Raw genomic sequence first — 42,186 nt, forward strand, 5'->3', positions numbered from 1 at the left:
GTGCAAGATATGAGCCTAATCGCTGTATGAAGATAAAGAAGATTAAAAAAAGTGGACAAAATGATATTGATAGGAGTTTAATGAATATTGTAATGACTCAAACTAGTTTTGAGTTGTTGCAGGAAAGGTTGAGCTTTTTGAAAAGTAAAGTATTATCTCTTTACGGATAAAAATCTCGTTCAAGGCCATAGCATTAACATCTTAGAACAAACTCCTAAGTTGTTCAATAACTAAGAAAAAATGACATATAATTTATGACAAAACGTTCTGCCAGACAAGTAGAGAATAGGAAAAGGTTCTCGAAAAACTAATGTGGAAGTAGCCTAAAATGTCCGGGGAGGGGTAAAACCTGAGATGTTCGTCGGAGTCGTAAACTTCTCATATTTTCATTCAAGAAATATCAGAGAGGGAGGAAGGCTTTCATCCGTTGTCCAGTCATAAATAATGTGCTTCCAAACATTATGCGATACAGGCACGGACAAATTCTATCAAGAACTCTTAAATTCATAATCAGAATTCCCTTTAATTCGATGAATTCCCTGCAAAATGTCTATTTTCAATTCCCATTATTTTGGCGTGGCGGCGTCATGAATTATATGAAATCATCAGGGGAGCGACTACCTTAAAAGGTCGTAAGTGCGGAGAATCAATCTGTAAGGTGAGTTTAGCTGAAGTCTTCATTGAAGATTTCAGGGAGGTTTTAGTAACTCAGAGAGCCACTTTTAGGAAGATGTTCGTAGGATGTTAGTTATTTTTATTGATTTTTGCGTAATTTGGAAAAAAGAAAGTAGGCACTTGCATAAAGAGAAGTCCTCTGGATTTTCAAATTTTCCAGCGATGCGTAAAAATGACTGGCGAACGTCTTGGTGGCAAAGTCTCCTAGATCGCGATCGTTAAGCCTTTCAGTACTATAGTAGTAATACTATAGAAATATCTCGTGTCCAGATATAAAGCAAGGCCTTTCCTTGAAATTCATGTCAGTTTAATTTACTAGTGTTTTAACTATAATTATCATTAAAAAATAAACTATGGTTCAAACAACATTTACCAAACAAAAACGAGAACTAGCCAAAGCAATCTCATGGATTGAAAAAATTAGAGCGCAAGAAGTGCGCCATCGTAATTACAATGCTCAAGACGAACTTCAAGACGAAATTCGAGAAACTTATGTAGATTATTCTCCTGAAGAAATTAGTCTTCATGTTTTAGAAATTGTCAAAGATGTAGTTAGTCAGCACGGCGCACGGCAAAAGGCAAACTCTAATAATACAGGAACTTTTGACTGGTATGGAATTTCTGTAGAACTCACTGTACCACAATTACGTGCCCTACAAAGTGCCCACGCTGTTCTATTAGAATTAGTCCGCAAACTTCCCCGACGCAATCCTAAACTTATTTACAATACTACAATTGATAATCGTCCTGCCTTTGCCCATGTCAAACAAAAACATGAAGAAATAGAAACTCGATACGTTCCCTATGAAGAAGATTCAAGTACCAGAGTGCGAACCTATGAAGAACACTATAAAGTCATCAGTCACTATACTCAAAAAGTAGAAATTGATTATGGTTTAGAGATTAAACTGCTTAATGAATTAGGCGAAATGATAGATGATTTAGGGACGGCTATTCAAGTAGCTATTGATGAAGCAAATACTAAAGGTCGAGAAAATGACCCGATTATTGATGATGTTATTAACAGAATTAGCCAAATAATTATTAATAAGTTACCATCAACTTCAAATCAAGATTAAAAATTAAACGAAATAAATATTGAATTGCTTATGGTGCAAATTCAATTATCACTAGCTGGTGATGGGCGTTTGGTGATTCTAACCCCACAAACAGTTCGTGCTGCCTTTTTTCAATTTACTGAAGTTAATCGAGAATATACAAGTCGTGAGAAATTTCCTCTCAACCGTCCTCTTTACAAACCATTTAAATTATGGAAATTTGAAAACAAAAGAGATGGGAACATATTGAGAAGTACTTATGCACCATCTGGAACGAAAAAGAATGATTGGAAAGAAACTGAAGCGACTTTGCTTGATGCTTTATATCGAACTCATCTAGATAGAGAAAAACTATCGCATTTACACAAGAAAGATATTTTATATATCGAACGAGAAATCAATAAACAGATAGTTAGGAATAATTTAGCTTTAGTTGATGGAGAAGGGTTGTTATTATCAGGTTATGGCATTTGCCAAGAAATAGGTAAAAATCGCGAAAAAGTTAAGTATATTCGACGCTATGGAATGATTTTTATTCTAGAGCCAATTACGCGTCAAACTGTCCTGAAAGCAGAGAATATAGATTTATTTCTTCAGGACACGAATTTTGACTTTCATCTGGTTCGCTATCATGGAGTACTTTTATCTGCTTTGCGATCGCGCATTGAGTTATTATTTCGTCATCGCTTAGATTTTTCCATCACTTGGACTTGTACCCTTGATAGTTTTCAACCACGCCAAATTTTCCGAATTACAAGAATTTATCCTTGTGATGGCTTCCGCATCGTCAATTATGGTTAGCAGTTGACTGATAACTGATGACTGAGAACAGTGGAATATTTTTTTACTTGGAAGTCCCGAACTATGGACGCAGAAAACACAGAGTTATATAGTCCAGTTATGCCGTAGGAATCGCGCACCATCCGAGATTTTCGGTGCGTTACAGAGGTTAGTCTTAACGTACTCTACTCAGGCTAAGCCATGTGACTAGGGCTATATCAAACGATTTTTACGTAAGTCCTGAGTAAGTTTCTGGAAAAGACATTGTGCCTTGTGTAGAAAACTTTAACAATTACTTGATGCTTAAATAGGCTCAAGAGGGACTCATGCTTAATCAAGCTGTGAACTTAATCTTTGTAGATTCCTTTGCCTTTGTCATTAATGCGACATTAGGTACAGTACTTCGCAGTAAAATCTGCAACTACTCATGGGATGGAAAACCACAGGGTGAGACTCAAACAGAAGAAATAAAATTTAATCAAACCGTATCAACTCCATTATCTGAAAATATGGATGATACTGATAAGAGCGAATATTCCATCTGAGGTAAGGAAGCCTAGGAGTCGCGCGCATGTAGTGCGCGACTGTCTCTTGAGTGAATGCAGTTGCTTGGCTGTACAAAGGCGCGTCCGCCCTCGCGGACTATATTCTGTATCTTGACACTATCCTATAAGCGATCGCTCTTTTTTTCCTACTATTACAAAAATAAAGATTGCACCGTCAAATCCTTGAGGGTGATGGTAAAGTTACGCTGTTCTGCTGTGGCAATGAATGAGACAATTGCTTCACACGCCACAGCAACAGTTAACATTACCAAGTTTCTTGCTAGCGGATAATCGCAGACATCATCATTCACATCAGAAGGAACACGATAAACGTCATTCCAAATCACTTCTGCATAATCAGCTGCTAGCCCAGCATGAACACAAGGAATGCTAAATTGCTCAGCATAATCCTTGACTGCTTGACGTGCAACGCTGTTGTCAAAGACATCGACAATTAACTGACTATCTTTGAGCAGTTGAGTTGTATTTGCTGCTGTTAACTCCTTTGTCTTGGCATCAATTTTAGTATCAATTGCTCGGTATAAATTGTTAGCTAATATTTTCGCTTTGAAGGCTCCCACATCAGAACGGTAGTAGGGTTGGGTGGAAAGATTACGCTCTTCAATGCGATCGCGATCAATGACTGTCAGTTTGTCAAAACCAGACCGAGCCAGATTTTCAGCAATATTAGCTCCTAACGCCCCCGCTCCACAAATTGTTATAGGATAGTTTTTCAGCTTTGCCATCACAGCATTACTGCGGTAAAGCTGTTCGTGAAAAAAGATACTCATAGCATTTTAGATTTTGGATTTTAGATTTTGGATTTTGGATTTTGGATTGCGAAAGAAGTTAGTGTGTGAGTTTTTAGATGTTCAATCTATTTCATCATTGTTGTTCCATCACACCTACTAAGGATTGCAAGTCAAAATCGCGATCGCGTCCACTCAAGCAAATACCAGAACTGATCACAGTCAAGTCAGTTTTAGCGATCGCGCTACTGTGGCGTACACCATCACTAGTTGTCCAATCAACTGTCCAGTAATCACCGCGATCGTGAAATTGGCGTAATTCACCGCCGCCCATTTGCAATGCTTTTCTCAGTCGTTTTTCATCTTGTTGGGGTTTAGTAAAGCCTTCAATCTGCTTGGTTGCTAATTCATAGACTGTGCGGATTTCTGGAGTTATGCCTTTGAATTGCAATTCCTCAGCAGGAATGAGTTGCTTGAGGGCAGATTGCAGACTTTTAACAATTGTCGGATCGGTACGGCGATCAATTTCCTCAAACCAGCAGGATTGTCCATTCCAGCGGCTAATGATTTGCTCAAAGGCTACACCTTCATTTACTAAATGTACTGCGATCGGCTTTACCACCCGCAACCGTTGACGCATATCTGCTTCATTCACCGGGTATGCTAACCAAGTTTGTCTTTGCAATCGGTGTGCTAACCGCAGCCGTATTTGGGGAAAGTTTTGCAAGTATTCTGCAATCTGGGGTAAACTTGCTTCTTCCACAACCTTTGCAGTCTTCTCATCCACAGGTTGAAAGATGCCCCAACCTTCAAATTTACTAGGCTTTGGGCTGAAGGTATACACCATCTCAGCTACGCGTGTGCGAACTCGTCCACCCTTGACACAGGGTGCAAGGAATTGGGTAGTGTACAACTGTGCTTCTGCACTAGCGATTTCGTTAATTAGCTTAAATATATTAGTCATAAATAATAGTTCTTTTAAAGCTAGAGATGCACTCTAGAAAGCTGGATAAAATCTAACTTTCTTAATTACGAATTGCGAATTAAATTGCGTGCAAGTTGGTGGAGCATTGCGTTTTCTCAGTTACTAGGGGGACTCCGCTGGTGAGTTGTTACACACTCTTTCAAAGATGGCTACTTCTAAGCCCACTTTCCAGGTTCTTCGCACTCCCCGTTTACACACGCCCACTGCATTTGGCAGTGTTACCTTCCTCTCGTACTAGTATGTAGGCTCCACGAGTTGGGGCACGCATGATATTGTTATAATACATATACTACAAGAATGAATTACTACTTTTCGGAAAATATTTTGGCTGCTGGTGATACCCAAAAAATATTGAAAAAACGAACCGCAGACACACAGAGGACACCGAGAATAAGGTTTTTAGAGAGATTTTGTAGGAGTGCGATCGCTGCCATTTCAGCTAGCTCATCAATCTACTAAAATACTTATGATGATGCTGGTAATATGGCTGAACTTGTCAGTAATTTATCAAGATATTTTGCAGAAGGGAGAACAAAAAAGAGAGCTTAAATCAGCATTGAAATTTGCTTTGTATTTTTGTAAAGATAAATTACAAACTTAATTCTGGTAAGCATAGTTTTGCAACTGAATACTTAGTGGCTATTATAGAGTTCACTTTAACAATATACTGGTTTATAAATTCCTGAATTTTACGGATTAAGACATCGCCATTGTACTTAATTAAATGGGGTGCTTCAATTATGTCGCCGGGAAAATGGATTTGATTTCGCAAGTTTCTGTAATCATCAGCAATTTCTATAATATCTTCAGGAATATTCAACAGCTTTCTATACTCAGGCTTGTTAAGGATGATTCCGAACTTAAGACTTTCATCTTTAAGACCGATAAGCCTGTTTCGCTGTCGCTGTGCATCATAACGATAACCATCAATTGCAAAATATTCTTCGCGTAAAATTGGGCGTTTTTTTTGCTGTTTAGATAGCTCCTTAAACTCAGGTAATTCTGGATTCAACTGATTAATGATACAATTATTACTAAGCAAACGTGCTTTGAGGCTCAGTTCAAACCCAGTAGAAAGCTTTAAATTTTCAAAGTTAATGTATTCCAGGCGTTTAAAAATTGTTGGTACGAATTCCATGTATCCGTTGAGTACCAACCTTTGTTCTGCGGCAAGTTGTGTATATTCTGAAAAAAGAACTGTATCATTAAAAGCAATATAAGCTTCTTTATTAAGACTTGCGACACCAAAATCACGATTTATATCATCTTTGTAAAGTAAATGCGTATAAACAAAGACATCGCTACCAGGTAGTCCACGAGAATATGCTTCCTCGAAAGTTATATCCATATTTATTTAGTAATACTTAGTTATCCATTTAACTGCACTTTTGACCTGATGATAAGGATTAGAAAATCCTGTAAGCTCACGCCCACAACATCAGGATCAGGATGCGTTAGAAGTAACTATAACGCACCCTGAAATACTCTATTTATCGTCTCTTACAGGCAACGGCATATCGAGAATTTCCATCAGCAAATCTAGACGAGAGGGACGCGTCAGGAGTGGGACGAGGTTCGGTAAGCTGTAGTAGTCACCGGCGAAAGTGAAGGTTTCTACAGGTGCTTGCTGCTGCTTGAGTTGTCCTTCAATCCAGTTGTAATGACTACCCACACGGACAATCACCACATTGGGTACTACTGCAAACTCTCGACAGTATGTCTTGTAAGCTTCAGCGAAGTAAGGAGTTGCATTTTCGCCTTCATCTGTCACCAGAATAATCTGGTCAACAACCTGCTTCTTCTTCCGCATAGCTTCCAACGCACAGCCGATGCTTGTACCACCGCCTGCATTGATGTGCTGGAAAGCACGTTCCCAATTGGTCAACTCCTTGCCTTTTGCTGTCACCGCGTAAGGAATAGTATCGAACGCATAGACAAACAATTCTGCTTGAGTGATACCAGAGATTAAAGCAGCGAGTTGCTTACCAATAGCGATCGCATTCTCCATTGAACCAGACTTATCGACCAATAAGGCAGTTGGACGCGCAATTGTACCGCGCCGCTTCACCTGTTCATTGGTGACATTTTCCAGTTTTGCAACGGTGTCTGCATCTAAATCTGCGGTATCTGCGGCAATTTGTGCTTTGAATGCTGCTACACGCGTATTCTTAGATGCTGCTTCTAACTTCAAGTCAATCAGCTTCTTCACCTCTGGATGTTCCATTGCACCTCTAGCCTGGAGAGACTTGAGGTTATTGATCACTTCCTGGGGAGTCATGCTATTGATCAAAGCTACCAGGACAACTGGTGTCACTTGCTTGATCGAACCAATAGCGATCGCATAAGGTATATTAAACTCCACAATCAGCCGTGCTTGTTCTGCGGCACTTTCTGCCTTAGCAACCTGCTTTAGCACACTTGCCAAAGAACCCTCTGGCGGAGTATCACGGAACAGAATCGCATTTGCTCGTTCATTCGGCTTAATGTGCAGCGAAGCATACAGATGCTTCATAGCCTTACGACCCCGCAAAGCAGCGCGATCGAACATAACAATATTACTTTCCCGCGCCTTCAAATAACGTCGTACCGCAGTACGAGCCGAACGAGGTAGCTTATTGCGCTGCTGCTTCATAAAGTCCACCACACGAGCCACCTGATAGGGTGGAAACTCTTGCAGTATCATAAATCCAGCATCTCGGTGTTCAGTCAGATTGCTAGTAAGCAAATGAGCAACAAACACTTCCTTATGGTCACGCACATCACCATGACGCTGATACCAAACTGCCAAATGTCCGTAAAAGATAGGATCAAGTTCAACAATTAACTGATGAATTTCTGCGACTTGCTCAAGCTTGCGATGAGGAGTTGTCAGCAAACTGTTGAGCATTTCCAGACGCAGGTCACGTTCTACGTTATTCATAGAAACCTCCTCTAAAAATTTTGGATTTTAGATTTTGGATTTTGGATTATAATCCAAAATCCAAAATTGCAGGAGGCAGATGTTGCACGCTAGGTGATAAAGTCACCGCGCAAGTTTGAGAAAATTAAAAATTAGAAATTAAAAAAGATAGATTTTTGTATTTTTAATTTTTAATTTTTCATTGATCAGGGCGCGGCAACAACTGCCAATCGATAAATTTGTCTCTAGCAGTCCTAATTCACTTGTAAAAACCTCTGTATTTTTCTTCTCTTGGCGCTCTTGGCGTCCTTGGCGGTTCGTTTAAAAAAAGAAACTTTCACAAAGCAGATAAAACTTCTATCACCTCAGAGAAACCACCGCTCCCGCCTCCTCTAACTCTTGCTTGAGACTATCAGCCGCTTCCTTATTTAATCCAGCCTGAACCACCTGGGGAAGCGATTCCACAAAGTCTTTTGCCTCCTTCAGTCCCAGTCCCGTCACAGTCCGAATCACCTTGAGTAAGGCAATCTTTTTCTCTGCTGGAACCGATACCAACAAAACATCAAATTCCGTTTGAATCTGAGGTTGTTCCTGATTTTCATCTCGCCGATCAATCTGAATGACTTTCGGTGTGGAAATATCAACATTGAAGGTTGCTTCAATCTGCTTCACCAATTGAGCAGTTTCATTCAGACTTAAAGACTTGATTTGTTCTAAAATTTCTAAGGTTTTCACAGACATAGCAACCTCCAATGAGTTGCAATTAACTCATATTTGAAATGAATAAAATCACCTCGTACAAGTTGAAAAAGCTGTTGATTCACACACGGGACTTGAACCCGTAATCACTTGCTTTTAAGTCAAGTGCCTTTTCCAATTAGGCTAGTATGTAAGCTTTTGCGGTTAGGGTACGAAGTGAAAATTTTAGTTTTGAGAAAGTTGATTTAAGATAAATCGAATTTGCTTTTTGTTACACTGCTGTTTACTAGCAGCGTAAATCCTGCGACCTCTGTTGTATATTGCAGCAGAACGGTGAATTAAACCTTTGAGAACATCCGTCACGTAATTATCTGGTGGTGGTGGAAAATCTGCAAAGGTAATTAAATACCAAATATCGTTCAACTTGTGGTATTGATGATAATCATCAACAATCACAAAATCAGTTTGTGGTTGCTTTGACTTATGCTTGCGAGGTGCTTTCTCAGATGCACAAAGAATTTTAGTTTCAGGGTGGATATAAAAGCGATCGCGATAACTCACTTCTAACTGAGTGCGATAACCTTGGTAAGGTTTGCTGTAAAAAGCACCATCAATTATTTCCACATGTCGCTCAACGTAATCCCACACATGCACAAGAACATGCTGTCCTGCCATTGTGCTGGTATCTAATCGTTGACACAGTTCGCTGTAAACGTCATTCCAAGGCTGTCCGACTTTGGAACGCAAAAACCGACGCAGAGGGCCAAGATGATCTGAAAGATGCTTGGATTTGTTTATTGGTTTAATCAGGTAAGGACTTAATAATCCATCCTGACTGGCTTCTTCGGTGAGTTTGTCTAATTGCTTTTTAAAACCTTTCAATTTTTTGAGGCTAATTCTCATTCCACCGCGAGGACGTTCAATCACAATCTCGCTCAAACGATGTTCGCTCATACGTTGCTTTATAAAAATACAGTTGTATTGATTGATGTGTGATTACAAATAAATTAGCGAACATCATTGAACTCACCTCCGCATACATGATTTCGTGAAGATTATAGATAAATACGATTTAAATATTTAGAATTCCGCACAAGTTAGTAAAGCAGTTTTCACAGTTGCCTATACCAATTTGGCCACGCTCCCATTGATGGAAGCGGCAGGAATCGAACCTGCATTCCGTTGCCGGATTAGTGTGTATGCTTTAAAAGTCAGGGCGCGGAATTACTCCTTTCACACCTGAAGATTAGCGTTTAGACAGCAGGGGAGCAGAGGTGCAGGGGAGAAAAATTTGCATCGGTAACATTACAGTGGGAAGAGAGTAAATCTTAAATTACTCCGTGCAAGTTCAAGAAGCTTTTTACAGCTTACGGTCGCTCTTACCAACTATTGGCAGTGGGCACGCATGTTAAATCTGCGAGAGATTTAAAAATCATGCTTCGCTTGTTCGATCGCTCGAATTTTGCTACCTTAGAACCGTTATCAATGTGTATGTATGCTTCTAATGTCGGGGCACGGATAAATCAAGACTTTAACCATAGACGGCTTCAGGACGGATGAGTAAATCGCCACTGGGACGGCGGTCAACTACGTAAGTAGAAAGGCGATCACTATTCACATCTAAATGCCGAGCAACCTGCTGCTTCACTGCTCCATCATTCATACTTGCAGCAATTCCTAGTTGTGTTTCTGTAACATCAATAGAACGTCCTTCAAATCGAATATGCACCATTGCAATCACCTCTTTTTTAATTACGAATTAGTATTAGTGGATCTGATCGGAATTGAACCGATACCCTCCCTGTGAGAGTTGCACTCACTCCTCGTGCAAGTTAAAAAAGCTGTGGTGACACACGCAGGAATTGAACCTACACTTATCGTTTTAGAGACGATCGCTCTACCTTTGAGCAAGTATGTAAGCTTTTTCTGTAAGGGCACAAGTGGCATCCGGGAACTCTACCGTTAGAGCTACAGACCCAAGTTTGCATAACTGTGATGTTCTGATGGAGACTATCGCAACTTTAATCGCAGCTAAGGCAAGTGGAACCGTCGGGAGTTGAACCCGAATCCTGCAACCGTCCGTTTGTTGGTTTCGGAGCAGTCGAACACCAATCGCGGCCCCAAAAGTTGCCTTTGCCGATGGAAATTGCGATCGCTACACCCCAAAAAGTACCATCTATGGAGTTGTCAAGGTTCTGAGAGGTTTTGGTTTTGCCTCTTGAGAAGGCTTTTGTCTCTATACTACATATGTAATACATAAACTACATGATGTCAAGGGGATACTACAAATTTTTTTTTGGCAAGTCATATCATGTCCGGCTAATTACTTACGATATAGTCGGTTTGCCTGGTAATAGGTAATAGGTAATGGGTGATGGGTGATGAGTGAGATGTGATGACTAATAGTAAAATCCAATTACCAATTCCCAATTACCAATCAAATTATTAGACCTATGAGCAAAAGTTACTTTTGCTCATAGGGGGGAAAGGGACTCATGTTAAAGGGAAAAGGGTTTTTATTAGCCCTTTCCCCTTTACCCCTTACCCTTTTCCCCACTTCTGCAAGAAGTCTATTGACTGGCAGCACTAGAAACAAAGCAGGAATTGCAAAGACGCGACAATCATCAAGCTTATTGCTTTCAAAGAACCCCATAGCTTTCCTTGCATAAACACCAAAGCAATGAACGATAAATTAAATAGTTACAGTCCTCAGCTATCAATTATCAATCAACAGCTTTAATGCCTCTTTGAACTGTAGTTTGCATTACTTTAACTATTTTTTCATTTGTTCAAGATAAACAGAAAAAAATGTGACATTTTCGATACAAATTTGTTAAGAATAGTTACAGCACCCCCGAAAAACAAGGAAACACTTATTATGGTAGATAGACTTGAAAATAAACCACCCCATCAGGTTGTAATTGTTGGTGGTGGGTTTGGAGGACTGTATACTGCAAAGGCGCTTGCTAAAGCCCCGGTAGAGGTTACTCTTATAGATAAACGTAACTTTCACCTATTTCAACCACTTTTGTACCAAGTTGCCACAGGTACGCTATCACCTGCTGATATTTCCTCACCCTTGCGAGCAGTACTCAGTAAGAGCAAGAATACCAAAGTATTGTTAGGCGAAGTGAGTGATATTGATCTAGAAGTACAAAAAGTCATCTTGGGCGATGAAGCAATAGCATACGATACTTTAATTGTCGCCACAGGTGCAAAGCATTCCTATTTTGGTAAAGATAATTGGGAAGAATTTGCCCCAGGTTTGAAAACTGTAGAAGATGCCATAGAAATGCGTCGGCGGATTTTTACAGCATTTGAAGCAGCGGAAAAAGAAACTGAAAAAGAAAAACGCCGTGCTTGGTTGACGTTTGTGATTGTGGGTGGTGGCCCTACTGGAGTAGAATTGGCGGGTGCGATCGCGGAACTAGCATACCAAACTCTCAAAGAAGATTTCCGCAACATTGACACTTCAGAAACCAGAATTTTACTTTTAGAAGGCATGGATCGTATCTTGCCACCTTTTGCACCAGAGTTATCACAAGCAGCAGAAGACTCTCTCAAGCAGTTGGGTGTGGTTGTGCAGACAAAGACGTTGGTAACAAATATTGAAAATGATATTGTTACCGTGAAACAAGGAGATGAAGTCAGAGAAATTGCTTCAAAAACGGTATTGTGGGCAGCAGGTGTGAAAGCTTCACCGATGGGGAAAGTTTTAGCAGAACGCACTGGTGTAGAATGCGATCGCGCCGGACGAATCATCGTCGAACCAGATTTGAGTATCAAGGGACATGGTAATATCTTTGTAATTGGTGACTTGGCGAATTTTTCCCATCAAAATGGCAAACCTTTACCTGGCGTTGCACCCGTAGCCATGCAGGAAGGAGAATATGTAGCGACACTAATTCAACAGCGGCTTCAAGGTAAGACATTACCACAATTTGCTTACAGCGATCGCGGTAGTTTAGCGATGATTGGGCAAAATTCTGCTGTTGTAGATTTAGGTTTTATCAAACTCAAAGGTTTCTTTGCATGGCTATTTTGGCTATTAATTCACGTTTACTTTTTAATTGAGTTTGACAATAAATTAATTGTGATGATTCAATGGGCATGGAACTATATCACCCGCAATCGTGGAGCCAGATTAATTACAGGTCAAGAATCGCTATCACAAGTAGGAACCAATAACATTAATAGTTATTACACACCAGCGGAAAATAGACAACCAGTTAATGTGTAATTGATAATAGGTCAAAAGGAGCTAGTGCGTTCGCAAGTTTACAGGGAGGCACTGGCTACCTAATTGTAATTATAGGGTATTGAACTATTGCCTATTTCCTATTTCTTTTTCATTTTATTTTTCCAGGGTTTAATTATTTTGAAATGGCAAGCTTACAATAAATGTTGTACCTATTCCCGCTTTACTAGCATAAGTAATTTCTCCTCCATGTAAATCTACATAGTGTTTGACGATTGCCAGTCCTAAACCATGTCCTGGAATTTTACCAACATTGCTACCTCTGTAAAATGAATTAAACAAATTTTCTTGGTCAGCTTCCAAAATTCCAATACCCTGGTCTTGAATGCGGAAAATAGCTTCTCCCTGTACACAAAATAAGTCAAAATGTACTGTGCTACCTTGGGGTGAATATTTAATTGCGTTAGATAGTAAATTGATGAGAATATGACGCAATAGTTTTTTGTCCAAGCCAGGTAATCTGTGTTTTGTAGTTAGTAAATGTGAATTTGGGACAGTATTAGTATCGTCTTTAATTGTACAAAGTCCCTCCATAGAGAAGATAATCTTGTAATCATCACCTACACTCAATTGTATTTCTGAGACTAAAACTTTACAAAAATTCTCCAAATCTAATGGTGATGGATTAAAAGAATCTCTACCAACTTCTGATTTACCAATTAGCAAAACATCACTTAATAAAGTATCTAAATGTTTCACAGCGTTTTGAATTTCATAGATATACTCTTGTTTTTGATTTTCAGTTAATTGGTTACTTGAATTTACTAATAATTCTGTATAATTAAAAATATTACTCAATGGATTACGAAACTCATGGCTAACCATTGAAACAAAACATGACTCAAGATTTCTGCTTTGTTTTTCTTTTTTGAGAGCTTCGCGCATTAACAATTCTGTCTGATACTTGTTGAGCGCAATTTCAATAGTGCTAATTAATTGATTTTCTTTAAATGGTTTAATTATATAGCCAAATGGTTGCGTATTCTTGGCTTTTTGTAGTATATTTTGATCAGAATAAGCAGTCATATAAACTACTGGTATTTGGAAGCAATCTATAATTTCTTGAGCAGCTTCTATACCGTTCATCTCACCTTTTAGCATTATATCTATTAATACTAAATCTGGATGGAACTCTGCTACTTTTGCAATTGCTTGTTCTCCATTTCCGGTAACAGCAGGAACAATATATCCTGAATTTTCGAGACAATTTTTAATGTCACAAGCAATAATACTTTCTTCTTCAATAACCAGTATTTTTGCTTTCATTGTTTTTCCCCTAGTTTGGCATAACGAATTTAATTGTAAATAAGGTTTCTAAATAGAAGTAAACTTTTTGAACATCACAATTGCCATAGTTCAGAAACTGGAAAAATAAGAAAAAATGTTGAAATTTGTTTACTGAGTATACACCGCAAGATGATACGATAAGATTTTAAGCAGTATTTTTACCATAAAAATCCTAGATATCCAGTATAAATACGGCTGAAAAGTTTTTTATCCTTGAAAAATTAATAACATTGCTACCCAAGTAAGTAAAATCTCAGAATAATGGCTTTATAGTATGAATAATGACATTTTTGGTTAAAAGCTTAGAAATTGATTAGTTATCTGATGATAGAGTAAGTCATAATTAATATAATTGCTTCAGTAAAATCACTTATATTATTTCAGTAATTTTTAAATAAATTTTATTTGAATGTATTTCAAAGACAGTATTTATACTCAGATGACTTTAGCGACGTTTGTAGCGTCACCCGGAAGGAGCGACTATAGGTTTGTCTTGAGGCAAACTTTGGATAACTCTGCATTTTTTGGTGAGGTTAACCAGTAAATTAGATATGGGGAGTAAAAAATAAACTGATGAATGCGATGTCTAACGACAAGCCGCCAAGTGTCTACGCCTCTACTCTTGCATCTACCCTCGGTGACGAAAATGTTGTCTGTCTTTGGGAAAATCTCGAACTCAGCCAGCAAAAACATATCCAACAAGCGATCGCTTCCACAAATCCTCCCAGTTGTATTGTCTATCCGCGTACTACTGAACAACTAGCGGCTGTCATCGCAGTTAGTCATCGTCATAACTGGCGCGTTCTGACTTGTGGTAGTGGTAGTAAACTCACCTGGGGTGGTTTAGCTAAAGGTGCTGATGTCGTAGTCAGTACAGAACGTATCAATCAACTAATTGAACACGCAGTTGGTGATTTAACTGTCACGGTAGAAGCTGGGATGAAATTCTCTCATCTGCAAGCAATTTTGGCAGCCTCTCGCCAATTTCTGGCACTTGATCCCACAGCAGCCGAGTCAGCAACCATTGGTGGTATCGTGGCTACAGCTGATACAGGTTCGCTGCGACAACGCTATGGTAGTGTGCGAGATCAGCTTTTGGGTATTACTTTTGTGCGTGCTGATGGACAAATTGCCAAGGCTGGAGGACGAGTAGTGAAAAATGTTGCCGGATACGACTTGATGAAGTTGTTTACTGGTTCATACGGCACATTAGGGATTATTAGTCAAGTAACTTTTCGAGTTTATCCATTACCAGAATTATCGGGTACGGTGGTGCTGACTGGCACACCAGAGGCTATATCTCAAGCTGCCCAAACTCTGCGAGGTTCTGCGTTAACACCAACTCAAGCTGATTTACTTGCAACTCAACTAGTTTCTAGCTTAGATTTGGGTCAAGGGTTAGGATTAATTGCTCGTTTCCAAAGCATTAGTGAAAGTGTCAAAGAACAATCAAACCGACTTTTAGAAGTAGGAGAAAAGTTGGGTTTAGCTGGGGTAATTTATTGGGATGAGAATGAAGCTAATTTATGGCAGAGATTACAACAACAAATGCATTCTCCTGCCACAGAATCAGAAATTAGTTGCAAAATAGGAGTGTTACCTACTGCTGCTGTGGAGATTTTGACTCAAACTAAAATGGGTTTGATTCACATTGCTAGTGGTTTAGGGTGGTTGCGGTTTGAGGAACAAAATCAGGTTTTAGCAATGCGCGATCGCTGTGAACAAAATGGCGGTTTTTTAACGGTTATGGAAGCACGGATTGCGGTAAAACAGCAAATCGATGTTTGGGGTTATAAGGGTAATGCTTTACAGTTGATGCGCGGCATTAAAGAAGAGTTTGATGGTAAGAGTATTTTAAGTCCTGGTCGTTTTGTGGGTGGGATTTAGGAAACGAACCGCCAAGACGCCAAGGACGCCAAGAGAGAGGGAGAGAAGAATTAATATGCAAGTTTCAGATAATTCTGTTAATAATACGGCTAGTATCAAAAATTTGAAGGGTTTTGATGCTAATCATCCACCAGATCCAAAGTTGATTGATAGTTGTGTGCATTGTGGGTTTTGTCTTTCGACTTGTCCTAGTTATCGGGTAATTGGCAAGGAGATGGATTCCCCTAGGGGACGCATCTATTTAATGGATGCAATTAATGAGGGTGAAATTGCTTTGAATACGGCAACAACACAACATTTTGATTCTTGTTTGGGTTGTCTTGCTTGTGTGACAATTTGTCCTTCTGGTGTGCAGTATGATAAGTTAATTTCTGCAACTCGTCACCAAGTTGAACGAAATTATCCTCGGAGTTTGCCTGATAGAGTTTTTCGCCAACTGATATTTTCTCTGTTTCCTTATCCCAACGTTTTACGAGTTTTATTGGTTCCAGTATTAATTTATCAAAAGTTGGGTTTTTCTAAGTTCTTTCGCGCTACGGGTTTACTTAAGAATATATCGCCTCGTTTGGCAGCAATGGAATCAATTTTGCCAGAGGTGACTCTCAAATCTTTTCAAAGCAATTTACCTACTGTGATTCCGGCTCAAAATCAAAAGCGTTATCGAGTTGGTGTAATTTTGGGATGTGTACAACGGCTGTTTTTCTCGCCAGTGAATGAAGCTACGGTGAGGGTTTTAACAGCAAATGGTTGTGAAGTTGTGATTCCGCGATCGCAAGGTTGTTGTGCAGCACTTCCCGAACACCAAGGACAAACAGAACAAGCGAAAGCTTTAGCTAGGCAAATGATTGATAGTTTTGCAAATACTAATGTAGATTTTGTAATTATCAATGCTGCCGGTTGTGGTCATACTTTGAAAGAATACGGTCACATATTAGAAGATGACCCAGAATATCGGCAAAAGGCCAAGGATTTTGCTGCTAAAGTTAGAGATGCTCAAGAGTTTTTAGCGACAGTTGGGTTAACAACACAACTATCACCATTGACAGATAAACCATTGAATTTAGTTTATCAAGATGCATGTCATTTATTACATGGACAAAAAATTAGTGTGCAGCCTCGTCAGCTGTTGCAACAAATTCCAGATGTGAAATTAAAAGAACCTATAGACGCAGCTTTGTGTTGTGGTAGTGCCGGAGTTTATAATATGCTGCAACCAGAAGTAGCTGAGGAATTAGGTAAGCAAAAAGTACAGAACTTGCTGAATACTGGTGCTAATTTAATTGCTTCTCCTAATCCAGGTTGTACATTGCAAATTACTAAACATTTGCAATTGCAAGGTAAGGAAATTTCAGTTATCCACCCGATGGAGTTATTGGATTATTCGATTCGGGGTGTGAAGTTGGAATTGTAGATTGGGAATGTAGCAAAATTAAAAAAATTGATGGTCAAGGTTAGTTTTCTACCTTGACCATCAAACTAATCTAAACTGTACTTAATCACTTATTAGTCGTAGGGTGTGTTAACGTGACAGCGTAACGCACCTATTATTTGTTAAGCGGTGCGTTAGGCTTAACGCTGTAATGCACCTTACTGACTGACTCTAGCCTGTTGACAAATTTCTACTGATTTCCTGTCACTTTTTGTAGATAATTTTCAACTTTGTCTATTACACTAGTAGCATTTTGAGAGTTTTCAGGACGCTTCATTTTATTTTTATCAGCATCACCTTGAACTTCATTAAGACCTGCTTGTGATTTTGATTGCACTTCTTCTAAGCTAGGAGGTGCAGAACGAGCCACTTTATCGGTTTCCTTTTGAATGCCATTTAATTGTGTAGTACCTTCGGAAAGATCACTTTTTGAGCTACCAATTGCAGCCGCAGGGAAGGCGTTAGTCAAGAGTAAAGTTAAGCATAAAGCAGCTGCAATTACAAAACGGAAAGGACGGATAATAGGTTGAATGAAACGAATCAAACTCATGATTTTTCTCCTTGGTAATCAGATTGAACAAAAAATTTCACTAAATCTTACTTGAAATGAGTTGAAGCACGTTTAAAGGAAGTTTGTAGTTCATCCCAAGCGCTTTCTAAACCTGCTCTAATATCTTGCCAAGCATTGCCACTAGATGCTTTCAGTTCTTGAAGTTTTTCACGAGCTACTGCATACTTATCATTTAAAACTTCAATCTGCTCGTGATATTTATCTTTAGCATCTGCCTTGGCTAGAGATGCTTGAACTTTCAACTCATCAATTTTAGTATGCAGTTTTGAAATTTGCTCTTCCATTTCTGCTTGATATTCTTCCTTGGTTTTCATGGCTACCTCTCTAATAGGACAAAACGGTTTTTATAGTTACAAGACAAATAAAGTTGTCTTTTTTCAAATAAAAGTTTAATTTGAATGATGTTTTTCTTGCTGCATTGATTAATCAATCAATTTTGTACTAATTAAGTTATACTTGAAAATTCATAATCTCTGAATCAATCTCAAGGATAAAACAAGATAAAAATCTACCAATCTGTAGAAGCTATTATGCAATTTAAAAATAATCCTCCAGATAGAATACCTATTCAGGTGAAGATTGTTTCAATATGAATATATATAAAGTCATATTTATGATAATTATCAAAAATAAGTAGATCGGCGTAAATATTTATCGTTGGGATAAGGCAGGAGGCAGGATTAAAGAGGGTTTTAGCCTAGTTCATCTTTGTTAATATAGTTTGGTTTTTTCCCAACTACTTACTTAAAAGGAGAATTGAAAAATACATAATTTCCAATCCTCCATAGTTTACTTGTAATATTAATTTTTTGTAAGTTTGCGATTAAAAACTATTCTTTGTTCCTTAGCATCCTTCGTGTTCCTGGTTCAGCAGTCCCGTCTTGGGGGTTTACCCCATGAGGAATTGCTGAACCCGAAGGACAGTTAGTTAGAACTTGATAATTGTTGTTAATCGTATTAACAACCAGTGGGCTGTAGATATGGAAATATTCTACTCTATTAGCCTCTAAAATAGTTCTTGCGGCTGCCATTTGAATATCAGTACCGCCTATCACTACTAGATAACTTCCTGAAGCCAAACTATTTTTATAATGTTTTGCCATATTGTCAGGCATCCCCAAAATAGCCAAGTCATCTTTAATAATGACATTCATTTTGCTAATACTATCATCAACAATTGTATTTTGGGTAAATAAAGCAACTTGACTCATAGGATAGCCAGCTTCTTTTAACTCAGTAAGAGCTTGTTCTACATTTGGGTATTTATAAAAAAGACCAGCTGCATTTTTATAGCGACATGTTGAGGGAGAAGTTAGTGTATAAACTCCCCACTGTTGAACTCCAAGTTGTCCAAAAAATCTCTCAGCAAGGTGAATTTCTTGTGTTCCAGTTATGATCACTAAATAGTAACCTTGAGAGACTAAATCTATGTAAATTTTTGCTTCGTTTTCAGGAACACCTAAACCTATTAATGCACCAGCTAAACTAGCAGCAGCACCACCAGCCAGAGTAGTTGCAAGTGCTGTTGCTTCAGCACCTGCAAACATGATAGACCCAATACCAGGAATTGCTAAAACTCCTAAACCAATTAACAAGCCACGCAAACCATATAAAGCATCGCCAGTAACTGCTCTATTGACTGCTTTTTCGTCAGTTCTATTACTAGTAAGTTGTTTAACTTCAACCCCAGTAATTTTATCTTCTTGTTCTGTGTTGCGTACAATCACAGATACTTTATTCATGGGGAAATTGGCTGCTTGAAGTTCAGAAAGCACTAATTCGATATCTGAACGTTTGGCAAAAACTCCCATTGCTCTCTGCTGTATTCCTGATACCATTCTTTTGCTTTCTAAACTAGAAATATTTTTATAAGCTGTTAATTAAATTGAGGCAATTACACAGCACGCCTAGTGAATAAACCCCACAGAAAAATTAGCAACATAGCACCAAGAACGGCAAAGATAATACTTCCAATAGATAAGGCACCTGCTGATGCAGCAGCAGCACTACCACTACCTAACAAAACTTGACCAAGATAACCACCTAATAATGCTCCCAAAATTCCTAATCCAATAGTGGCAAAAATCCCACCACCTTGGTGTCCGGGATACAATGCTTTAGCTAATGCACCTGCAATTAAACCTAAAACTAACCAAGCAATAATATTACCCATATTAATTACTCCTTTCTCCCATTTAATTTGATTTGTTGTTTCACTTTTAATTCATAATAAAACATAGCTTTGCTATTCATACTCTATCTGGCGAACTAATATTGAAAATCCTCAGATAATATTTAATTATTTAAAAATAATAGCTATGTGTATAGCAATTTTTCGCCTGTATTGGATCTACCTACAGTCGCAAAGCTTTTTATCTTTCGATATACTCGCAAGTATTTAGCTCTATCTGAAGATGATTATTTCAAATCTTGAAACGGAATTTAGCTATGAAAAAAATCTATTTCAAGGACAGAAAAAAATTAATTAACTAGATTCTCTAGATAGAATACCAAAAAAAATTAACCAGGTAATCTATAAATAGTTGGATGGCTTGATAAGCCTTTAGTAAATAATCAAAATAACAGGAGATAATATGAGCCTTGAAAATAGAGCGCAAGCTGTAGCCAAAAATATTGAAGGTAAAATTCAAGAAGCAATTGGTGAAATTACTGGTAACCCAAATGACAAAGCTGAAGGACAAGCAAAGCAAGTAGAAGCTCAGATTATTCACACTAGCGAAAATATCAAAGATGAAGTCAAAAAGGTTCTGGAATAATGCAGTAAATTTTTCCTGTTCCAGATCTAGGTAACCAACCTGAAAATTACTGTTAATCTGAGTTGATAGTTACAAAATCCGTGTCTGTCCCTTTCCTCTATTGAGTGTTCACAGTGAAAATCTGTGAACACTATTTTCTTTAATTAGTTCAAAGTAAAAATTAGTATTAACTTTTTTAAGTTAGTTATATCTTTCTTGAAAACAAGCCAAATATTTTTACTTTTAAATCAATGATATTTGATATCTATGGGTAAACTGATAGTAAATGTACTTCCGTACCTTAGCTCAGACTTCACTTCAATTGAACCATGATGTGCTTCGATAATATAACGAGATAAATATAGTCCTAAACCACTACCTGAACCCTGATGTTTTCCAGGCCGAAAACGCTCAAATAGCATAGCTTGGTCTTGTTGAGAAATTCCTGGCCCTGTATCTTGAATTGCAATCAACACATGATCTTCAGCTACATTCAAGTCAACATCAATATAACCTTTTGCTGTAAATTTAATTGCATTACCTATAATGTTTGTCAAAACACGTCGCAACTCTACGCGATCGCCTGCTATGGTAGTGCTTTTTATGTCTTTTTGTTCAGTTACATTTTCTGCTAATTGAAATTTTAATTCTAGCCCTTTTTCTTCAGCTAGTGGTCTTAATTGTTGAGTGACTTCGTTAACTAATTCCTGAATATTAAATTGATAAACATTTAATTGTTTACAGCCAGCTTCATGTCTGTAAACTTCTAACAATGTATTCACCATTGCTAGTAAGTCAGTATTGCTGCCAATCATTGTATTAATTATTTCGATTAATTCTGGTGTTACAGAACAAAACATTCCTTCTCGCATTAATTTTAATACTCTGTTGGCAGCAACCAGAGGTGTTCGCAAATCGTGAGTGAACCGCGAAACAAAATCTTCTCGCAGGCTCGCCATGTGGTCGCGTTCGTCTATACTATGTTTGAGACGCAAGAGCGATCGCACTCGTGCTTGTAGCTCATCTGGGTCAAATGGTTTACGAATAAAATCATCAGCACCCGTATCAAGTCCTTCAACAACACTAGACTGAACGTGAGCAGTAATGAGCAAAATAGGGATGTATGGTAGCGCCTTATTTTGCCGCACACGATGAGTAAATTCATAACCATCTAATTCAGGCATCATCACATCTAAAAGGATTAAATCTGGTCGAAAATCTTCAACTAGACTCAAAGCAGTTTTACTATCTTCCACTAATTTAATTTCATAGTCTTCATGTTGTAAAATTGTAGCTAACAGTAGTAAATTGTCGTAAACATCATCAACAACCAAAATTCTGTCTTTTGTAGCTTTTTTTGGGAAATACATAGTTAGTTATATATAAAGGGTTTAATTCTACAATATTCAATCGTGATGAAAAGTTTGTTTATCCGCTCATGAAAGTTGATTTTCATGTTCAACAGTATTCTTGGGTTGAAGACTCCCACCTCTAGAAACCGTCTCGAACCAGGAGGGGCGCAAGGAAAAAGAGTATATCTAGTCCTGTCGTCTTTCCCCCTATCTCCTCTGCACCCATCGCCCCTGCTCCCCTTTCCACTCTATGCGCCCCATCCTCTTGTCTCCTCCTAACTCCTACCTTGTTTAAGGTTGTTACCACTACAGTAGAGTTTTTTTATGGCTTATGATAGATGTAGTTTAATAAAAAATACTAAATATCTATCGCTTGGTATAAACTTCCAAATATAGTGACGAAGTATTTTATTCTGTACTTTAGATAGATTCGGGTAGAGGTAACCAGCCATGAGTGAGATTAAGGTTCTTGTGATTGAAGACCACAACCTTACCAGAATAGGCTTAAGGGCTGCTTTACAAACCGAGGCAGAAATCAAAATTGTTGGCGAAGCCGCCAATGCAACGGATGGATTGCAACTTCTCAAGACGCTTAAGCCTGATGTTGCGACTATTGATATTGGTTTGCCCGACATGGATGGTATCGAACTGACACGTAGGTACAGGCAATACCAACAAGAAAGCCCAGAATACACAACAAAACTGCTAATTTTAACCATGCAGAACAGTGAAGAAGCTGTATTAGCTGCGTTTGGCGCAGGAGCAGATTCCTACTGCATGAAGGATATTGAAAGTGAAAAATTAGTAGATGCGGTAAAAACCACTTATACAGGTAGCCCGTGGATTGACCCAGCAATTGCAGATATTGTCCTACGACAAGTACGGCAAGATAATGTTAATGGAGGAATCAGTACAAAAAGGGTGACAATTGAGGGTCTTGACCCAGAACTTGAGAAAACAATAGAAAATTCTTCCTTGACTCAGCGGGAAATGGAAGTTTTAGAGTTGATTGTTGCTGGATGCGACAATGCAGAAATTGCCAGCAAACTTTACCTGACTGTAGGTACTGTCAAAACTCATGTTCGGGGTATTCTGGGCAAACTCTGTGTTGCTGACCGCACGCAAGCTGCTGTCCGCGCTTTACGTGCTGGTTTAGTGCAGTAAGGGGAAGGGGAAGGGGAAGGGAGAAGGGGGAGGGAAGGTTTTAATGTTGCCTTGTCCAAAGCAAAAGGACACAGATCAAAATTCTACATTGTCAAAAATAATTACTTTTTCCCTTTTACATACCTTTATTCCTTGCCCTTCTATGATATTAGCGATCGCTTGTGCCTAAGTCCGCGATAAAATTCTCAAGCACAATAGCGGACTTCATTTCTATGCAAATTAACTGGCAAACCGCCAAAACCTACGAAGATATTCTGTATCACAAAACCGATGGTATAGCCAAAATCACCATCAACCGTCCCCACAAACGCAATGCTTTCCGCCCTAAAACAGTCTTTGAACTGTATGATGCTTTCTGTGATGCCCGTGAAGATACATCTATTGGTGTAGTTCTATTTACGGGTGCAGGGCCACACACTGATGGGAAATATGCCTTTTGCGCTGGTGGCGACCAAAGTGTCCGCGGACATGCGGGTTATGTTGATGATGCTGGCATCCCCCGCTTGAATGTGCTGGATTTACAACGCCTGATTCGTTCCATGCCCAAAGTAGTCATTGCTTTGGTAGCTGGGTATGCGATCGGTGGTGGTCACGTCCTACACTTAATTTGTGACCTTAGCATCGCCGCTGATAACGCCATTTTTGGCCAAACTGGCCCCAAAGTCGGTAGTTTTGATGGTGGTTTTGGAGCAAGCTACCTCGCCCGCATTGTTGGACAAAAAAAAGCGCGAGAAATTTGGTTTCTTTGCCGCCAATATAATGCACAACAAGCGCAAGAAATGGGTTTAGTTAATTGCGTTGTTCCTGTAGAACAACTAGAAGCAGAAGGCATTCAATGGGCGCAAGAAATTTTAGAAAAAAGTCCGATCGCGATTCGCTGTCTCAAAGCAGCATTCAACGCTGATTGTGATGGACAAGCTGGCTTACAAGAACTTGCCGGAAATGCCACCTTACTCTACTACATGACAGAAGAAGGAGCCGAGGGAAAACAAGCCTTTCTCGAAAAACGTTCACCCAATTTTCGTAGCTTCCCCTGGTTACCTTAAAAAATGTACAAATCGCACCTTTGCTTTCAGCAAGGTGCGATTTTTGAAGCAAGATGTCAAATTTTACAGCACTAGAAATTTTAAAGATAAATCTTATTGTAAGCAGACCAAACGCGCGTCTAGGTATCAACGCTGGCTAAATTCGTACTGCCCTAGCCTCAGCCTCTTGTAAGGAACAGTTAACTATTTCCTCCACAGGGGCAACAGCCGCATTATCTACATTAGAAGCCATAGAGTGAGAAGAAGCTAAGATCCTTGTTGCATCTGGTAAGCTCCAAACATCTTCTAAACTTTCCCAAGAAGGTGCAAAAGGTGGAAGTGCCAAAGAGCAAGCTTTCCAACTTGCTTGAACTGGCGCTTCCAACTGCTGGCACATTCCGCCACGGCGACCCTCTGGCTTGTAATGGCGACAATATCGACAGGCAGATGTCAAGAATTTAATGGGTTTCATTTTAGTTCATCTTTAGTGCCGTTTCGGGCTGATTTGCATCCCTATATTTTGCTACTAGATATAAATACGGAATATAGCCAAAAACCCGTTATCCTCTCTATGTTCTAGCGATCCCCAGCCAAAAATAAACTTTAGGATGTTTTTAGATTCTTGTTATATTTTTAAATGATTACTAAAGTGGATACATACTGAATTTTGACTAAAAATAGTTGGGGATCAAGGCTAAAATTACTATTATAGATTTAAATAAAATTTTTACTTTATCCTTAAGACATATATTACTCATCTTGTTTGTGCTAAATGACTGTTCATCTCTAAATCTAGTTGGCATTATTTTATATAAATTTTTCTAATGCCTCAAAACGATAACTTGTCTCACCAAACCGCAAGTTAGCTGAGGTTCTATCCTATTGAGATAATAAGCGCCAAACTGTTTTGGCAGTAATGAGGTTGAGACTGAAAATTAAATCCTCTCTGCTATCTTGTGAACTGGCCTAGAAATCAGGTGCTAGCCAATAAAAAATATCCAATCGTTCTTAGAGCAAGAAAGGCAGTGCTAAACTTAGCCTTCTAGTTTGGGAGTGATGGCACGAGGGTTGCTAACCCTCGCAAATCGCAACCGACTACAAGCGAAGACACTGCTTTGAATTTACCTGTTTGTTAGATGAATCTGTATGTTTTTGGCAAAAGCTAACAATCAAACTCCTTTCCAACACTTTCTAACTTTTTGTTCAAAGGCTATCTCTTATACCCATATTTCTTAATATTTGCCAAACGATGGCCGTTAAAGGGTTTTCAAAATTTACCTTGAGTCTATCTCAAATAACAATTGCTCTATTTTTGTTACTAAAACATTAATTTTGTTGAGAAATATTTATACAGCCATCAGCCTTTGACTGTCCAACTATGAGAATTGTTCCAAATATCAAAACAGAATGGTCAATGGTCATTAGTTAGGAGTTAGGAGTTAGGAGTTAGGAGTTATTCTCCTCATCTCCCTCTGCTTCGCCTGCTCCCCTGCTCCCACTGCTCCCCTGCTCCCTTGCCCCCCTGCCCCCTTGCCCTTTATTTGATAACTGCTTGGCAGCACACAAAGAACAGACCTGCCAGCGTTGCAGTTCACCGGGTGGGGTGGGACATTGACATTGGGGACAAACAGGTAAGCCATGCGATCGCGCTTGCATTTTCTTTGCCCAGTTCCCAAAAGCAGTATTCGCGTTTTCAATAGTCGGCTTCATATCATGGCGGGGGCTATTAACATCACCCAGGTAACTAGGATGCTCCTGTGGCAAAATCGCTGGTGGTTGCTGAGCCACCTCTGGTAAACGCCGCCATTCAGCAGTAGAAAAGCGAATATCTACTAAAGGCATGGGTAGCTTTTGATTTAACTTTAAAAGTAGAGTCTGGCGTGCAAAAGTTAGGTTCTGCGCCCAAGCAGCACTAGAAGTTGCCACTCGCAAAACGTCACGCTGAATTGACAATGGTCGAGTCTGGGCAGCAACGGCTGCTCCCACAACTTCTGTCCAACACTGGAGTAAACGCGCAAATGGCTGCTCTTGCCATTTAGCTTGCTGTTCCAGAACACCTAAAATATCATTTACTGATTTTAACGACATCTTTGAAAGGGGGAGTAGGGAGTAGCGAGTGGGGAGTAGGGGGATGAGGGAGAATAACAACTAACAACTGACAACTAACTTCTTGTAGATAATTTTCGCTAGTATTGGCACAAATATATCTAAAGTTCATCCAGCACTACACGTTTCAGGCACGAGGCAATGAGTCAAAACCCTTTGATAGATTCCAGCACTCAATCGTCTAAAACATCTGGGTTAAAGCCGACATTAGCGGCTGCACTGGCGAGTTTGGAGGTGCAACTAGATCAGGAGTTAGCCCGATACCGACGCACGCGAATTGGTACGAGGACACCAAACCAAACCCGTGTGGGCAGTTACCTCAACAGTCAACCCCAAGAGTTAACGGACATCACTGCTACAGTGGTTAAAACTCAGCCACCGATAGCAGAAATCAAAACTGATGCACCGCCTGCATCTGTGCTTGATGAGACTCCTCAAACTCACCCAGCACCAGCGACGCCAAAGGCTGAAACACTGGATAATCCTCAAGTGTCCTCTAACTCTGAATCTATCAAAACAGAAGATCCACCGCCCTTGTCAAATACTAGTAGCATAGTGCCTGCGGCAGTTCAGGATACTCAAAAGGAAAATCTCCCACAGGCAAATGACACTCCCAAACAGCCAGATGACTATTTGGAATCGAGTGAAGCACTGCTGCGAAGTTTGACAGATGAACAATCGCAAACCAAAAAGCCCAGCAATTCTAACGACAGTCTGTTATCACCTTTGGGTGTAGGCTCCATGCTGCTGCTATTAGTGGCGAGTATTACTTTGGGTTATGTAGTGTTTAATCCCAAAAGCTTGCCCCAATTGAATCTAGGCAAATTGTTTAATGGCAACTCGTCTCCTAGTCCGGAAAATGCTGCCTCAGTTGAGACTAATCCCCAATCTCAGGAATCTCAGCCTCAGCCTGAACTCACGCCCATACCCAAGTATCCGAATTTAGCCGCCAAAGAGTTTGCCCCGCTAAGAGATCCTAATGATGTAGTTGGCTTACAGCCCAAAATTCAACCAACCCCTACAACATTACCTAACCCGATTTTTAGCCAAACTCCTGTCAATCCTCCAGCTGTCAACCCACTACCAGTCAATCCGCTACCACAGACCCAACCCTTACCTCCGGTGTTGCCTCCCATCTCACAGCTACAACCTACACCCGTACCAACTACAACCCCACCAAAAGCGATCGCTCAAATCACACCAGCAGCAGATGGGTTTTATCATATAGTCACAGACAATCAAAATAATGGCTCTTTAACTGCTGCACGGAAAGTAGTTCCCGATGCTTATTTATCACGCAGCCAAAAATTGATTTATCTAGCTGCTGTGAAAACTAAAGAGGAAGCACAACAAAGATTACAAAAACTACAGTCCAAGGGAATCAAAGCCCGAATTGACCAGCCATGAGTTGTAAATATCTACGATAGGATGAGGGAATTGGGAATTGGTAATTGGTAATTGGTAATTGGGGATTGGATTTTACTATTACCCATTACCCATCACCCATCACCCCATTCCCCAGTCACCAGTCCCCAGCCTGGCGCGAAGGGTTTTGAGCAAAAAGTGGATGGAAAACTGACATGGAACTTATTAATCGTATCCTGCGGGTGATTCGCGCTAATCTGAATAGTTTAATAGGCAGTGCAGAAGATCCTGAAAAGGTTTTAGAACAAGTTGTCACAGAGATGCAAGAAAATTTGGTGCGATTGCGGCAGGGAATAGCACAAGCGATCGCTACCCAAAAACGCACCGAACGACAAGCTGCGGCTGCTCAGTCAAACTCAGAAGAATGGTATCGCCGCGCCCAACTGGCACTACAACAAGGTAATGAACCTCTAGCACGAGAAGCTCTCACAAAACGCCGAGCTTACACTGAAACAGCAAAAGCCCTCTCTAACCAAATAGGGCAGCAAAACGAGGTGGTAACTAGGCTCAAAAAGGATATGCGGACGCTAGAGTTAAAAATTGCTGACGCCAAAACCAAAAAAGATATGTACATTGCTCGCGCCCGTTCTGCCGAAGCATCCTATCGACTTCAAGAAATGCTTGATGGAGTTTCTGCTAACAGCAGCCTGAATGCTTTTGAGCGCATGGAAGAAAAAGTTTTGCAGATAGAAGCCAAACAAAGCGCGATCGCTCAGCTCGGTGGTGATGACCTACAAAAACAATTTGACTCTTTAGCATCTGCTAGTGACATCGATACAGAACTAGCAGCGATGAAGGTACAGGTATTGAATGAAGCTAAAAACCCACAGCCGCAACAGTTAAGCGAAAGTCCACAGCCTTGAAGATGAGGCAAGTACTAAAGTTAAAGTAGATATTAACAAGAAACAGCTGTTGGCATGTACCGAACCAAACCGGAAAGATTACATTGAAATAGGAAGCTATTAAATACTAAAAAAGCTAACTTTCTGACAAAGCGCGTAAACTCCAAAAGGAAAAACAAAGTTATGGGATTATTTGATCGTATTAGGCGAGTAGTTAGTGCTAACCTCAACGACCTGGTTAATAAAGCTGAAGACCCAGAAAAAATGCTAGAGCAAGCCATCCTAGAAATGCAGGAAGACTTGGTACAGTTGCGTCAGGGAGTTGCCCAGGCGATCGCAGCCCAAAAACGTACAGAAAAACAGTACAATGATGCCCAAAATGAAATCAATAAGTGGCAACGCAATGCCCAACTAGCATTGCAAAAAGGCGATGAAAACCTAGCAAGACAAGCCCTAGAACGCAAAAAGACTTATAGCGACACCAGCACGGCTCTCAAAACTAGCCTAGATCAGCAAAGCACTCAGGTTGAAACCCTCAAGCGCAACTTAATCCAGCTGGAAAGCAAAATCTCTGAGGCCAAAACCAAAAAAGAAATGCTCAAAGCGCGGATCACCACTGCCAAAGCCCAAGAGCAACTCGAAGGTATGGTGCGAGGGATGAATACCAACAGCGCTATGGCTGCTTTCGAGCGCATGGAAGAAAAAGTCCTGATGCAAGAAGCCCGCGCCCAGTCAGCAGCAGAGTTGGCAGGTGCAGACCTAGAAAGTCAATTTGCACGCTTAGAATCTAGTAGCGATGTTGATGATGAATTGGCAGCTTTGAAAGCGTCACTAGCACCCGCCAGTCCCCCAAATCAACCCCAACTGCCACCACAACAACAAACCACCCCTTCCACCAACCCTACTCAATCTCATGAAGTGGTTGATGCCGAGTTGGAATCCCTACGCAAGCAATTGGATCAAATGTAACAATTGCTCTCATCTGATTTGCGCTAGTCCCACGCCTGTTGGTTGTGGGATTTTGTGTCAGTTGTCAGTTGTCAGTTGTCAGTTGTCAGTTGTCAGTTGTTAAGAGGCAGAAGTTCAGTGTTATTTTTTTCATCTCTCCCATCTCCCTCATCCCCCCTGCTCCCCTGCTCCCTCTGCTCTCCTGCTCTCTCCTTTATCCACTGACAACTGACAACTGACTCTCAGTTTGGGATAGAGTATTTTGTGTGCCAACTTTGAACGATGCCACCTAATGGAGACTGCAATGAGTAAGGGTGTAACCACCATCACTGATGCTGAGTTTGAAACCGAAGTGTTGCAAGCCGAGCAGCCTGTATTAGTTTACTTTTGGGCTTCCTGGTGTGGGCCGTGTCAATTGATGTCGCCAATGATTAACCAGGCTGCTACAAAATATAGCGATCGCCTGAAAATCGTCAAGATAGAAGTTGACCCAAATCCTGTTACTGTCAAAAAGTACCAAGTAGAAGGTGTTCCAGCCCTCAGACTCATTCAAGGAGAAAAACTATTAGCATCCACTGAGGGAGTTATTGGTAAAGATAAATTACTCGAACTCTTAGATAAGCATTTAAATAGTAATTAGTCAATAGTCATTAGTCCAGAGTCAATAGTCAACAGCCAATAGTTTATGAGTTATTGACGACCATTGACCATTGACTACTGAACATTGACTATTGACCATTGACCATTGACCATTGACTAACATGCAATTTGCAAAGCGTTTACAACCCCTACAATTCAATGTCTTTGCTGAGATGGATAGAGCCAAGGCAGTGGCTCGCTCAGCAGGACGAGAAATCATTGATTTGTCGCTAGGGTCTTCTGATTTACCTGCCCAAGCACACGTCATTGAAGCGATCGCCCAATCTCTGTATGACCAAAGTACCCACGGCTACTTGCTGTTTCACGGTACTCTAGCATTTCGTCAAGCCGCAGCTAACTGGTACGAACAAAAATTTGGCATCAGCGTCGATCCAGAAACTGAGGTATTGCCTCTGATTGGTTCTCAAGAAGGTACTGCCCATTTACCCCTAGCACTGCTCGACCCCGGAGATTTTGCCCTGTTGCTCGATCCAGGCTACCCTTCCCATGCCGGAGGAGTCTACTTAGCTGGTGGGCAAATCTACCCAATGCCACTACTAGCAGAAAACGATTTTCTACCAGTATTTACTGATATTCCTGACCCTGTTTTAGCCCAGTCACGGATGATGGTGTTGAGCTATCCTCATAATCCAACTGCAGCGATCGCTCCAATATCTTTCTTCCAAGAAGCTGTAGCATTTTGTCAACAACACAATCTTGTTCTGGTTCACGATTTCCCCTACGTAGATTTGGTATTTGCAGAATCTAGAGATTGGGAAGAAAATATCCAAAATCCAAAATCTCCTGTGCCTTCAATTCTGCAAGCTGACCCAGACAAAAGTGTTTCGATTGAATTTTTCACCCTTTCAAAATCCTACAATATGGGCGGATTCCGTATTGGTTACGCCATCGGCAATGCTCAGTTGATTAACGCTTTACGCCAAGTCAAAGCAGCCGTCGATTTTAATCAGTATCGGGGAATTTTGAATGGGGCGATCGCTGCTCTGGCTGGGCCACAAGCAGGAGTAACAGATTCAGTCAATATTTTCCGCAAACGCCGTGATGCTTTCATCAATGCTTTACACAGCATCGGTTGGCAAGTTCCTACTCCCAAAGCGACCATGTATATCTGGGCTAAGCTACCCTCACCGTGGAATCAAAATTCTGTAGAATTTTGTACTCAGTTGGTCAAACAAACTGGTGTTGCTGCTTCTCCTGGCGCTGGTTTTGGCAAATCCGGAGAAGGATATGTCCGCTTTGCTTTGGTGCATGAGCCACCTTTGTTAGAAACTGCTGTCCAAAGAATTGCGGAGTTCCTCTAATTCAAGGATAAAGTTTTTATCTTAGCCTCACAGTAAATTTATATTTTACCACCTGTACTGAGTCTATTTTTGGGATAAACTACGAACAAAGTCTCTGCAAGTATTAAATATACTAAGGCTAAACAGTAAACAGTATCTTTACTGTTTGGCTAAAATTTTATCCCCAAAAGCTCAGTAACACAGTGTGCATGGCAGGCAATCTCAAAAAAATAGGCATTTGTGCTTTAACTTTCGCTGTTATTGGTGTGTTATGTCAGCGTCCTCTTTGGGCGTTAACTACTGCGTCAACACCAGCTACTCTCCTCACAAAAATTTATCTTGACGTTGACAGTCACCAAGCTGCAAATACACTCAGTATTGGGGAAGTTACAGATGAGAGCAACTTAGAGGCAAATGAGTTAATATTGCTTGCCAAACGCAATACAGAGGAAATTAGTCAAGTTAGTCAAGTCACTGAGGTGAGAGTTGACGATACAACTCGCTACTACATCACTCAAGAGCCTACTGCTACACAACAAACCTACACACCTTTATATAGAAATACCTTGGCGAAGGTAACTAACGCACCCCGCAAACGAAAAGTGCCAGAACCCTCAGCCCTAGTAGGACTAATTGCCATGATTGGCTGGTTCGGAACTCAAGGGCAAAACTCGAGAACTTACAAATCAAAAAATATCTAATAGCTTTGGGAGCAAGGGAGTAGGCGCAGCGCCTAACTCGCAATTGCAAGAGCGCAAGAAACGAAGTGCGAAGCGCGAAGCGGTAGCAAGGAACGAGCGTCGGAATGAGCGTCACCCAAAGGGCAATTTGCAATTAAGAAATTCAGATTGTATGGCAGTCGAAGCATACTTTAGGACAGTGCTGATTGCTCAAAGCCTTAAAATAACTTGGTTTTTACTCAGCAATGCCACATACGCGGCTGTCTGGCGATCGAACGCAGTGGCTCCACGATAGCGGGTTCGCCGTTATACCATTTCACTAAATAAATGATACAAATAATTTCTCCTCTGCCCCCCTGCTCCTCTGCTCCTCTGCTTGCCTAAATGTATCAAATTTAAAGTGAAACGGTATTAGGCGTTCTCGTACCCCTACGCTTAAGCAAGCTAGCAAGAGCGTCTTTGAAGGAGAAGAGTAGCCGCACCAAGCGTCTACAGAACTCAGCAACGCCACATGCTCCACTTGGTGAGGCAGTCGGAGTCTTGGACGCCACTTGCTTTATGCCGGGGAACCCGTCCACCGCAGTGGCTCCGGTTTCCGCCGTTAGCGCAGCTAAGCCGTGTCTTCTCCCAAAGGGAGACGCCAAAGGCGAACGAGCGTCTGGGGGCTGCCTCACCGCAGTGGCTCCTCAGCACTTTGCTATATCTAGGTTTCAAGGTTTGAATCTGTTGCCGAATTTTAGAGAATTGGTATTACTCCATTGCAATTCACTATATTTCTCCCTCATCTCCCCATATGAGCGACTTGACAGCGAAACAGTATCAGTTATTTTTTTACAAAATATTTATCTTTATACTGTGTAATTACTGATGTATTCTCAACTATTATGTACACAATAGTTTAAATATATTTATTCGGAATAAATAGCACGATTTCTTTTAAAAAAAACTTAAAATTTTATTAAACTGCTGCAAAAGTAAGCAAAATCATGATTAGATTTAAAAGAATTTTCATTACTAGGTTAATATCCTCAAGTATGAAAGCACACATAAATAGAATTTATGTAAAATCTGGCTTCCTGACACAATTGTAGGAATCCTATTTAATTTTTGACCAAACTCAGTACACTTATACTATCTTTTTCCTGTTAAGAGTTAAGAGCCTACACAAGTAAGTTTAGAAATAAAACTAGACTACTATAGCATTTTTCTGAGTTTAAAACCTTGAATCTATACTAATCAAGTTTCTTGGCCAAATAAATAACTTTTGACATAAGATGATAGGTAAAAATGACAGCAAATCTATTTACTATAGAACGACAATTAAAGTTGCATCAACCAAGACGAGTTCTACTAATTGAAGATAATGATATCAATAGAATGTTGCTGAGCGACTATCTCAGCTATTGTGGATACGATGTCCAAAGTCTATCAGATGGCTCTGCTTTATTCGCAACTATAGAAACATTCCAGCCGGAGTTAGTGTTGTTAGACCTGAAATTACCGGGCATTGACGGTTATTTATTAATAGAACAAATTCAACAAAAACCAAATTGCTCAAAAATACCTATCATAGTAGTTTCAGCTTTTGCTTTTAAAGCCGATAAAGAACGAGCTATAAATTTGGGTGCTAAACGTTACCTAATTAAACCGATAAATCTAACTGAACTGCTACTAACAATTGAAGAAGAGTTATCTTGTATTCATATCTAATCTTAATGTTGATTGCTTAGTCTAGATTTATTTAGTTTTTTCATTGTTAATAAATTCTTCAACACTTTCACTCAGGTGTTGTACTGAATTGCCAATTTCATAAATTTTCTGTTGTACTTGCGCTAGTAGTAAAACTGCTGTTTGTAGTTCATTTAATGCTTCATCCATAGCCTGGCGGTAAGTAGATTCAAATTCTTGTAGATTCATAAATAACTCCCCCGTTAAATAACTTCAGTATTTATAATTACAATCATAGTCATAGATATTCAGTTGCTAAAACCGTTAATTCGCTTAATATTTGACGTTCGATTAAAAATCCGAAATATTGCCTATTGTTTTGTGACTGACGAAAACTTTTATTTGATTAATTAATGGATATACAGAGTCAGGTGTAACAAGGCATAGTCAGAGAATCTATGAGTTAGTATACACAAATTTCAATAAAAACAATAAACAATAAAGTTTATAAGTTCAAAATATATATAAAACTCAAATTGGTTTTCAAAAGCCAGAAAAAACTTATAAATAATACTAAAATATGTAAGTAAGTTAATGAGACATCACAGTTCAATAGCTGTAATTTTCTAATTTAAGGACTTAAAAACTTGATATTAACTTGATAAAAAACTCGTAAGATCAACACAAAAAAGTCATTTTTTCTTAAAATAGGAAATAGGTAAATTTATCAAATTACCTAAATTGGATTGTGACTATATCTGCTCAAATACCACTACTAAAAGATCCAGAACGTCTGGAAAGCCGTCTAGCTGAAATTCCGCCGGAACCGGGAGTTTATTTCATGCGGGACGGAAATGATCGCATTATATACATAGGTAAATCGCGCAAATTGCGATCGCGTGTCCGTTCTTACTTCCGGGAAGGGTACGCTAAGAGCGAACGCATTGCTACAATGGCTAAACAGGTGAGCGAAATCGAATTTATCGTCACCGATACCGAAGCCGAAGCCTTGGCGTTGGAAGCCAACTTAATCAAGCAGCATCAGCCGTACTTTAATGTACTGCTCAAGGATGATAAAAAATATCCTTATGTCTGCATTACTTGGTCAGAAGACTATCCGCGAATTTTCATCACTCGCAAACGCCAATTTGGCAAAGAAAAGGATAAGTTTTACGGCCCTTATACTGATGCTGGTTTGTTGCGAGAAATCTTACGAATTAGTAAGCGGATTTTTGCACTCAGACAACGACCTCAACCACTGTTTAAAGACCGTCCTTGCTTGAATTATGATATGGGGCGCTGTCCAGGTGTGTGTCAACAGCTGATTTCACCAGAAGAATATCGCAAAACTGTGCAAAAAGTGGCGATGGTATTCCAAGGCCGGACTCAGGAACTAATTGACATCTTGAGAGAACAAATGCAAAAATCAGCCGAAGCGTTGAACTTTGAGTCAGCAGCGCGGATTCGCGATCAAATCGCTGGGTTAAAATCGCTGACAGCGGATCAAAAAGTCTCTCTTCCAGATGATACAGTTTCACGCGATGCCATCGCCCTAGCCGCCGATGCACAACACGCCTGCATTCAATTATTTCAGATTCGCGCTGGGCAATTGGTAGGACGTTTAGCATTTGTTGCTGATGCACAGGCTGAACCTGGAGCGATTTTACAACGAGTCTTAGAAGAACATTATCAGACTGCTGATGCAGTGGAAATTCCTATCGAGATTTTGGTACAGCATGAATTACCAGAAACAGAGATATTGGCGGATGTCTTGACGCAGCGCAAGGGAAGAAAAGTGACGATTTTGGCTCCCCAGCGCCAAACCAAGGCAGAATTAATTGAGATGGTAGAACGCAACGCTCAATATGAATTGCAAAGAATGCAGAAATTGAGCGATCGCAACCAAGAAGCAATGCAAGATTTAGCTGCTATTCTCGATTTACCCGACTTACCCCGTCGCATCGAAGGTTATGATATTTCACATATTCAAGGTGCCAATGCTGTAGCTTCCCAAGTTGTGTTTATCGATGGAATCAGCGCCAAACAGCATTATCGCCACTACAAAATCAAAAATCCCACAGTTACAGCCGGACATTCAGATGATTTTGCTAGCTTAGCTGAAGTCATCCAGCGACGGTTTCGTAAGTATATCGAAGATCCACAATTACCAAGAGCGGGTAATCCTGACTGGCCTGATTTAATTATGATTGATGGCGGTAAAGGTCAGTTATCATCGGTTGTTGCCGTTTTGCAAGAACATAATTTATTAGAAGACTTGCGAGTTGTAAGTTTGGCAAAGCAGCGAGAAGAGATTTTTTTACCAGGAGAATCTCAACCCTTGGAAACCGATGCAGAACAACCAGGTGTGCAATTGTTGCGGCGCTTGCGGGATGAAGCACATCGATTTGCAGTCACTTTCCACCGTCAGCAACGCAGTGATAAATTGAAGCGATCGCGCTTAGATGAAATTCCTGGCTTAGGACACCATCGGCAAAAGCAACTTTTAGGGCATTTTCGCTCAGTAGATTATATTCGTCAAGCTACACCTGCACAACTAGCTGAAGTTTCAGGAATTGGCCCGCGTTTAGCTCAAGAAATCTACGATTATTTTCACCCCTCTTCAGGTGAAAACTAATATCTAGGACTAGCCCTTTCAAAGTGTAATGTATTTTTCTTGGTGTCTTAGTGCCTTTGTGGTTCAAAAGTCTATTTTTCAACCACAAAGACGAGGCAGCGCGTTCGGTCGCCAGACTTGAAGCGACTGCCGTCACTAAGACACAAAGGTAAAAAGCCCAAAATCAAATTGCTGAAATCAGTGTACAGTTGTGTCTCAGTACAAACACAATTCATAACTGCTGTGTCATTAGTAAACATTAACCAAATCTTAAGACTGACATTCTGTTACCAAAGATACAGTATTTTATTGATTTTGATTTTTGAATACAAGAACAGCTTTTTTTGTGTTTGTCTAATAAGGCGACAAATAAGGCTCTCTCAAGGCATTAATCATAGGGATCACTCAATCTCTAAACCATATTCCATCAGGAAATTACTTTATGTACCTAAAGTAGGATGATGAAATCACCTAGATTTCTACATAATACATAGAAAGAACGACAAAAGTTTCAAACATAAAATCTTGTTTAAAATCATCAGTTCACATCTGGTTGTTTGTTAACTTGGGTCAAACTAAAACATTTCCTTGCTTAATTGACAGTTTTTTCACACGATTCTAATTCCGACCAGGGGTAAAAAATGCATACAGTACAAAAAATTCACTGCCCAAACTGCGGCCGTGAAGCGGAACGTCATTATATTACTGAAAGTCAAATAACTCGGACACAATGTCCAGCTTGTGACTACTTAATGATTAGCTGTACCCGCACTGGTAAAGTCATTGAAGCTTATGCCCCAGGTATTCTTGCCAAAAGATAATTTAATTAGGAGTTAGGAGTTTATAATTCCTAACTCCTAACTCTTAACTCCTAACTTTTTTTACTTGCACGTAGTTGTCCACAAGCTGCATCAGCTTCTAAACCACGGGAATAGCGGACGCTAACAGCAATTTGTTGTTGTTTGAGGACTTTGACAAAAGCTTGAATGCGATCGCTAGTCGGGCGTTTGTAGTCAACTTCTGCAATGGGGTTATAGGGAATCAAATTCACATGACTTTGGAATCCTCGCAGACATTTTGCCAATTCCCATGCGTGTTCTGGCAAATCGTTCACCCCAGCGAGGAGGATATATTCAAAAGTGACTCGGCGTCCTGTAATTTCTACGTATTCCCGACATTCAGCTAGTAAATCTTCTAGAGGGTAGGGGCGGGCGCTGGGTATCAGTTGTTCTCGCAGGGTTTGGTTGGGTGCGTGAAGACTAACAGCAAGCGTGATTTGCAAATGGTGTTCGGCTAACTGACGGATGCGATCACGAATACCCACTGTAGAAACAGTAAGCGATCGCTGTCCAATGCCAACATCTTGATTGAGGCATTTCAAAGCTGCTAAAACATTTTCCGTATTCAACAATGGTTCACCCATGCCCATGAATACCACATGGCTAACCCGCTGCTGAAAATCTTCTTGTACAGTTAACACCTGATCGACAATTTCATGCCTGCCTAAATTGCGCTTGTAGCCGCCTTTACCAGTAGCGCAGAAATCACACGCCATTGGGCAACCTACTTGAGTAGAAACACATACTGTTAAACGCTTGTCCGTGGGAATGCCTACAGTTTCAATAATTTGACCATCAGCGAGTTGCAGCAGGTACTTAATGGTGCCATCGGGTGCAACAGCGCGGTGGTGTATAGTTGAACGTCCAATAGGGATTTCTGCTAGTTCTGCACGCCATTGTTTAGAGAATACAGAAATATCACCAAGCGATCGCACTCCCTTTTGATAAATCCACTCATGCAGTTGCTTACCTCTGTAAGTAGGTTGTCCCTGCTGCTGCACCCAAGCAGTTAACTCAGTAACTGAAGCACCTAGCAAAGGGGGAATTATTTCTGATGTTCTTGAGTCAACCAAAGAAGCGAGAGGCGTAGCAGGCATAAAAAAACAAGAGGTAAAGGGGACTGGTGATTAGGGACTGGGGTGATGGGTGATGGGTAATGGGTAATGGGTAATGGGCCAGATGTGATGACTAATAGTAAAATCCAATTACCAATTCCCCATTCCCTATTCCCTACACCAAAGGGGCTTGTTGATACTGGATCTCTATCCTACAACTTTCAGATTAATTCGGTTGCTGCACAGGAATTTCAATCACAAATTCAGCCCCTTCTCCAGGTGCTGAAATACACTCTAGCGTACCGCGATGTTTATCCACCACAATTTGATAGCTGATGGATAATCCTAAACCAGTACCTTGTCCCACAGGTTTAGTAGTAAAGAAAGGGTCAAATAATTTAGTCTTAACTTTCTCTGGAATTCCTGGGCCATTATCTTTAATGCTGATTATCAAGCGCTCTTGATTTTTCACTTGAGTACGAATGATAATGTGACTGGGGTTTTGTAGAATCTCGTCTTGGCAGCTATGATGAGAATACTCATGTAAAGCATCAATTGCATTACTTAAGATATTCATAAATACCTGATTCATTTGCCCAGCATAGCATTCCACAAGAGGCAAATCTCCATATTCTCTAATAACTTCAATGGGCGGTTGGTCTGATTTGGCTTTCAGACGATGCTGCAAAATCAGTAAGGTGCTATCAATACCTTCGTGGATATCCACAAATCTCATTTCTACTTGATCGAGTCGTGAGAAGTTACGTAGAGTTTTGACAATCTCACATATCCGACTCGCGCCAAGTTCCATTGAAGATAAAATTTTTGGTAAATCTTCTATGATAAACTCTAAGTCAAAATTATTAACTAATGCTTCAATTTCCAGATGATTGTGAGGATAAAGTTGCTGGTATAGTTTGACAAGACTCAATAAATCTTGAGTATATTCTTTAACATACTTGAGGTTCCCATAAATGAAATTTACAGGATTATTAATTTCATGTCCAACACCAGCCACTAACTGTCCCAGTGAAGACATTTTTTCAGTTTGAATCAATTGAGATTGGGTTTGCTGCAACTCATGAAGAGTTTGTTCTAAATCTTGGGCTTGTTTTGCAGCAGTTTTAGCCAAATATTCTTGAACTTTTAGTGCTTTTTCTAGCTGTAATTGTCGCTGTTTGAGTTCATCTGTTAATTTTTTAACATCTTCTAAAGCGTTATTTTTAGCTTTGAGTAAAAATATCAAGTCAACAGTTTGGTCATGAATTGCAAAGTCTTTTAGCCTAAGATTGTAGGCAGATATAGCAGCTAAATCACTTACCCAAACAGAGCAAAGAAAAAGCATAACATCCTGCTCTTGGATATACATCATTTGCCCTTTGAGAAGGATGCCATTATAAAGAGATTCAATTAAAAATAAAGAGTTAAGACGCTTGGCGATCGCACTAAAATCAATCCGAATATTCGGACGCTTAATTTGAAAATGTTCCTCAATTAAATTACCATGTAAAGGTTCTGGGTGAATACGTTGTAAAACTTCCCCAACTTGTAGAATCTTCCTCTCACGATTGAACACAATATGAAATGGAAAGGCTTGGTTAAATAATTGTGGTGGAATATTGAATTGGGGGGAGTTCATGAAATAGTTAGTGATGTTTGTACTCTATCAAGAAAGCATCATGGTCAGCACCCTCTTCTCGATCTTGAATTTGGGTAATGTTAACTTTTGTATTAAATCTAGCTCCTAAACCTCTGAGTAAGCCAACAACCATTGGAGCTAGTCCTTTTCGCTCAGAATGGTAGTTCAATTGCAAAGCATTTTCTTGCGCTTCAGTGCATTCAAACGAAGGGGGATTATATTGTGGAAAATGTACACTCAAACGAGTATGAAGGTCATCCAAATTTTCCAGGAATTCAGCAAAGTTATCCCCACTCATATCCATCATTGCACCGTAGCCAGCCTTGCCAGTGTACTGTATCCAATACTCTCCAAAGGCTTGCATAACTTCCGTAGGAGTTAAATCAATAACTTCACTTGTCGCCTTCACCAATTTGTGAGTCAAGTCATCAGGATAGGTTTCCATCCTCAAAAAAGTCTCTAATTCTAGTTCTGCCTTTTTTTTAATTATCTGCCAAGTTTCCTCCCCAAAGCGATCGCATACCATATCTTGAAGCGCTTTATTTATGAGACCGTACATCTAGTTTTTCCTTTTACTTGTACTCGTGTATCATTGATTTCATCATATCTAGTCAAGTTACCAAATAAACATTCAAAATCCTCCTGTTAAAATACTTACATGTTTGTGTAACTCTTAACCAAAAGTCGTGCCGTTCCAGCCCCACATTGCACCCTTGGCATCCGCAAACTCTATATAAATGCGATTTGTAGGCACACCCAAAGTTTGGTTAATCTGTTGGCAAAAATCCTGACTCATAGCCTCAGTTTGGTCTGGCTTCATAGTGCCAACACTCTTAATTTCAACGTAGCAAACAGGGTCTGTAGTACCAGCAAATGTCATGTCAATTCCCTGTTCAAAAGCTGTCATCACATAGGATTCTGGTTTGCCCAAATGTTTTGCTAACTTGCCTGATAAACTCAAAAGCATTGCCTCAACTTCAGCTTTTTGCACAGCAGATACAGAAGTTTGCACTTTAATTAAAGGCATAGTACTGAATTAGAATTTTCAATTTGATTAACATTGTTAAGTTTATCCAACCACAAGGGATATGAGGATATGTAGAAATGCGGAGATGGGGAAATGGGGGAGATGAGGGGATGGGTGATGGGTAATGGGTAATGGGTGAGATGTGGTGAATAATAGTAAAATCCAATTACCAATTACCAATTCCCAATTCCCCATTCCCAATGCCCTATGCCCAATTCCCACTGACTGAAGAACGAAATAAATGATTATGTTCAGGATGATATAAACGCGATCGCCCTGTTGTCGGTAAAAGTGCTCGACTAATTACATAAAGTGTGGTACGAATCAGTTTTTCTTCATGAGTACAGTCTGCCATTTGATTCAGGGGAACCACCCTAATTTTTTCATCAGGCCATCCCAAGCGAAAGCAAATCGCTACTGGGGTTTCGGCTGGGTAGTGTTCGAGTAGTTTGGCTTGGGCATTTTCCACATGACGCGCACTGAGATAAAGACAGAGGCTAGCCTGATGTGCCGCAAGATCAGCTAATTCTTCTTTAGTGGGAACTTCTGTACGTCCACTGATACGTGTTAAAATGATAGTTTGGACTAAACCTGGTACAGTCAGTTCTATTTTGAGTTTGGCAGCGGCTGCTTGAAAAGCGCTAATACCGGGTATGACTTCAAAGGGAATGTTAGCCTCACTGAGCAGTTGTATTTGCTCACCAATTGCACTGTAGAGACTGGGGTCACCGGAATGGAGACGAACAACAGATTTGTGCTGCGATCGCACTCGTTCTATCATCAGCTCTAGAATCTCTTCTAAAGTCTTATTGGCAGTCTGAATAATTTCTGCATCTTCTCGGCAAATTTGCAAAAGCTGTTCGGGTACTAAAGAATCAGCAAATAAAACTACATCTGCAACAGCCAGCAACTTCTGCGCCTTCACCGTTAATAAATCTGGATCTCCCGGCCCTGCACCCACAATATACACTGCTGATTGTATGTAACCTAAATTATTTTGCATACTATATTTTTTGTTGCATTTACGTAATTCCAACAGACAGAAAATTCTCAAAAAATTTTTTTCGTATTTTCTCAGTATCTTTCCGGATTTAGGATCTTCGCTCTAGTAGAAAGAAATGGTAGATGCACCCTGGTTAAGCCCTAGAGAAAACTCTGGGGCATTTTTTATTTTTGGGAATTGGGAATTGGGAATTGGGAATTGGGAATGGGGCATTGGCCATTACTTATTCTTTGTGTCCCCCTATCCCCCTCATCCCCCTCATCCCCTCATCTCCCTATCCC

Annotated in this window: 43 protein-coding genes, 1 tRNA gene and 1 other annotated feature; of the genes, 21 read left to right on the forward strand and 23 right to left on the reverse strand. The window is 40.1% G+C overall.

Annotated elements, in window-relative coordinates:
• Window positions 1–1,028 precede the first annotated feature (1,028 nt).
• From I8748_RS26270 to I8748_RS26280, 3 genes are all read left to right on the forward strand, one after another.
• Window positions 1,029–1,754 carry a hypothetical protein gene (locus I8748_RS26270; RefSeq protein WP_198127466.1) on the forward strand — a complete coding sequence of 242 codons (726 nt, stop codon included), beginning with the start codon at window positions 1,029–1,031 and terminating at the stop codon, window positions 1,752–1,754.
• Between the two features lie 30 nt (window positions 1,755–1,784).
• Window positions 1,785–2,534, forward strand: a complete 750-nt coding sequence (locus tag I8748_RS26275; protein WP_198127467.1) for a hypothetical protein — start codon at window positions 1,785–1,787, stop codon at window positions 2,532–2,534.
• Between the two features lie 305 nt (window positions 2,535–2,839).
• Window positions 2,840–3,058: a hypothetical protein gene (locus tag I8748_RS26280; protein WP_198127468.1), complete on the forward strand. Its 219-nt coding sequence runs from the start codon at window positions 2,840–2,842 to the stop codon at window positions 3,056–3,058.
• A gap of 152 nt (window positions 3,059–3,210) precedes the next feature.
• Here the strand turns inward: I8748_RS26280 and I8748_RS26285 are convergent, their stop codons facing one another.
• Together I8748_RS26285 and I8748_RS26290 are read right to left on the reverse strand one after the other, a co-directional pair.
• Window positions 3,211–3,849, reverse strand: a complete 639-nt coding sequence (locus tag I8748_RS26285; protein ID WP_198127469.1) for a HesA/MoeB/ThiF family protein — start codon at window positions 3,847–3,849, stop codon at window positions 3,211–3,213.
• A 94-nt stretch (window positions 3,850–3,943) separates the two neighbouring features.
• A complete protein-coding gene (locus I8748_RS26290) occupies window positions 3,944–4,771 on the reverse strand; it encodes a hypothetical protein (protein ID WP_198127470.1) in 828 nt (275 codons plus the stop codon).
• Between the two features lie 137 nt (window positions 4,772–4,908).
• Window positions 4,909–4,964, reverse strand: a sequence feature (23S ribosomal RNA rRNA prediction is too short).
• Between the two features lie 125 nt (window positions 4,965–5,089).
• Between I8748_RS26290 and I8748_RS34730 the strand changes: the two genes are divergently transcribed.
• Window positions 5,090–5,251: a hypothetical protein gene (locus I8748_RS34730; RefSeq protein WP_214662770.1), complete on the forward strand. Its 162-nt coding sequence runs from the start codon at window positions 5,090–5,092 to the stop codon at window positions 5,249–5,251.
• 130 nt (window positions 5,252–5,381) lie between these two features.
• Here the strand turns inward: I8748_RS34730 and I8748_RS26295 are convergent, their stop codons facing one another.
• The 6 genes from I8748_RS26295 to I8748_RS26320 all read right to left on the reverse strand — a co-directional run bounded on the left by I8748_RS26295 (window position 5,382) and on the right by I8748_RS26320 (window position 10,122).
• Complete coding sequence (locus I8748_RS26295; RefSeq protein WP_198127471.1) at window positions 5,382–6,140, reverse strand: hypothetical protein; 759 nt, start codon at window positions 6,138–6,140, stop codon at window positions 5,382–5,384.
• A gap of 138 nt (window positions 6,141–6,278) precedes the next feature.
• On the reverse strand, window positions 6,279–7,712 hold the full coding sequence (locus I8748_RS26300) for a vWA domain-containing protein (protein WP_198127472.1): 1,434 nt from the start codon (window positions 7,710–7,712) through the stop codon (window positions 6,279–6,281).
• A gap of 339 nt (window positions 7,713–8,051) precedes the next feature.
• Complete coding sequence (rplL, locus tag I8748_RS26305) at window positions 8,052–8,432, reverse strand: 50S ribosomal protein L7/L12 (protein WP_198127473.1); 381 nt, start codon at window positions 8,430–8,432, stop codon at window positions 8,052–8,054.
• Between the two features lie 80 nt (window positions 8,433–8,512).
• A tRNA-Leu gene (locus tag I8748_RS26310) sits at window positions 8,513–8,583 on the reverse strand.
• Window positions 8,584–8,615: 32 nt separating this feature from the next.
• Window positions 8,616–9,344 (reverse strand): hypothetical protein, encoded by a 729-nt coding sequence (locus tag I8748_RS26315; RefSeq protein ID WP_198127474.1) that lies wholly within the window; start codon window positions 9,342–9,344, stop codon window positions 8,616–8,618.
• Between the two features lie 577 nt (window positions 9,345–9,921).
• The gene (locus tag I8748_RS26320; RefSeq protein ID WP_198127475.1) at window positions 9,922–10,122 is read right to left on the reverse strand and encodes a hypothetical protein; all 201 of its coding nucleotides are present in this window, start codon (window positions 10,120–10,122) and stop codon (window positions 9,922–9,924) included.
• A 93-nt stretch (window positions 10,123–10,215) separates the two neighbouring features.
• On the opposite strand from I8748_RS26320, the gene I8748_RS26325 reads away from it, so the two are divergent.
• The gene (locus I8748_RS26325; RefSeq protein ID WP_198127476.1) at window positions 10,216–10,356 is read left to right on the forward strand and encodes a hypothetical protein; all 141 of its coding nucleotides are present in this window, start codon (window positions 10,216–10,218) and stop codon (window positions 10,354–10,356) included.
• A gap of 55 nt (window positions 10,357–10,411) precedes the next feature.
• On the opposite strand, the gene I8748_RS26330 is transcribed toward I8748_RS26325, so the two are convergent.
• On the reverse strand, window positions 10,412–10,648 hold the full coding sequence (locus I8748_RS26330; protein ID WP_198127477.1) for a hypothetical protein: 237 nt from the start codon (window positions 10,646–10,648) through the stop codon (window positions 10,412–10,414).
• A gap of 620 nt (window positions 10,649–11,268) precedes the next feature.
• Here I8748_RS26330 and I8748_RS26335 point away from each other — a divergent pair.
• Complete coding sequence (locus tag I8748_RS26335; protein ID WP_198127478.1) at window positions 11,269–12,630, forward strand: NAD(P)/FAD-dependent oxidoreductase; 1,362 nt, start codon at window positions 11,269–11,271, stop codon at window positions 12,628–12,630.
• Window positions 12,631–12,759: 129 nt separating this feature from the next.
• On the opposite strand, the gene I8748_RS26340 is transcribed toward I8748_RS26335, so the two are convergent.
• Entirely contained in the window at window positions 12,760–13,914 is a 1,155-nt protein-coding gene (locus I8748_RS26340) for a hybrid sensor histidine kinase/response regulator (RefSeq protein WP_198127479.1), read from the reverse strand.
• A gap of 594 nt (window positions 13,915–14,508) precedes the next feature.
• Here I8748_RS26340 and I8748_RS26345 point away from each other — a divergent pair.
• Window positions 14,509–15,822 (forward strand): FAD-binding oxidoreductase, encoded by a 1,314-nt coding sequence (locus tag I8748_RS26345; RefSeq protein WP_198127480.1) that lies wholly within the window; start codon window positions 14,509–14,511, stop codon window positions 15,820–15,822.
• Between the two features lie 55 nt (window positions 15,823–15,877).
• Entirely contained in the window at window positions 15,878–17,233 is a 1,356-nt protein-coding gene (locus I8748_RS26350; RefSeq protein ID WP_198127481.1) for a (Fe-S)-binding protein, read from the forward strand.
• Between the two features lie 208 nt (window positions 17,234–17,441).
• On the opposite strand, the gene I8748_RS26355 is transcribed toward I8748_RS26350, so the two are convergent.
• The 4 genes from I8748_RS26355 to I8748_RS26370 form a co-directional block, all read right to left on the reverse strand.
• Window positions 17,442–17,801 carry a hypothetical protein gene (locus I8748_RS26355; protein ID WP_198127482.1) on the reverse strand — a complete coding sequence of 120 codons (360 nt, stop codon included), beginning with the start codon at window positions 17,799–17,801 and terminating at the stop codon, window positions 17,442–17,444.
• Window positions 17,802–17,848: 47 nt separating this feature from the next.
• Entirely contained in the window at window positions 17,849–18,136 is a 288-nt protein-coding gene (locus tag I8748_RS26360) for a sll1863 family stress response protein (RefSeq protein ID WP_198127483.1), read from the reverse strand.
• 516 nt (window positions 18,137–18,652) lie between these two features.
• On the reverse strand, window positions 18,653–19,660 hold the full coding sequence (locus I8748_RS26365; RefSeq protein ID WP_198127484.1) for a hypothetical protein: 1,008 nt from the start codon (window positions 19,658–19,660) through the stop codon (window positions 18,653–18,655).
• Window positions 19,661–19,716: 56 nt separating this feature from the next.
• Window positions 19,717–19,995 (reverse strand): GlsB/YeaQ/YmgE family stress response membrane protein, encoded by a 279-nt coding sequence (locus I8748_RS26370; protein ID WP_198127485.1) that lies wholly within the window; start codon window positions 19,993–19,995, stop codon window positions 19,717–19,719.
• Window positions 19,996–20,416: 421 nt separating this feature from the next.
• Between I8748_RS26370 and I8748_RS26375 the strand changes: the two genes are divergently transcribed.
• Complete coding sequence (locus I8748_RS26375; protein ID WP_198127486.1) at window positions 20,417–20,599, forward strand: CsbD family protein; 183 nt, start codon at window positions 20,417–20,419, stop codon at window positions 20,597–20,599.
• A gap of 227 nt (window positions 20,600–20,826) precedes the next feature.
• On the opposite strand, the gene I8748_RS26380 is transcribed toward I8748_RS26375, so the two are convergent.
• Window positions 20,827–21,948 (reverse strand): hybrid sensor histidine kinase/response regulator, encoded by a 1,122-nt coding sequence (locus I8748_RS26380; RefSeq protein ID WP_198127487.1) that lies wholly within the window; start codon window positions 21,946–21,948, stop codon window positions 20,827–20,829.
• A 432-nt stretch (window positions 21,949–22,380) separates the two neighbouring features.
• Between I8748_RS26380 and I8748_RS26385 the strand changes: the two genes are divergently transcribed.
• A complete protein-coding gene (locus tag I8748_RS26385) occupies window positions 22,381–23,094 on the forward strand; it encodes a response regulator (protein WP_198127488.1) in 714 nt (237 codons plus the stop codon).
• A gap of 212 nt (window positions 23,095–23,306) precedes the next feature.
• Window positions 23,307–24,140, forward strand: coding sequence for a 1,4-dihydroxy-2-naphthoyl-CoA synthase (menB, locus tag I8748_RS26390; protein ID WP_198127489.1), 834 nt, complete (start codon window positions 23,307–23,309; stop codon window positions 24,138–24,140).
• Window positions 24,141–24,276: 136 nt separating this feature from the next.
• On the opposite strand, the gene I8748_RS26395 is transcribed toward menB, so the two are convergent.
• Together I8748_RS26395 and I8748_RS26400 are read right to left on the reverse strand one after the other, a co-directional pair.
• Window positions 24,277–24,591 carry a hypothetical protein gene (locus I8748_RS26395; protein WP_198127490.1) on the reverse strand — a complete coding sequence of 105 codons (315 nt, stop codon included), beginning with the start codon at window positions 24,589–24,591 and terminating at the stop codon, window positions 24,277–24,279.
• A gap of 974 nt (window positions 24,592–25,565) precedes the next feature.
• Window positions 25,566–26,207 (reverse strand): DUF721 domain-containing protein, encoded by a 642-nt coding sequence (locus I8748_RS26400; RefSeq protein ID WP_198127491.1) that lies wholly within the window; start codon window positions 26,205–26,207, stop codon window positions 25,566–25,568.
• A gap of 159 nt (window positions 26,208–26,366) precedes the next feature.
• On the opposite strand from I8748_RS26400, the gene I8748_RS26405 reads away from it, so the two are divergent.
• The 8 genes from I8748_RS26405 to I8748_RS26435 all read left to right on the forward strand — a co-directional run bounded on the left by I8748_RS26405 (window position 26,367) and on the right by I8748_RS26435 (window position 33,770).
• Entirely contained in the window at window positions 26,367–27,632 is a 1,266-nt protein-coding gene (locus tag I8748_RS26405; protein ID WP_198127492.1) for a hypothetical protein, read from the forward strand.
• 173 nt (window positions 27,633–27,805) lie between these two features.
• Entirely contained in the window at window positions 27,806–28,513 is a 708-nt protein-coding gene (locus I8748_RS26410; RefSeq protein WP_198127493.1) for a PspA/IM30 family protein, read from the forward strand.
• A gap of 162 nt (window positions 28,514–28,675) precedes the next feature.
• Entirely contained in the window at window positions 28,676–29,461 is a 786-nt protein-coding gene (locus I8748_RS26415; RefSeq protein ID WP_198127494.1) for a PspA/IM30 family protein, read from the forward strand.
• Window positions 29,462–29,744: 283 nt separating this feature from the next.
• Window positions 29,745–30,080 carry a thioredoxin family protein gene (locus I8748_RS26420; RefSeq protein ID WP_096551780.1) on the forward strand — a complete coding sequence of 112 codons (336 nt, stop codon included), beginning with the start codon at window positions 29,745–29,747 and terminating at the stop codon, window positions 30,078–30,080.
• A 121-nt stretch (window positions 30,081–30,201) separates the two neighbouring features.
• Window positions 30,202–31,401, forward strand: coding sequence for an LL-diaminopimelate aminotransferase (locus I8748_RS26425; RefSeq protein WP_198127495.1), 1,200 nt, complete (start codon window positions 30,202–30,204; stop codon window positions 31,399–31,401).
• A 188-nt stretch (window positions 31,402–31,589) separates the two neighbouring features.
• Window positions 31,590–32,081 carry a hypothetical protein gene (locus I8748_RS26430; protein ID WP_198127496.1) on the forward strand — a complete coding sequence of 164 codons (492 nt, stop codon included), beginning with the start codon at window positions 31,590–31,592 and terminating at the stop codon, window positions 32,079–32,081.
• 151 nt (window positions 32,082–32,232) lie between these two features.
• Window positions 32,233–32,355 carry a hypothetical protein gene (locus tag I8748_RS35845; protein ID WP_263976747.1) on the forward strand — a complete coding sequence of 41 codons (123 nt, stop codon included), beginning with the start codon at window positions 32,233–32,235 and terminating at the stop codon, window positions 32,353–32,355.
• 992 nt (window positions 32,356–33,347) lie between these two features.
• A complete protein-coding gene (locus tag I8748_RS26435) occupies window positions 33,348–33,770 on the forward strand; it encodes a response regulator (protein WP_198127497.1) in 423 nt (140 codons plus the stop codon).
• 27 nt (window positions 33,771–33,797) lie between these two features.
• On the opposite strand, the gene I8748_RS26440 is transcribed toward I8748_RS26435, so the two are convergent.
• On the reverse strand, window positions 33,798–33,977 hold the full coding sequence (locus I8748_RS26440) for a hypothetical protein (protein WP_198127498.1): 180 nt from the start codon (window positions 33,975–33,977) through the stop codon (window positions 33,798–33,800).
• 499 nt (window positions 33,978–34,476) lie between these two features.
• Between I8748_RS26440 and uvrC the strand changes: the two genes are divergently transcribed.
• Together uvrC and I8748_RS26450 are read left to right on the forward strand one after the other, a co-directional pair.
• Complete coding sequence (gene uvrC / locus I8748_RS26445; protein WP_198127499.1) at window positions 34,477–36,363, forward strand: excinuclease ABC subunit UvrC; 1,887 nt, start codon at window positions 34,477–34,479, stop codon at window positions 36,361–36,363.
• Window positions 36,364–36,983: 620 nt separating this feature from the next.
• Window positions 36,984–37,163 carry a replication restart DNA helicase PriA gene (locus I8748_RS26450; protein ID WP_198127500.1) on the forward strand — a complete coding sequence of 60 codons (180 nt, stop codon included), beginning with the start codon at window positions 36,984–36,986 and terminating at the stop codon, window positions 37,161–37,163.
• 50 nt (window positions 37,164–37,213) lie between these two features.
• Here the strand turns inward: I8748_RS26450 and rlmN are convergent, their stop codons facing one another.
• From rlmN to cobM, 5 genes are all read right to left on the reverse strand, one after another.
• Complete coding sequence (gene rlmN, locus I8748_RS26455; RefSeq protein ID WP_198127501.1) at window positions 37,214–38,278, reverse strand: 23S rRNA (adenine(2503)-C(2))-methyltransferase RlmN; 1,065 nt, start codon at window positions 38,276–38,278, stop codon at window positions 37,214–37,216.
• Between the two features lie 184 nt (window positions 38,279–38,462).
• Window positions 38,463–39,875 (reverse strand): sensor histidine kinase, encoded by a 1,413-nt coding sequence (locus I8748_RS26460; protein ID WP_198127502.1) that lies wholly within the window; start codon window positions 39,873–39,875, stop codon window positions 38,463–38,465.
• Window positions 39,876–39,882: 7 nt separating this feature from the next.
• Window positions 39,883–40,434, reverse strand: a complete 552-nt coding sequence (locus tag I8748_RS26465) for a heme NO-binding domain-containing protein (protein WP_198127503.1) — start codon at window positions 40,432–40,434, stop codon at window positions 39,883–39,885.
• 114 nt (window positions 40,435–40,548) lie between these two features.
• Complete coding sequence (locus I8748_RS26470) at window positions 40,549–40,902, reverse strand: phenylpyruvate tautomerase MIF-related protein (protein WP_198127504.1); 354 nt, start codon at window positions 40,900–40,902, stop codon at window positions 40,549–40,551.
• A gap of 205 nt (window positions 40,903–41,107) precedes the next feature.
• Window positions 41,108–41,905 (reverse strand): precorrin-4 C(11)-methyltransferase, encoded by a 798-nt coding sequence (gene cobM, locus I8748_RS26475; protein WP_198127505.1) that lies wholly within the window; start codon window positions 41,903–41,905, stop codon window positions 41,108–41,110.
• Between the last annotated feature and the right edge of the window lie 281 nt (window positions 41,906–42,186).

Origin of the sequence: Amazonocrinis nigriterrae CENA67, assembly GCF_016056305.1 — a bacterium.
Classification (GTDB): domain Bacteria; phylum Cyanobacteriota; class Cyanobacteriia; order Cyanobacteriales; family Nostocaceae; genus Amazonocrinis; species Amazonocrinis nigriterrae.

Bases quoted from the DNA above. Each gene is read 5' to 3' on its own strand.
- I8748_RS26270 (WP_198127466.1), top strand. From the start codon at position 1,029: ATGGTTCAAACAACATTTACCAAACAAAAACGAGAACTAGCCAAAGCA.
- I8748_RS26275 (WP_198127467.1), top strand. From the start codon at position 1,785: ATGGTGCAAATTCAATTATCACTAGCTGGTGATGGGCGTTTGGTGATT.
- I8748_RS26280 (WP_198127468.1), top strand. From the start codon at position 2,840: ATGCTTAATCAAGCTGTGAACTTAATCTTTGTAGATTCCTTTGCCTTT.
- I8748_RS26285 (WP_198127469.1), bottom strand. From the start codon at position 3,849: ATGAGTATCTTTTTTCACGAACAGCTTTACCGCAGTAATGCTGTGATG.
- I8748_RS26290 (WP_198127470.1), bottom strand. From the start codon at position 4,771: ATGACTAATATATTTAAGCTAATTAACGAAATCGCTAGTGCAGAAGCA.
- I8748_RS34730 (WP_214662770.1), top strand. From the start codon at position 5,090: ATGAATTACTACTTTTCGGAAAATATTTTGGCTGCTGGTGATACCCAA.
- I8748_RS26295 (WP_198127471.1), bottom strand. From the start codon at position 6,140: ATGGATATAACTTTCGAGGAAGCATATTCTCGTGGACTACCTGGTAGC.
- I8748_RS26300 (WP_198127472.1), bottom strand. From the start codon at position 7,712: ATGAATAACGTAGAACGTGACCTGCGTCTGGAAATGCTCAACAGTTTG.
- rplL (WP_198127473.1), bottom strand. From the start codon at position 8,432: ATGTCTGTGAAAACCTTAGAAATTTTAGAACAAATCAAGTCTTTAAGT.
- I8748_RS26315 (WP_198127474.1), bottom strand. From the start codon at position 9,344: ATGAGCGAACATCGTTTGAGCGAGATTGTGATTGAACGTCCTCGCGGT.
- I8748_RS26320 (WP_198127475.1), bottom strand. From the start codon at position 10,122: ATGGTGCATATTCGATTTGAAGGACGTTCTATTGATGTTACAGAAACA.
- I8748_RS26330 (WP_198127477.1), bottom strand. From the start codon at position 10,648: ATGTATTACATATGTAGTATAGAGACAAAAGCCTTCTCAAGAGGCAAA.
- I8748_RS26335 (WP_198127478.1), top strand. From the start codon at position 11,269: ATGGTAGATAGACTTGAAAATAAACCACCCCATCAGGTTGTAATTGTT.
- I8748_RS26340 (WP_198127479.1), bottom strand. From the start codon at position 13,914: ATGAAAGCAAAAATACTGGTTATTGAAGAAGAAAGTATTATTGCTTGT.
- I8748_RS26345 (WP_198127480.1), top strand. From the start codon at position 14,509: ATGAATGCGATGTCTAACGACAAGCCGCCAAGTGTCTACGCCTCTACT.
- I8748_RS26350 (WP_198127481.1), top strand. From the start codon at position 15,878: ATGCAAGTTTCAGATAATTCTGTTAATAATACGGCTAGTATCAAAAAT.
- I8748_RS26355 (WP_198127482.1), bottom strand. From the start codon at position 17,801: ATGAGTTTGATTCGTTTCATTCAACCTATTATCCGTCCTTTCCGTTTT.
- I8748_RS26360 (WP_198127483.1), bottom strand. From the start codon at position 18,136: ATGAAAACCAAGGAAGAATATCAAGCAGAAATGGAAGAGCAAATTTCA.
- I8748_RS26365 (WP_198127484.1), bottom strand. From the start codon at position 19,660: ATGGTATCAGGAATACAGCAGAGAGCAATGGGAGTTTTTGCCAAACGT.
- I8748_RS26370 (WP_198127485.1), bottom strand. From the start codon at position 19,995: ATGGGTAATATTATTGCTTGGTTAGTTTTAGGTTTAATTGCAGGTGCA.
- I8748_RS26375 (WP_198127486.1), top strand. From the start codon at position 20,417: ATGAGCCTTGAAAATAGAGCGCAAGCTGTAGCCAAAAATATTGAAGGT.
- I8748_RS26380 (WP_198127487.1), bottom strand. From the start codon at position 21,948: ATGTATTTCCCAAAAAAAGCTACAAAAGACAGAATTTTGGTTGTTGAT.
- I8748_RS26385 (WP_198127488.1), top strand. From the start codon at position 22,381: ATGAGTGAGATTAAGGTTCTTGTGATTGAAGACCACAACCTTACCAGA.
- menB (WP_198127489.1), top strand. From the start codon at position 23,307: ATGCAAATTAACTGGCAAACCGCCAAAACCTACGAAGATATTCTGTAT.
- I8748_RS26395 (WP_198127490.1), bottom strand. From the start codon at position 24,591: ATGAAACCCATTAAATTCTTGACATCTGCCTGTCGATATTGTCGCCAT.
- I8748_RS26400 (WP_198127491.1), bottom strand. From the start codon at position 26,207: ATGTCGTTAAAATCAGTAAATGATATTTTAGGTGTTCTGGAACAGCAA.
- I8748_RS26405 (WP_198127492.1), top strand. From the start codon at position 26,367: ATGAGTCAAAACCCTTTGATAGATTCCAGCACTCAATCGTCTAAAACA.
- I8748_RS26410 (WP_198127493.1), top strand. From the start codon at position 27,806: ATGGAACTTATTAATCGTATCCTGCGGGTGATTCGCGCTAATCTGAAT.
- I8748_RS26415 (WP_198127494.1), top strand. From the start codon at position 28,676: ATGGGATTATTTGATCGTATTAGGCGAGTAGTTAGTGCTAACCTCAAC.
- I8748_RS26420 (WP_096551780.1), top strand. From the start codon at position 29,745: ATGAGTAAGGGTGTAACCACCATCACTGATGCTGAGTTTGAAACCGAA.
- I8748_RS26425 (WP_198127495.1), top strand. From the start codon at position 30,202: ATGCAATTTGCAAAGCGTTTACAACCCCTACAATTCAATGTCTTTGCT.
- I8748_RS26430 (WP_198127496.1), top strand. From the start codon at position 31,590: ATGGCAGGCAATCTCAAAAAAATAGGCATTTGTGCTTTAACTTTCGCT.
- I8748_RS35845 (WP_263976747.1), top strand. From the start codon at position 32,233: ATGGCAGTCGAAGCATACTTTAGGACAGTGCTGATTGCTCAAAGCCTT.
- I8748_RS26435 (WP_198127497.1), top strand. From the start codon at position 33,348: ATGACAGCAAATCTATTTACTATAGAACGACAATTAAAGTTGCATCAA.
- I8748_RS26440 (WP_198127498.1), bottom strand. From the start codon at position 33,977: ATGAATCTACAAGAATTTGAATCTACTTACCGCCAGGCTATGGATGAA.
- I8748_RS26450 (WP_198127500.1), top strand. From the start codon at position 36,984: ATGCATACAGTACAAAAAATTCACTGCCCAAACTGCGGCCGTGAAGCG.
- rlmN (WP_198127501.1), bottom strand. From the start codon at position 38,278: ATGCCTGCTACGCCTCTCGCTTCTTTGGTTGACTCAAGAACATCAGAA.
- I8748_RS26460 (WP_198127502.1), bottom strand. From the start codon at position 39,875: ATGAACTCCCCCCAATTCAATATTCCACCACAATTATTTAACCAAGCC.
- I8748_RS26465 (WP_198127503.1), bottom strand. From the start codon at position 40,434: ATGTACGGTCTCATAAATAAAGCGCTTCAAGATATGGTATGCGATCGC.
- I8748_RS26470 (WP_198127504.1), bottom strand. From the start codon at position 40,902: ATGCCTTTAATTAAAGTGCAAACTTCTGTATCTGCTGTGCAAAAAGCT.
- cobM (WP_198127505.1), bottom strand. From the start codon at position 41,905: ATGCAAAATAATTTAGGTTACATACAATCAGCAGTGTATATTGTGGGT.